Annotated in this window: 49 protein-coding genes and 1 pseudogene (1 of these 50 cut by a window edge); 22 read left to right on the top strand and 28 right to left on the bottom strand. The window is 63.7% G+C overall.

The window, feature by feature from the left end; all coding sequences use genetic code 11:
* Window positions 1-299, top strand: the final stretch of a protein-coding gene (locus tag LDZ26_RS24960) for a glycosyltransferase (protein ID WP_244851389.1). 895 nt of this gene lie to the left of the window's left edge; the window shows 299 of its 1194 coding nt (coding positions 896-1194); its start codon lies beyond the left edge, outside the window; its stop codon occupies window positions 297-299.
* Between the two features lie 282 nt (window positions 300-581).
* On the opposite strand, the gene LDZ26_RS24955 is transcribed toward LDZ26_RS24960, so the two are convergent.
* From LDZ26_RS24955 to LDZ26_RS24915, 8 genes are all read right to left on the bottom strand, one after another.
* Complete coding sequence (locus LDZ26_RS24955) at window positions 582-1475, bottom strand: ATP-grasp fold amidoligase family protein (RefSeq protein WP_244851387.1); 894 nt, start codon at window positions 1473-1475, stop codon at window positions 582-584.
* Window positions 1476-2023: 548 nt separating this feature from the next.
* On the bottom strand, window positions 2024-2299 hold the full coding sequence (locus tag LDZ26_RS24950; protein ID WP_244851385.1) for a hypothetical protein: 276 nt from the start codon (window positions 2297-2299) through the stop codon (window positions 2024-2026).
* Between the two features lie 671 nt (window positions 2300-2970).
* Window positions 2971-3276 (bottom strand): flagellar biosynthesis anti-sigma factor FlgM, encoded by a 306-nt coding sequence (gene flgM, locus LDZ26_RS24945; RefSeq protein WP_244851384.1) that lies wholly within the window; start codon window positions 3274-3276, stop codon window positions 2971-2973.
* A gap of 167 nt (window positions 3277-3443) precedes the next feature.
* Complete coding sequence (locus LDZ26_RS24940) at window positions 3444-3887, bottom strand: response regulator (RefSeq protein ID WP_244851382.1); 444 nt, start codon at window positions 3885-3887, stop codon at window positions 3444-3446.
* A 71-nt stretch (window positions 3888-3958) separates the two neighbouring features.
* Window positions 3959-4231 carry a hypothetical protein gene (locus LDZ26_RS24935; protein ID WP_244851380.1) on the bottom strand — a complete coding sequence of 91 codons (273 nt, stop codon included), beginning with the start codon at window positions 4229-4231 and terminating at the stop codon, window positions 3959-3961.
* A gap of 16 nt (window positions 4232-4247) precedes the next feature.
* Complete coding sequence (locus LDZ26_RS25615; RefSeq protein WP_305038325.1) at window positions 4248-5948, bottom strand: methyl-accepting chemotaxis protein; 1701 nt, start codon at window positions 5946-5948, stop codon at window positions 4248-4250.
* Window positions 5949-6391: 443 nt separating this feature from the next.
* On the bottom strand, window positions 6392-6964 hold the full coding sequence (gene flhC / locus LDZ26_RS24920; protein ID WP_244851379.1) for a flagellar transcriptional regulator FlhC: 573 nt from the start codon (window positions 6962-6964) through the stop codon (window positions 6392-6394).
* A 2-nt stretch (window positions 6965-6966) separates the two neighbouring features.
* A complete protein-coding gene (locus tag LDZ26_RS24915) occupies window positions 6967-7212 on the bottom strand; it encodes a flagellar transcriptional regulator FlhD (protein ID WP_244851378.1) in 246 nt (81 codons plus the stop codon).
* Window positions 7213-8050: 838 nt separating this feature from the next.
* Between LDZ26_RS24915 and LDZ26_RS24910 the strand changes: the two genes are divergently transcribed.
* A complete protein-coding gene (locus LDZ26_RS24910) occupies window positions 8051-8365 on the top strand; it encodes a DUF4148 domain-containing protein (RefSeq protein WP_244851787.1) in 315 nt (104 codons plus the stop codon).
* Window positions 8366-8449: 84 nt separating this feature from the next.
* Complete coding sequence (locus LDZ26_RS24905; RefSeq protein WP_244851377.1) at window positions 8450-9559, top strand: patatin-like phospholipase family protein; 1110 nt, start codon at window positions 8450-8452, stop codon at window positions 9557-9559.
* An 85-nt stretch (window positions 9560-9644) separates the two neighbouring features.
* Here the strand turns inward: LDZ26_RS24905 and LDZ26_RS24900 are convergent, their stop codons facing one another.
* Window positions 9645-9872, bottom strand: a complete 228-nt coding sequence (locus LDZ26_RS24900) for a hypothetical protein (protein ID WP_244851376.1) — start codon at window positions 9870-9872, stop codon at window positions 9645-9647.
* Window positions 9873-10716: 844 nt separating this feature from the next.
* Here LDZ26_RS24900 and LDZ26_RS24895 point away from each other — a divergent pair.
* From LDZ26_RS24895 to LDZ26_RS24885, 3 genes are all read left to right on the top strand, one after another.
* A complete protein-coding gene (locus LDZ26_RS24895) occupies window positions 10717-10929 on the top strand; it encodes a hypothetical protein (protein ID WP_244851374.1) in 213 nt (70 codons plus the stop codon).
* Between the two features lie 432 nt (window positions 10930-11361).
* Window positions 11362-11805 (top strand): hypothetical protein, encoded by a 444-nt coding sequence (locus tag LDZ26_RS24890; RefSeq protein WP_244851373.1) that lies wholly within the window; start codon window positions 11362-11364, stop codon window positions 11803-11805.
* A gap of 126 nt (window positions 11806-11931) precedes the next feature.
* Window positions 11932-13329, top strand: a complete 1398-nt coding sequence (locus LDZ26_RS24885; RefSeq protein WP_244851371.1) for a sensor domain-containing diguanylate cyclase — start codon at window positions 11932-11934, stop codon at window positions 13327-13329.
* Window positions 13330-13599: 270 nt separating this feature from the next.
* On the opposite strand, the gene LDZ26_RS24880 is transcribed toward LDZ26_RS24885, so the two are convergent.
* A complete protein-coding gene (locus LDZ26_RS24880) occupies window positions 13600-15504 on the bottom strand; it encodes an ATP-binding protein (RefSeq protein ID WP_244851369.1) in 1905 nt (634 codons plus the stop codon).
* A gap of 199 nt (window positions 15505-15703) precedes the next feature.
* Between LDZ26_RS24880 and LDZ26_RS24875 the strand changes: the two genes are divergently transcribed.
* Together LDZ26_RS24875 and LDZ26_RS24870 are read left to right on the top strand one after the other, a co-directional pair.
* A complete protein-coding gene (locus tag LDZ26_RS24875; protein ID WP_244851368.1) occupies window positions 15704-16474 on the top strand; it encodes an SDR family NAD(P)-dependent oxidoreductase in 771 nt (256 codons plus the stop codon).
* Entirely contained in the window at window positions 16471-16863 is a 393-nt protein-coding gene (locus tag LDZ26_RS24870; protein WP_244851367.1) for a nuclear transport factor 2 family protein, read from the top strand. The genes LDZ26_RS24875 and LDZ26_RS24870 overlap by 4 nt, the downstream gene beginning before the upstream one ends.
* An 18-nt stretch (window positions 16864-16881) precedes the next feature.
* On the opposite strand, the gene LDZ26_RS24865 is transcribed toward LDZ26_RS24870, so the two are convergent.
* Together LDZ26_RS24865 and LDZ26_RS24860 are read right to left on the bottom strand one after the other, a co-directional pair.
* Window positions 16882-18462 carry a sodium:alanine symporter family protein gene (locus tag LDZ26_RS24865; RefSeq protein ID WP_244851366.1) on the bottom strand — a complete coding sequence of 527 codons (1581 nt, stop codon included), beginning with the start codon at window positions 18460-18462 and terminating at the stop codon, window positions 16882-16884.
* A gap of 322 nt (window positions 18463-18784) precedes the next feature.
* The gene (locus tag LDZ26_RS24860) at window positions 18785-20497 is read right to left on the bottom strand and encodes an IlvD/Edd family dehydratase (protein ID WP_244851365.1); all 1713 of its coding nucleotides are present in this window, start codon (window positions 20495-20497) and stop codon (window positions 18785-18787) included.
* A gap of 641 nt (window positions 20498-21138) precedes the next feature.
* Here LDZ26_RS24860 and LDZ26_RS24855 point away from each other — a divergent pair.
* The gene (locus tag LDZ26_RS24855) at window positions 21139-22656 is read left to right on the top strand and encodes an ATPase domain-containing protein (protein ID WP_244851363.1); all 1518 of its coding nucleotides are present in this window, start codon (window positions 21139-21141) and stop codon (window positions 22654-22656) included.
* A gap of 4 nt (window positions 22657-22660) precedes the next feature.
* Window positions 22661-24352, top strand: a complete 1692-nt coding sequence (locus tag LDZ26_RS24850; protein WP_244851361.1) for a response regulator — start codon at window positions 22661-22663, stop codon at window positions 24350-24352.
* Window positions 24353-24451: 99 nt separating this feature from the next.
* Here LDZ26_RS24850 and LDZ26_RS24845 read toward each other — a convergent pair whose 3' ends face one another.
* Entirely contained in the window at window positions 24452-25591 is a 1140-nt protein-coding gene (locus tag LDZ26_RS24845; RefSeq protein WP_244851360.1) for a YhcG family protein, read from the bottom strand.
* 139 nt (window positions 25592-25730) lie between these two features.
* Here LDZ26_RS24845 and LDZ26_RS24840 point away from each other — a divergent pair, with 139 nt between their 5' ends.
* Both LDZ26_RS24840 and LDZ26_RS24835 read left to right on the top strand, forming a co-directional pair.
* A complete protein-coding gene (locus LDZ26_RS24840) occupies window positions 25731-25955 on the top strand; it encodes a hypothetical protein (RefSeq protein ID WP_175943806.1) in 225 nt (74 codons plus the stop codon).
* Between the two features lie 265 nt (window positions 25956-26220).
* The gene (locus tag LDZ26_RS24835; RefSeq protein WP_244851358.1) at window positions 26221-27195 is read left to right on the top strand and encodes a glycosyltransferase family 2 protein; all 975 of its coding nucleotides are present in this window, start codon (window positions 26221-26223) and stop codon (window positions 27193-27195) included.
* Here LDZ26_RS24835 and LDZ26_RS24830 read toward each other — a convergent pair.
* The gene (locus LDZ26_RS24830; protein WP_244851356.1) at window positions 27188-27817 is read right to left on the bottom strand and encodes a CDP-alcohol phosphatidyltransferase family protein; all 630 of its coding nucleotides are present in this window, start codon (window positions 27815-27817) and stop codon (window positions 27188-27190) included. The genes LDZ26_RS24835 and LDZ26_RS24830 overlap by 8 nt on opposite strands.
* A gap of 205 nt (window positions 27818-28022) precedes the next feature.
* On the opposite strand from LDZ26_RS24830, the gene LDZ26_RS24825 reads away from it, so the two are divergent.
* Together LDZ26_RS24825 and LDZ26_RS24820 are read left to right on the top strand one after the other, a co-directional pair.
* Window positions 28023-28652 carry a lysophospholipid acyltransferase family protein gene (locus LDZ26_RS24825; protein WP_244851354.1) on the top strand — a complete coding sequence of 210 codons (630 nt, stop codon included), beginning with the start codon at window positions 28023-28025 and terminating at the stop codon, window positions 28650-28652.
* A 3-nt stretch (window positions 28653-28655) separates the two neighbouring features.
* On the top strand, window positions 28656-29585 hold the full coding sequence (locus LDZ26_RS24820) for a phosphatidate cytidylyltransferase (RefSeq protein ID WP_244851353.1): 930 nt from the start codon (window positions 28656-28658) through the stop codon (window positions 29583-29585).
* 104 nt (window positions 29586-29689) lie between these two features.
* On the opposite strand, the gene LDZ26_RS24815 is transcribed toward LDZ26_RS24820, so the two are convergent.
* From LDZ26_RS24815 to LDZ26_RS24795, 5 genes are all read right to left on the bottom strand, one after another.
* On the bottom strand, window positions 29690-31135 hold the full coding sequence (locus tag LDZ26_RS24815) for an NAD-dependent succinate-semialdehyde dehydrogenase (RefSeq protein WP_175943797.1): 1446 nt from the start codon (window positions 31133-31135) through the stop codon (window positions 29690-29692).
* Window positions 31136-31298: 163 nt separating this feature from the next.
* Window positions 31299-32123 carry an NAD(P)-dependent oxidoreductase gene (locus LDZ26_RS24810; protein WP_244851352.1) on the bottom strand — a complete coding sequence of 275 codons (825 nt, stop codon included), beginning with the start codon at window positions 32121-32123 and terminating at the stop codon, window positions 31299-31301.
* A 90-nt stretch (window positions 32124-32213) separates the two neighbouring features.
* Window positions 32214-33548, bottom strand: a complete 1335-nt coding sequence (gene argG, locus LDZ26_RS24805) for an argininosuccinate synthase (protein ID WP_244851351.1) — start codon at window positions 33546-33548, stop codon at window positions 32214-32216.
* 123 nt (window positions 33549-33671) lie between these two features.
* Window positions 33672-33992: a DUF1330 domain-containing protein gene (locus tag LDZ26_RS24800; protein ID WP_244851350.1), complete on the bottom strand. Its 321-nt coding sequence runs from the start codon at window positions 33990-33992 to the stop codon at window positions 33672-33674.
* 86 nt (window positions 33993-34078) lie between these two features.
* Window positions 34079-35095: a 1-aminocyclopropane-1-carboxylate deaminase gene (locus LDZ26_RS24795; protein WP_244851349.1), complete on the bottom strand. Its 1017-nt coding sequence runs from the start codon at window positions 35093-35095 to the stop codon at window positions 34079-34081.
* Between the two features lie 165 nt (window positions 35096-35260).
* Between LDZ26_RS24795 and LDZ26_RS24790 the strand changes: the two genes are divergently transcribed.
* A complete protein-coding gene (locus LDZ26_RS24790; protein WP_244851786.1) occupies window positions 35261-35770 on the top strand; it encodes an Lrp/AsnC family transcriptional regulator in 510 nt (169 codons plus the stop codon).
* A gap of 14 nt (window positions 35771-35784) precedes the next feature.
* Here LDZ26_RS24790 and LDZ26_RS24785 read toward each other — a convergent pair whose 3' ends face one another.
* From LDZ26_RS24785 to LDZ26_RS24770, 4 genes are all read right to left on the bottom strand, one after another.
* Window positions 35785-37959: a TonB-dependent siderophore receptor gene (locus LDZ26_RS24785; protein WP_244851347.1), complete on the bottom strand. Its 2175-nt coding sequence runs from the start codon at window positions 37957-37959 to the stop codon at window positions 35785-35787.
* Window positions 37960-38074: 115 nt separating this feature from the next.
* Window positions 38075-38521, bottom strand: coding sequence for a DMT family transporter (locus tag LDZ26_RS24780; protein WP_244851345.1), 447 nt, complete (start codon window positions 38519-38521; stop codon window positions 38075-38077).
* Between the two features lie 9 nt (window positions 38522-38530).
* Window positions 38531-39712, bottom strand: coding sequence for a Gfo/Idh/MocA family protein (locus tag LDZ26_RS24775; RefSeq protein WP_244851344.1), 1182 nt, complete (start codon window positions 39710-39712; stop codon window positions 38531-38533).
* A 39-nt stretch (window positions 39713-39751) separates the two neighbouring features.
* Window positions 39752-40678, bottom strand: a complete 927-nt coding sequence (locus tag LDZ26_RS24770) for a LysR family transcriptional regulator (protein WP_244851342.1) — start codon at window positions 40676-40678, stop codon at window positions 39752-39754.
* Between the two features lie 150 nt (window positions 40679-40828).
* Here LDZ26_RS24770 and LDZ26_RS24765 point away from each other — a divergent pair, with 150 nt between their 5' ends.
* The 4 genes from LDZ26_RS24765 to LDZ26_RS24750 all read left to right on the top strand — a co-directional run bounded on the left by LDZ26_RS24765 (window position 40829) and on the right by LDZ26_RS24750 (window position 45316).
* Window positions 40829-42274, top strand: a complete 1446-nt coding sequence (locus LDZ26_RS24765) for a M20 family metallopeptidase (protein ID WP_244851340.1) — start codon at window positions 40829-40831, stop codon at window positions 42272-42274.
* Window positions 42267-43556: an MFS transporter gene (locus LDZ26_RS24760; RefSeq protein WP_244851339.1), complete on the top strand. Its 1290-nt coding sequence runs from the start codon at window positions 42267-42269 to the stop codon at window positions 43554-43556. The genes LDZ26_RS24765 and LDZ26_RS24760 overlap by 8 nt, the downstream gene beginning before the upstream one ends.
* A gap of 30 nt (window positions 43557-43586) precedes the next feature.
* On the top strand, window positions 43587-44654 hold the full coding sequence (locus LDZ26_RS24755; RefSeq protein WP_244851337.1) for a serine hydrolase: 1068 nt from the start codon (window positions 43587-43589) through the stop codon (window positions 44652-44654).
* A 197-nt stretch (window positions 44655-44851) separates the two neighbouring features.
* Window positions 44852-45316 carry a hypothetical protein gene (locus LDZ26_RS24750; protein ID WP_244851335.1) on the top strand — a complete coding sequence of 155 codons (465 nt, stop codon included), beginning with the start codon at window positions 44852-44854 and terminating at the stop codon, window positions 45314-45316.
* Window positions 45317-47211: 1895 nt separating this feature from the next.
* On the opposite strand, the gene LDZ26_RS24745 is transcribed toward LDZ26_RS24750, so the two are convergent.
* Entirely contained in the window at window positions 47212-48189 is a 978-nt protein-coding gene (locus tag LDZ26_RS24745) for a ParB/RepB/Spo0J family partition protein (protein WP_244851333.1), read from the bottom strand.
* A complete protein-coding gene (locus LDZ26_RS24740; RefSeq protein WP_244851785.1) occupies window positions 48186-49397 on the bottom strand; it encodes a ParA family protein in 1212 nt (403 codons plus the stop codon). The genes LDZ26_RS24745 and LDZ26_RS24740 overlap by 4 nt, the downstream gene beginning before the upstream one ends.
* A gap of 610 nt (window positions 49398-50007) precedes the next feature.
* Between LDZ26_RS24740 and LDZ26_RS24735 the strand changes: the two genes are divergently transcribed.
* Complete coding sequence (locus LDZ26_RS24735; RefSeq protein ID WP_244851331.1) at window positions 50008-51405, top strand: replication initiation protein; 1398 nt, start codon at window positions 50008-50010, stop codon at window positions 51403-51405.
* Between the two features lie 15 nt (window positions 51406-51420).
* On the opposite strand, the gene LDZ26_RS24730 is transcribed toward LDZ26_RS24735, so the two are convergent.
* The 3 genes and pseudogenes from LDZ26_RS24730 to LDZ26_RS24720 all read right to left on the bottom strand — a co-directional run.
* Entirely contained in the window at window positions 51421-52674 is a 1254-nt protein-coding gene (locus tag LDZ26_RS24730) for a YbfB/YjiJ family MFS transporter (protein WP_370650782.1), read from the bottom strand.
* A gap of 149 nt (window positions 52675-52823) precedes the next feature.
* The gene (locus LDZ26_RS24725) at window positions 52824-54170 is read right to left on the bottom strand and encodes a hypothetical protein (RefSeq protein ID WP_370650767.1); all 1347 of its coding nucleotides are present in this window, start codon (window positions 54168-54170) and stop codon (window positions 52824-52826) included.
* A 407-nt stretch (window positions 54171-54577) separates the two neighbouring features.
* Window positions 54578-55105, bottom strand: a pseudogene (locus LDZ26_RS24720) (type VI secretion IcmF C-terminal domain-containing protein); the annotation flags it as partial.
* 96 nt (window positions 55106-55201) lie between these two features.
* Between LDZ26_RS24720 and LDZ26_RS24715 the strand changes: the two are divergent.
* On the top strand, window positions 55202-55372 hold the full coding sequence (locus tag LDZ26_RS24715; RefSeq protein WP_244851327.1) for a hypothetical protein: 171 nt from the start codon (window positions 55202-55204) through the stop codon (window positions 55370-55372).
* Between the two features lie 124 nt (window positions 55373-55496).
* Complete coding sequence (locus tag LDZ26_RS24710) at window positions 55497-56729, top strand: YihY/virulence factor BrkB family protein (protein WP_244851325.1); 1233 nt, start codon at window positions 55497-55499, stop codon at window positions 56727-56729.
* Window positions 56730-57671: the final 942 nt, after the last annotated feature.

Raw genomic sequence — 57671 nt, 5'->3', positions numbered from 1 at the left:
CGCTTGTCATGATCGAAGCCGTGCTCGCTGAGCGCCCGATCGTCGTATCGCGGGTATCCGGACTCGACGCTTACCTTCCGGAGACGTTGCTGTTTCCTTCAGGCGATCACACGGCGTTCGTCAAACGCATCTTCGCGGCGCCCGAGGTACCCATGGCTCCGCTCGCGGCCGAGTTCCGTCGCCGCTTCTCGCGTGAGACGTTCGAGGCACAGGCTCAACGGGCGATGACGCTACCGCTTCCATCGCGGGATACGTTCGACGCTGCGTCGCCCCCGCGCTCGGACGTGCTGGAGAAATAGCGTCCCGCGTGTTCTTTGAATCCGCCAGGCGTTTCCGGAAACTCAGCGGCCATCTTATGGGCTGAGTCGTTATTCTCAGCCTTGCGTCGCTGATTCGCGCTGCGGCTGAGACAGAGAGTGAGTTTGGCTCGTTGGCGTCGCTGCGTCGTTTGTCGTCGTCGGTTTGCCAACGCGCGGCGCCCGACGCGCGACGGACCGATCATCACGCACCGCATTCATGCGGGGCCGCCGCGGACGTCGGTCTTGCAGGCACTGCGCGCGCCATTGCGGCGCGCGGCGAGATCACGCTCCGGCGTGCAGCGGCCGGCGCGTCATTTGCAGAAGCCGGCCCCATTCATAGTCGACGCTTTCGGGAAGCATCCGCAAAACTCCCGCGCCCGGCGTGAACGTTAGTTCACCGAAGTAAATGTCATCGTTGCGCGAATACAGATCGACACGCACGTATTCGAAGTCTTTCGCGAGCGCGTTCGCCACTTCGAGCAATGCGTCGAGATTCTTGGGGCGAGGAACAGGCGTCTCGCTGCGGGCGTACGCGCCGAACGTGATGTCCTGCACATTCCAGTCGACGTCGAAGATGTCGCCGCGCGGCGTCTCTCCGAAGCGGTCGGAGATGACCATGATGTAGATGGTCTGCTTGCCCGACTTCTCGTTGAACACGTGAAACTTCAGGTCGGCGGGCACGACGCCGTTATCGTCCAGAAGCAGCGTTTCGAAATACACACGCGGCTTGATCGCGCGATAGTGCCGCTCCCGCGCAATCTTGTAGAAGTCCGTCTCGAGCCACTCTTGCGCCAGCGCCGCGAGTTCTTCGAACGTCGTATCCTTCTTGTTCCGCACGACCTTCACGAAGCCGCTGCCGTGGTTGGCCTTCATCACGAACTCGTTGGGCAACTGGTCGAAGACGGTCTTGGTGAATACGGCGGGTTCGGCGATCAACGGGATCAGATACTGCGGGCCGATCTTTTGAGCGATGAAGTCGCGCACAGCGAGCTTGTCGCTGAGATCCACGTAGCGCGGATCCGGGTGCAGGCAGCGGCTGAGGATCTGTTCGTTGAAGGTGAGCGGACGCTTGAGATTGGGAAATCGCCCGATTCTGCGGCGATGCACGAAGCTCAAGAAGACGTCGTCGGGCAGAAAGACTTTGGCGCTGTCAATGAGCCTTTTCGAAAGCGACATCCGGTTACCCCCTGTAAATGTCATGTAATGTTTAGGCGCGATTCGCGGCCCACGGTGGCGGGCGCTTCGGGCTTTTTCACCGGTTAGGTGTATCCCGAAATCGTCCCAAAGGCAGTGGTCCGACCACCGTGCGGAACCGTACACAGCACCCCAGAAACGGTTGCCTGCGGATTTTGCTTGTATTAGCCGCAAGATTTCGCCGCAGCATGGAGCAAGACCGATTCCTGCGGTATGTATTGCGTCGATCGGCGTCCGGGAAGGGGTATCCGGGGCGTCTGCCCGAAAGACGTACAGCGACTCACGCCTTACGGCGAAAGACGCGCGCTGCGTGACTACGTCCGAGGTCTTTCTCGAAGCGCAGCGTTTGAATTATCGACTGGCAAATATCGGGCGCCTGCGCACATAGGAAAAATAGCGCCACCAGTTACCTTTTTTCGAAAGCGACTTAAGCGAGTTCTAGCGTATCGGTTTCGACCTGCCCGAAACGCAAATCATTCTCGACGGTCGCTTTCATTTTGCAAAAGCGAATTAGCGAGGGAACGACGCGCCTAGCCCGCGTTCTCTTCAGACAGATCGCCGAACAAGTCAGGCGTCGCTCCGGGCACGGGTTGCCGCGCCTGCAGATTGCCGCCCCGCACTTCTTCGAGCACAGCGGGAGGAAGCCACAGATCTTCCATTGCGCCAATACCGCGTTCGATCATCTGCTGCAAAAAGAATGATTGCTTGCGTCCCGTTACTTCCGCCAGTAGCCGCAACCGCTGCTCGATTGCTGGCTCGACTCGTACCGCGACCACCTTCAACTTGTTTTCGGCGGTCCTTCTCAACTTCTGCTCCTTCGTGGCAACGAACCCATTCCTTACACGCGCCGCACGGCTGCGAACGCAGCGGTGCTTCTACCATGGCTCGCGAGGGCGTTGCAACGCTTTTTCGATGGAACTGGTTCATTGCTCGGCAGAAAACCGCGCAATGCTACTAGGTGACGGCGCGCGGCAAGCGCCCGCCTGGACTGCGGTGTTAAGAAGTTCCCCGTGTACAGCGGAGCGCCTTGCGTATGGTCCGCGCCATCGTGCCAGTCGCCGCTGCCGGTGTACTTGCCACCGCGATGGACCACGTAGGGCGTTAGCAGGAAAAGCGCGCCCGCGCAACTGCGCGTGGTCCGCGCGAGACCCTCATGACCGCCATGGTGCTCGGCAATGCCAGGTCGATTCGGAGTACGTATCGCTACTCTCGAATCGACCGCGGCCTTAGGACCGGTGGATGTCGAAGGGAGAAGCTCGTTCGCGACGGCTCGCGTGGCGTCGTAGCGGCAATGCGGAGAAGAGCGTGCTGGCTAGCGATCGTCCGGGCGCTGTGGCGACCAGACGACGATGCTATGACCGTAGCTGCAACGCGAAGCTAATCGCTAGCCGTTGTGGGAACTTGGCCGATACTGGAGCGGCGGCGGCCGATGCCACCGCGCACTGCTGATCCAATCTCCGGGCACTTCAACGTCCGCTTAACGCGAACTCGCGCGCAAGAGATCTCGCGCCGTGCCCAGCATGCCGTCGGCGATGGCGGACGAGTCGATCTTATAGCTACCGTCTTTCAATGCGGCCTTGATGGATTCCACCTTGGCAGTATCGATGTCCGATGCGTGGGAAGAGAACGCCGCACTGGACGACAGGCTGATGGCAGAGCCTTCGGTCGCGGCGGGTGCGAGCTGTTGCGCGCTGCTGGCGCTCGGTTTCGTGCCGGTGCCCGCCGCGCGCTTGACGGTGATCTGGGTCGAGGAATCTGCGCTTTTGATGGTCTGGATGTTCATGGTTTCGGTTCTCGCTGGCTTTAATGCTTAACGGTGCCTGCGTTGAAACCTTTACCATCCGACGCCCCATGCGGTCGGCCGAACGCCCCGGGAATCGCCCGAAAGCCTTATCCGACAAGGCTTCCGGCTAATTGCAACAGTTTGCAACAAAGTGTAAAAGACGCCGTTCACGCGTTGATGAAGACGGCGCCGAAGACGGACGCGCCGCGGTCGGCCGGCGCGCTTGCCTGCTGGAGCGGCGCAATCTGGGCCAGCTTGTCTGCAAGCGCAGCTTCGGAGAACGGCTTCACCACATAGCCGCTCGCACCCGCGCGGATCGCCGCGATGACGTTCTCGCGCCGGGTTTCGGCGGTGACCATCAGAACCGGAACGTCGGCGTGCTCCTCGGACTGGCGAATCTCCTGGAGAAGCGTCAGCCCGTCCATGTTCGGCATGTTCCAGTCCGTGATGACGAGGTCGAACCGCTGCGTCTTGAGTTTCTCGAGGGCCGACACGCCATCGACTGCTTCGTCGATCAGCGTATAGCCGATCGCCTTCAGCATCTTTCGAATCAAACTGCGCATGGTGGTCAAGTCATCGACTACCAGCAAACGCATTTCCGTTTTAACCATCTGTCAATCCTTTCTCTCTTTTCTTTCCTGCGCATCGCGCACTGCACGCAGCCATGCGCAGCGCTAGCTCACTACGCGCTCGGGCAACGCGAGGTATCGCCCGGCGGACCGCCACTCGACCGAAGGAATTCGTCCAGCTCGAAACAAGCCTTGACGACGGCCTCGATCGCCTCTTGCGCGATATCGTTTTCCATCGCCGCCAGCCGACGGCGAAGTTCATGCAATTGCTTGACCATGTCACCCACCTCATTTCGGACAAGAAACTCGCCCTGCGATTCTCCGTTGCAAGGCGAATTTGCGTGATTCGGCGCCTGTGGACCCGCGCGCCGGTTTGTCAGCCGCATGGCGACACCTTCCGGCTCAGAACGTCGACCAGTCGCCGTCAGCGGCTGCCGCGACCGCTACTGGCGGCGCGACCACGGGCTTCGTCGCACGCGTCGCCGGGGGCGTTCTTTTTGTGACGGACACTTGCATCGGCTTCTGTTCGTAGCCGCCGGCCGCCGGCGCGTTGAAGGACTGCGCCGTGCGGAACACAGCGACCGCTGCGGTCAGATGCTTCGCCTGATCCTCCATGGAGCCGGCCGCTGCCGCCGCTTCTTCGACGAGCGCCGCGTTTTGCTGCGTGACCTCGTCCATCTGCGAGATGGCCTGGTTCACCTGTTCGATGCCGCGGCTCTGTTCGTTCGAGGCCGATGCGATCTCGCCCATGATGTCGGTCACGCGCTTGATCGCGGTGCCCACGCGCTGCATCGTGTCGCCGGCCCTCGCCACCAGTTCGGTTCCGGTCTGAACACGGCTGCCCGAGGTCTCGATCAATTCCTTGATTTCCTTGGCCGCAGCCGACGACCGTTGCGCGAGGCTGCGCACTTCGCTTGCCACGACGGCGAAGCCCCGGCCTTGCTCACCCGCTCGTGCGGCTTCGACCGCCGCGTTGAGCGCGAGGATGTTCGTCTGGAACGCGATGCCTTCGATCATGCCGATGATCTCGGCGATCCTCGCCGAGCTGTCTTCGATGCCGGTCATCGTCTCGACGACCTGGCTGACGATGGCGCTGCCTTCGTTGGCGACGGTACTCGCGTTGTCGGCGAGACCACTGGCCTGTCGCGCGTTCTCGGCGTTCTGCTTGACGGTCGCGGTCAGCTCTTCCATGCTGGCCGCGGTTTCCTCGAGAGAGGCGGCCTGCTGTTCCGTGCGCGATGACAAGTCCGTGCTGCCCGCGGCAATCTCGCCCGACGCCGTTCGAATGACGTCGACGGACTCCTTGATGCCGTTCGCGAGCGACGAGAGCTTCGCGAACGCGGCTCGCACCGCCACCATCAACGTCGCGAGTTCATCGCGGCCGACGACCTCGACGCGGTGCGTCAGATCGCCCTGCTCCAGCGCCTTCATTGCCGCCAGCGCGTCAGCCAGGGGCTTGGTCACGGATCGCGTGATGACCAGCATCGCGGCGATCGCCACCAGCACCGCCGCTATCGTCGATGCGAAGGACAGCGCGACCGCTCGGTCATAGGCGGCGTGGGCGTGCCGCGCGGACTCGTCGGCGAGCTCGAACTGATGCGCGACGAGCGCGTCCAGTGTCGTGAAATACTTGGCCTGCGCGGTTGCAACCGGTCCCGCGAGTTGCGCGCGGGCGTCTTCGATCTGCCCCGCCGTCAGCAGCTTGACCGCTTCCTGACGGGCTGCGGTGTTCGCGGCGCGCGCCTCGACGAGCGCATTGAAAAGCTCGCGCCCGCGCGGGGACGTAATCATGCGGTCCACTTTTTCGAGCCGCTGCGAGGTCGCTTTGGCTGCTTCGAGGACACCGGCTTGCATGGCGGCGACGTCCTCCGGCTTTCCGGTGATCGCGGCGCGTTGGAGCCGAAGCACGGTCTGGCTGGCGGAATCCTTCGCTTTGCTGACCTCTGCGGCCTTGACCATCCGGTCATCGGTGATGAGCGTGATCTCGCTATCGAGACCGCGCATATTGAGGAAGTTGATCGTCGCGATGAGGACGAGCAGCGCGACGACGACGCCGAAGCCGATGGTCAGCCGTGCGCCGACCTTGAAGTTGTGCAGGTTCATTTAGGATTCCGGGGACCGGTTGTTCAGGACGTGTTTTCGGAAGGCGCTTGCTAACTGCTGCGTAGCGCGGCCGGTCGCCGGTTGCTGGGTTCCTGCAGGGATCGCCTGTCGGAATTGAATCGCTGGTTACTGTCGCCTTCCTTTCTGAGTATCGGCAGAAAGGATGGAAGCTTTACGTTGACTTTACTGCGCTCGGATGCGCATGTCGGCATGGATACCGAATGGGTCGCTTGTCGCGAGTTTGCTGGTCTTGGTGATGGGTGATCGCGGCACTTTCGCGCTTGGCTGCGTCGTCTCGACGGCGCAGTGGACGAAGCGCTAGTCGTGCGCTTTGGAAAGGGAGATCGCGGCTGCCTTCGACAGCGCCTTCGGAAGAACCGCCTCAGCGATGCAATGCACGGCGGTCCGCCAACAAGCGATCAGCGGCCGAAGTGCGCCATGCGTCAAGCTGCCTGCAACGCCGCGCTTTGCGCGCGCGCGGCCTTCGCCTTTGTCTTGCCTGCGCGCGACGGCGGCTGACAGATGCCGCAGACCATGCCGTGCGTCGGTTCGTGCGCGTGCGCGACGAACTTGCCTCGGCAGCGCGTGCAGCCCGCGAGGCGCAAGATCCCGGCTTCCTTGAAGCGCACGAACGTCCAGGCGCGCGTCAGGTCCATCTGCAGTGCTTCGCCGTTGAGCGTGAAGTGCTCGGCGTACAGCGCGTACGCGCGGCTCAACAGATCGACGCGGTCGAGGTTGGTGCTGTTTTGCTCGAGAAACGCATAGACGTTGGCGAACATCGATGCGTGGATGTTCGGCCCCCACGTCAGGTACCAGTCTTCCGAGAACGGCAGCATGCCCTTTGGCGGCGAAGCGCCCTTCACTTCCCGATAAAGACGAATCAGACGATCGCGCGAGAGCTTCGGGAATTCCGATTCCAGCACCTGCATACGCGCGCCGAGCTTGATGAGCGTGATAGCGCGCAGAACCTGTGCGGCTTCATCGGCGAGGCTCTTGGAGGTCGTGGTCGTGCTCATGGTCAGGCGGCGATGAGAGCTGCGGTGGACAGGGCCGAGACCGGCGCATCGATACTGCGGCTCGCGAGGCCACCGAGCATTTCGTCCGCGCTCATGCGGAAGAAACACAACAGTTGCGACGACGAAGCGAGCTTGTCGGTTTGCGCCGGCGAGAGGTTCAGAAGCGTATCGGCGATTTCCGCCGACAGGCCGAGATGCGCCTGCGCAGCTTCCCGGTCGGAGGCCAACACACGCCGCGCGAGCGTCAAGTAAGACAGGTTCAACTCGCGGATGGACGAAAGGTCTGGGCTGGCGTGTGTCATGGCTGGCGTACCGAGGTAACTGTGACCGTGTTGAGCGTCTTGGGGCGCCGTGACTCACAGCGCCAAGCAATTGTCTGGCTATTCGCAGCGATCTGCAACAAAAAGTTACAGTGGCAAACGTTCGCGAAGGGCCGTTTCTCGGTTGCAAACGTTATCTGCTGAGGATTTGCCTCGGGCTCGACGCTTCGCTAATCGTATGAAATTCGATGCGTTGCCGAGTCGCGCGTCACAACTTCGATTCACTTGCGTCTATATAGCGTTTTATTCTAATAACTGCGACTACGCAGTCATCGGCAATATTTGCGTCGTTACGGTTTTACCGCGGCTATTACACGACAGTGTTACCACCGCTTACGCTACTCGTAACAATGTGCTTGCAGCGGGTTCAGAGTCCTCGCCCGGAAAACGCTCGACCGAAAACCGAAGCCGCCGACGACTGCAGGGCCGAGAAGTTGTCATACGGTCGAATGTGCCGCTAGTCGTGTGAATCGATCTCCGTCTCATGGGAATCCGCGAGCGACGATCATCATCGCTGCCCTAGCGCGCTTAGACCGGAGCGCGGCTTGCCTAACGGAACGGTGCTTGCTCACCCGTTGTCGGACCATAGGGAGACGACCATGCCGGACCAGCGAAGGCCGGGCGCGAACCATGAAGCAGGCGGTGCAACGCCCCGCCGAGCGCCTTTCGCGCCACGCTATAAAGAAGACAAACGGGCTCACGCGGCCACGCATTCCCTAGAGAACTTTCAACCGGAGCACGGCGACCAGCCGGTCGAATGAGCATCATGCGCGAGATTCGGATAAAGACTTCGTTAGCATCGGCTGCGCTTCTCCTGCTTGCCGGGTGCGTCGCGGGCAGCATGCCTCCTCCGGGCCGGCATCTCACGGACACGGAATGCCGCGATCTGGCCGCGCTCAGGAAGAACGCGGGCCCGACGACGATGGCACAGCATCAAGTGGAACTCGGGGCGTTGCGCAAGGCCGGCTACGACCCGTCTCCCTTCTACGACGATCCTTACTACCCCTACGATTTGCAGCAGGCTCAACGCCTCGTCGACTATTGGTTCCAGACGGAATGCCCGCCCGTTCTGGCGCAGTGACGACGGCCGCCCGACGCGGCGTCGCAATTCCATAAGAGCACATGCTCGCGGGGAATCCAAAGCGCCGCGGGAACTGGAGAACGTATGGCGCAACAAGACAACGGCGTAGACAAGCGCCCACGCATCGCGCTCGCGCTGCAAGGCGGCGGCGCGATCGGCGCCTTTCAGGCGGGCGTTCTGGAGGCATTGCACGACGCGAACATCGAGATCGACGCGTGCTGCGGATCGTCGATCGGCGCCATCAACGCCGCGATCTTCTTCGGCAACGCGCCGGAGAATCGCATCGATCGGCTGAGGCAGTTCTACCATCGCGTGTCGGTTCCGGGCACGACGCTGCGCGACCGGATGGCGTCGTTGATCGGAGGGCTGGCATTCGCGAACGACGACTTTCGCCGCATGCTCGCCGAAGCCGACCAGAGTTACGCGATCAGCGCGGGCCTGCCGGGTTTCTTCACCCGACGTCTTGCGGTGCCCTGGACGACCGGCAGCAAAGCGCCCGAACTCGCGAGCATCATGGATATGCGCCCGCTCTACCAGACGCTCGCGAGCCTCTGCGATTTCGACGCGCTCAAGCGCAGCGCGACGCATGTCAGTGTCATCGCTGCGAACGTCGCGACCGGCGAGCCGCATTACTTCGACAATCGCAGTGACGGTCTAGAAGCACCGATGATCGTCGCGTCAGGCTCGCTGCCCCCGTGGTTCGCAGCCGTGCAGATCGGCGACGCGTGGTACTGGGACGGCTCCCTCGTATCGGCCGCGCCGCTGCAACGTATCGTCGATACGGCGCCTGCGGAGGTCGAGACGGTCATCTTCCGTGCGGACTTATGGACGCCGGAGGGCCCGGTGCCGGACAATCTGACCGACGCCGAGATCCGGCAGAAGAACATCGAGCATGGCAGTCGCGCGGCTGCCTTCCATCGGGCGTTCGACGAATCGCAGCGCCTGAGGGCCCTTCTCGCCCATGCGCTCGAATGTATCCCGGCGGCGCAACGTCAATCCGATCCGGAACTGATGAATGCAGCGGCGCTTGCCGGCGCGCGGCCGGTCCGCATCGTCCCGGTCGATTACGCGTTTTCCCAGCGCGAATCGCACTTCAAGGACGGACAGTTCACCGCAGCGGCGATCGAAACGCACTGGGCTCACGGGCGAGAGGCAGCGCAAGCAGCGCTCGCCGGTATCGATAAGCGCGACTGAAGCCGCGTCACTACATCGACGATTCGACAAGCGCGATTTGCCGAAACGCCAAGGCGTTCGTCCGCTCGCCGGCTGAGATGACGCCTTACGCGTGCACCCGAAACGGCGGCAGCGGCATCTCGTCGCCCTCTAGGAAAGCGGTCGCGCACCGGACGGCGAAGTTGATGGCGCCCTCTTCGTTGGCGAACATCCCTAGCTTTCCCAGCGATGTGGCGTGGCCGTCTTCTTCGAGCACTGCGACAGAGGCCACGAAGCCGTTGCCGGCCTGGGTGATACGCGGCTCGAAGGCCGCGCCGCGGTGATAGATGATCATGTTCGTCTCTCTCAGGTTCGGTCCAGTCAGTCCACGGCTTGTCCTCGAAGAAGCCGTGCCGTTCACTGCCTGAACGTCTTTGTAATAAGGGCCAGCGGAAGACCGTTTGCGGCCGCCGTCTAACCTTTGTCAAACCGTGAGAAGAATAATAAACCGTCGCCTCGATCGCACCGGTTTTAACAAACAGTAACGTATCTGCAATGAGCTCTTAAGATAGATGATTGGAAGCGGGTTCCGAATGCTGCGCGAAAAGACAAAGCCCCGACCAACGTTCGATGGCCGGGGCTTGTGGTTACGACGGTATTGCGATGGAAACAACGACTGCCTTAACGGCTTGCGCCTCGAGACTGCTCCCTTAGTACTGCGCGACTCTGAACCGCTACTGCGACAACCGCTGCATCCGGTAAGTTAAGGGTAGGCCGGTTCGCTCGGTACGTTCGTTTCGCGATTCATGGCGCTTGATTGCTCGCCATGGAAAGCAGTGTATGCGTCATCGGACAGTGAGTATCCGATGAAAAAGCGGTGAAAACGCTGTCTTCCCGGCCGAATGCTTTTCCGTTCGCTGCCGATAAGGTCGGCGGCCGGCGCCCGGACGTGAGCACCCGTTGTTTATGACGCACGCAGCGGCAACTGCGTGACCGGACGCGCCCGCGCAGTCGTCGGATTTTCGCGGCGCCGTCATAAATCTTCGTTCTAATACGGCTCGTCGCGGTTTCGCCCATCAGTGGGACCGTCGATTGCGAGGCTCTACCGCCGCGACAAATCGGACACCGCGTGATGCCATGCGGTTAGAGCCGGCCAACCAAGGACAATACAAGCGATGAACATTGCAATGAAGTGCATAGTGACGACTGCCCTCGCATGGGGCCTATCCACCGCTGCGCTCGCTCAGGGCAATGCCGGCGGCATACCCGGCGGTAACGGCGCTGGCCGCGGCGGTGTCGGCGTCGGCACGCCGAACGGCAACGGCGAAACCGGCACGCCTGCGGGCCCCACGGGAAAACACTCGACGCTTCATCTGAAGCACCGCCATCACAAGCACAAGCAGACGTATTGATCGGCTGACGGCAGCTTGCCGCTTCGCCTCCGCGGCGCTCGCATGAAGCGTTGAGGTATCGGCAACGGGCGATGGTCTCGCCCGCCGTGCTCGGTTCATCGGTCAGCGCGGCTGGCCGCACGCGCGCAGTTCCGCGCCGACGCGTGCCGCGAAGTGTCGATGCTTTGCATCGGTCGGCTAGCGGCATCAAAGGCTGCGCCGCCCGCGGTCGACAGACCGCTATCGTTCGACATCACCAATTCCCCCGCGCGCACCGAGCATCGCCCAGCTTCCGATGGCGAGCCGCCTCCGCGCGCTCGCGCAGCTCGGGCGACCGTACCCGCCCGCCGCGCCGACGCGTCGCTCCATGCCGCGACAGTCGCCTTCCACGCCGCGAGCCACACGTCTTCCGACCACGCACGATCTCTGCTTCTCCGAAAGCGGAGGTGTCTCATGCGCGACATTGTGCTTTTCGACCTCGACGGGACCATCGGGCTGATTCAACACCGGGTCCACCACATCAGCGGAAAACGGCGCAACTGGCCGGCTTTCTTCGCCGCATGTGGCGACGATCTCCCGAACGTGCCGGTGATCGAAACCCTGCATACGCACGCGGTCCGGCATCGCATCTGGATCGCGTCGGGCCGCAGCGACGAGGTGCGCGCCGAGACGGAAGCGTGGCTGGATCTGCACGTGGGGATGCAGCACATCGACACGCTGCTGATGCGTCGCGCCGGAGACCGGCAGGCCGACGACCGGCTCAAGCGCGGATGGCTGCACAACGGCTCCATCCCGCGCGAAAGCGTCTTGTGCGTCTACGATGACCGGCAGCGAGTGGTCGATATGTGGCGATCCGAAGGCCTTGCATGCTTTCAAGTGGCCCCGGGAGACTTCTGATCACGAACAAGCGGCTGCCGACGTCCAAACGTTCTGCTGTGCAAGAGCATGAACTCAAGAACTGCCGACAATTGCCGTATTCCGATTGTCGCTCGGCGTCGATGCCGGCCACACCGAGGATTCGCAGTGCAAACATCGCTCATTCATCTGCCATCGACGTCGAAGGACCGCCTCGCAGCGGCCGTGACCGCCGCCATCGCACTCGTCGGCGCTTTCATGGTATGGCCGTACGCCAGGCAGCCCGGCCCGGTCGTCGTTCCCTTTCTGCCGATCTTCGCGACCTGGGTCACCTTAACGGAAGGTCTCACCGCCTTTCTGCTGTGGACGCAGTACCGCATCTCCGGGCGTCTTCTGTTCGCGACGCTCAGCGGTGCGTACGCGTTCGTCAGCCTGATTGCGGCCGTCCAGTTGCTCGTCTTTCCCGGCGTTTTTTCGCCGGGCGGCCTGCTGGGCGCCGGTGCGCAAACGGCCGTCTGGATCTGGGTCTTCTGGCATGGCGGCTTTCCTGCCCTCGTCACCGTGTCGCTGGCTGCGCGCTCCTGCGCGCCGAGCGGGCGCAATCGCGCGCCGGGACACGTGGCTCTCTTCGGCGCGCTCGCGCTCGCCTTCGCTTGCGCGGCGCTGGCCATCATGGGTAAAGACATCTTGCCGGTCGTGGTGGCGTCGGGCGGCTCGTATTCGGGCCTGTCGAGCAGTCCCGCTGCTTTGATCGTCGAGGCAACGTGTCTCGCGGCGCTCGGCCTGCATGTCTCGACCACCCGGCTGCGCTCGCTGATGGACCTGTGGCTCGCCGTCGCGTTGCTGGCGGCGCTGATCGACGTGACGCTCACGCTGTCTGCCGGCGCGCGCTACAGCGTCGGCTGGTACGCGGCCCGGGTCGCCTCGATGTTGTCGTCCAGCGCGGTTCTCGGGATGCTGATCTACGAGACAAGCGGGCTGTACCGCAAGCTCACCGATGCGCATGTGAAGCTGATCGAGAGTTCCGCGCGCGACGGGCTGACGGGCGTTTTCAACCGCGCCTATTTCGACGAGCGGTACAGCCACGAGCACACGCTCGCCGCCTCGTCCGGCTATTCGCTTTGCGTGCTGCTGATCGACGTCGACAACTTCAAGGCGTACAACGACACATTCGGGCACCTGGCCGGCGATGATTGCCTGAGGAACGTCGCTCACGCGCTGACCGCGACGCTGACGCGCACCGGCGGCTTCGTTGCCCGATACGGCGGCGAGGAATTCGTCGTGGTGCTGCCGGCTTGCGACGCGGCGGCGAGTCTCGCGGTCGCCGAGAAGCTCCGCGCAGCCGTCGAGCAGGCAGCGTTGCCCGCGCCGAGGGCGGGCGCAGTGGTCACTATCTCCGTCGGTCACGCGTGCCGGGACGCCGCCTCGCGGCAGACGGCGAAGGCGCTGCTCGAAGCTGCCGACGCGGCGCTGTACGCGGCGAAGGCAGGCGGCAGGAACCGCGTCGCCAGCGCACGTCTCGATAAGCCGAGTGGCAGCCTCGTTCGACAGACTTCGGCGTCCTGAGCGGGACGCGCCTTCTGGCGATCTCTGAGGAACCGTCGCGATCCGTCGATTCATCGAACGACACGCCGGAGCCTACTCGCGCATAACCGCTCCCTGGGGCTCATGCGCCCGGCATCACGCGTCCGCAAGCCGCTCCCGCGCTGCGAGATCTTCCAGCGCGACGAATGCGCTTTCTAAACAGCCTGCTGCCGAATCTCGGCGCGGCATCTTCGTCGATGCTTCCCGCCCTTCGACACTGACAGTCCCTCTCCGGCGCGAAGACACGTTCTACTAACCCGCGGTGACGGCGCTCTCGATCGCGAGATTGAGCTGCGCCACATCCACCGGCTTCGTGAAGTGATAGTCGAAGCCGGCGTCCGCGGTGCGCGCGCGGTCCTGGGGCTGCCCCCATCCGGTGATCGCGATGAGCGTGACGTTCGTCGTCGACGGTCTCGACCTGATGCATTGTGCAACCTCGATCCCGCTCATGCCCGGCAAGCCGAGGTCGAGCAAGATCACTTCGGGCGTGTAGTGGCTCAGTATGTCGACCGCCTCCTCGCCGGAGTAGACGGTCCGCACTTCGTGTCCTTCGAGTTCGAGGAGCGCGGTGAGCGCGTCGGCCGCATCGACGTTGTCATCCACGACGAGAATGCGATGCTTCTCGATCTCGGCGGCAACGGCGGGCATGTCGCGCGCCGGTGCGGGCGGCGGCACGACGCGGCACTGCGCCGGAAGATGAACGGAGAAGCAGCTTCCCTGATCCTTGCCGGCGCTCGTTGCGGTCAGCCTGCCTCCGTGCAGTTCGATCAGCGATTTCGACAGCGCGAGTCCGATGCCGAGGCCGCCCTGCCGATGATGATCGCGATGCACTTGCGAGAACATCGAGAAGATGGCCGACAGCTTGTCGGGATCGATACCGATGCCGTTGTCCGCGACCGACAGCACGATCTCGGCGTCGTCTGCCTTCGCCGTCAGTTCGATGCGCCCGCCGGAAGGCGTGTATTTCGCGGCGTTCGTCAACAGATTGGCCAATACCTGCGCGATTCGAAGGCGGTCCGCCTCGATGTGCAACGGCCGCGATGGCAGCTTGACGACAAGCTCATGCCCTTTGCCCTCCAGCATCGGCCGTGCGGTGTCCACGGCGTCCTCGACGACATCCCTCAGCGCCACGGGTTCCTTGCGAAGCGTCAGCGCGCCGCGCGTGATGCGCGACACGTCGAGCAGGTCGTCCAGCAAGAGCGCCATGGCGGCCGACTGTCGGCGCAGCACCGTGATGCACCACTTGCGGCGCTCGTCGGTCAGGTGAGGCTGTTCCAGAATCTCGGCGACCTGCCGGATGGGAGCCAGCGGGTTGCGCAACTCGTGAGCAAGCGTGGCAAGGAATTCGTCCTTGCGCCGGTCTGCTTCGGAAAGGGCCTGCTCGGCGCGCACGCGCGGCGTCACGTCGCCGAACCAGGCGACCACCGATCCGTCGAGCGAAGCGGCCACGACGTGGAACCACTGCTCGCCGTGCTCTCCGTGAACGCGTATGTCGAAGGCATCGCGGCCCTCGCCTTCCGCCAACGGCGCGAGCCGCTTCAGGAGCACGTCGGCGTCCCAACCGTGCGGACGCACGTACGTCGTGGAAGTGCCGATGACCACCGCCGTCGCCCGATTGAACAAGTGCGCGGCCGCATCGTTGAGGTAGTCCCACCGAAGTTCGGTCACGCGGCCGTTATGCACGACCGGCGTGAGGATGAAGAACGGCACGCCCGCGCTATTGAGCGCCACGTCGAACCGGTGCCGCGCATCGCGTTCGAGCTGCAACAGGCGCTCGGCCGTCTCCTGCGAAGCGGCTTCTGCCCTGCCCGCCCGTCGCGCGACCTTGGCTAACTGCTGGCCCGAGGCGACGAGAAGTGCGCCGACCACGACGAAAGCCAGCAGCACGATCTGGTCGCCGTGCGCCTCGACACCCAGTCTGCCGACAGGCTTCATCCACAATGCGCCGTACGCCGTGCCGACGGCCAGAAGGATCACACCCGACCAGCCGCCGAACAGCACCGTGAGCAAAGGAAGCGACGCGCTGATGAGAAGAAATGTCAGCCGCCCGTGGGCCACCAAGGTGAGAACCTGCTGCGCCACCAGAATAGCGGCGGTGGACGCGATCCCGAACAGCAGGCGCTTGCCCGGCGGATACTGCGCGATTCGAACAATCATGGTCGGCAACTCGTCTGTCTGGTTGAACCTTTCGCCTGCATTATGCATTCCTCCTATCTTTGCGTAATGCGAATCTTTTCGAGGCCGGCGAAGCCCATGCATGCGCTGAGATTCCCGCAGCGCAAGCGACGCTCGCCGCGCGCGCGTACGCGGTTTGCTGGCGTCCAGTCATCGTCTCATCCGCCCGCAAGAGGTACACATGAAACTGCAAGGGAAAACGGCGCTTGTCACGGGAAGCGACTCGGGCATCGGTCAGGCCATCGCGACGCTTTTCGCGGAACAAGGCGCGGACGTCGCGGTCATCTATCACACCGACCGCGCGGGCGCCGACCAGACGGCAGCGAAGATCGCCTCCTTCGGCCGACGTGCGGTCGTGCTGCCAGGCGACGTGGGCGACCCCGCGTGCGTCAAGCGCATGTTCAGCGAAGTGACGGCGCAGTTGGGGCGCCTCGACATTCTGGTGAACAACGCAGGCGTGGGCGCGGGCGGCGCGGAAGTGGCCGAGCTCGACGACGCCCAACTGGAAACCGTCATCCGCACCGATCTGTTCGGGCCGCTCTACTGCTGCCGCGAGTTCGTGAAGCTGCGGCGCGAGGCGGGCGGCGGCGGACGCATCGTCACCATTTCGTCGGTCGCGCAGCATTTGCCGACGCCGGAAAGCGCGCCGTACGGCATGGCCAAGGCCGCGCTCGGCTCGCTCACGCGCAGCCTGTCGCGCGAAGTCGCCGACGACAAGATCAACGTGAACAACATCGCGCCCGGACTCATCCAGACGCCGATGACGCAAGAGCGCCTAAACGACGCGGACGCTCGCGAAAAGTCGATGTCGGTGATTCCGTGGCATCGTCCGGGGCAGCCGGAAGAGATCGCGCGTCTCGCGCTCTTTCTCGCATCCGACGACGGCGACTACGTGACCGGACAGACATGGACCATCGACGGCGGCTTGTCGATGCAATGGGGCGGCGCATGAAGAAGGACGACGTGCTCGCGCTTTTCGAGAAGCTCAGGGACGACACCGACGCGTTCTTCGCGCACGTCGCCGATGACGTGGACTGGACGGTGATGGGCACGCATCCGCTCGCGGGCCGCTATCGCGGCAAGAAGTCGTTCCTCGAACATACGTTCGCGCGTCTCGCGAAGGCGCTGCCCGATGGCGCGAAGCTGACGGTCACGCACGCGCTCGTCGATGGCGATACGGCCGCCGTCGAACTGCATTCGGATGTGCGTGCGGCGAACGGCATGCACTTCGACAATCGCTACTGCTGGGTGTGCCGTTTCGAGGAAGGGTCGATCGTCGAGGTGCGCGCGTATCTCGATAGCGCGATGGTGACCGAACTGCTGCGGCAAAATCCGGCCTGAGCGATGCACCCACGCGGCTTACGCGTCGACGGTCTCGCGTTCGTGAACCGGCGCGGCGCGACGCGCATCGCCGGACCAGCAGGCCGTTTTCACTCCGATCTCCTCCGATACGAACGCGCCGCCGCCCGTCGCGCGATAGTGCGCGAGCGCCTTATAGACGAGCCTTTGTCCGAGCAGAACGATCGGCACGTTGAGCAGCACCATCACGAAATTCATCAGGTCCGAAAGCGCCCAGAGGTTCGGCAGTTCGAGCCCGGCCAGCACCGTCAATGCGCCGAACGGCACGAATACCAGCGAGCCGACCACGCGAATGCCGGTAATGAACGCGCGGCTGCGCGAGATGAAGTTCGCCGAGATCTCGGCAAACGAGATCATGCCGAGCAGCGTGGTGAAAGCGAAAAGCCCGTAGCACACGCACATGACGATCTTGATCGCATGCGCGGCCCAGAGCGGCACGAGGGCCTGCACCGAAGCGAGATAGACCGTGATCTTCGAGGCGCGCACGGTTTCCCATGCCTGACCGTCGACGGTTCCGGTCCACACATGCGCCATCACGACGATAAAGCCGGTCATCGTGCAGATCACCATCGTGTCGAAGAACACGCCGAGGCTTTGCACGAAGCCTTGTTCGCACGGATGCGCGTTGTCGGCGATGGCCGCCGCCATCGTAATGGTGCCCTGCCCCGCCTCGTTGGACATGAGGCCGCGCTTCACGCCCTGCGCGAGCGCCGTGCCGATCGCGCCGCCGAAGAGCGCGTGCGGCGCGAACGCGCCCACGACGACCTCGTGAAAGAAGTAAGGCACGAGCGGCAGATTGATCAGGATGATGACGAGCGACATCGCGCAAAAGAGCGCGGCCTTGATCGGCACCAGCACGTCCGTATAAGCCGTGACGCGCCTGATGCCGCCCATGATGATGAACGCGCACGCGATCACGAGCGTCGCCGCGATGCCGTAGTACGCCGTGGATTGCCGCGCGAGATGAACGCCGGCGACAGTATCGGCAATGGTGCCCATCGCCGTGAACACGTTGAACGTTTGCGGCGGCACGTTGAATAAGGCATAGACGATGAACACGAGCGACAAGAACGTGCCCACGATGCGCCGTCCGCCGAGCACGCGCCGCCCGTAGAACGGCAAGCCGCCGACGAACTCGTCGCCGTTCTTCTCCTTGAACAACTGGGCGAGCACGGATTCCATGAAGGCCGTCGCCATGCCGAAGAAGGCGGCGACCCACATCCAGAACAGCGCGCCGGGACCGCCGACCGAAATGGCGCCCGTAATGCCGACGATGTTGCCCGGCCCGGCGCGCATCGCCAGTCCGAGCATGAATGAAGCCATCGCGCTCACGCCCGTTCTGGACGACTGCCTGCGCTGCATGATGCGCACGATCTTGCCCATGTTCATCGTTTGAACGAAGCGCGTGCGGATGCTGAAGTGGATGCCTACGCCGACCAGCAGCAGAATCGCGAACGGAAACCGGCCGAGCACCGGAATGCGCGAATAGGCCGCGAAGTTGGTCGGAAAATCCCAAAGAAAATCGGAAATGGGCGCGATGAACGCAAAGAACGCGTTGACGGATTGGAAAAGGTCTTCCACGCGGGCTTTCCTTCTGTTTTCTGTTGCTTCGAGCTGTTCAGGGCAGCAGATCGATTGATTGAACCGGATTCGCTGGGATCAGGCGCTGTCGCAGGTGCGTGCGCACGTGCGCCCGCCGTGGCGGGCGGCCATTATACGGTGCCGGCTGCCCGCGCTTCGGGCGCATCGCGAAGAGGACTGCGCGCGCCGTCTGCGCGGCGCGGCGATGGCGGCCTCGGGTTCGTGCGCTTGGTCAGTCGGTGGGACGCGTCGGAGTGCGCGCCTTCGCGCCAGCCCGCCTTGCGGCGAAAGTCGCCGCCGTTTCGGCCGGCGCGAGAACCCTTCAGGAATCCTTCGATACTGCCTGGAGGAAATCGAAGTCACAGCCCGCATCGGCCTGCAACACATGCTCCTGATACAGCTTCTGATAGCCGCGCAGCACGCGCTTCGGCGGCTTGACATCGGCTGCGCGGCGCGCGAGTTCGGCTTCATCGACGAGCAGGTCGATACGCCTTTCGCGCACGGAAAGCCGGATGCGGTCGCCGTTGCGCACGAGCCCGATGGGCCCCGCGAGCGCGGCTTCCGGCGTGACATGCAGCACGATGGTTCCATACGCCGTGCCGCTCATGCGCGCATCCGAAATGCGCAGCATGTCCTTCACGCCTTTTTGCGCGAGCTTCTTCGGAATCGGCAGATAGCCCGCTTCGGGCATGCCCGTGCCGCTCGCGGGACCGGCGTTTTGCAGCACGAGAATGTCGTCGGCCTCGACGTCGAGCGCGGGATCGTCGATGCGCGCGGCCAGGTCTTCGAGCGAATCGAAGACCACGGCGCGGCCCTCTTTCTCGAAGAGCGACTTGTCGGCGGCGGAACGCTTGAGGATCGCGCCGCGCGGCGCGAGCGAGCCGAACAACGCGACGAGCCCGCCTTGCGGTTCGACGGGGTCCGAAAGCTCGCGCACGATGCGATGATCGACCCACGCCTCGCGCTCGGCCGCGATGCGCTCGCCGAGCGTTTCGCCGGTGACGGTCATCGCGTCGAGATGCAGCTTCGGCGCGAGTTCGCGCAGCACCGCCGTCATGCCGCCGGCAGCGAAGAAGTCTTCCATGTAGTGCTCGCCGGTCGGCTTCAGGTTGACGAGCACCGGCGTGTCGTCGGAGAGGACGTTCAGCCGTTCGAGCGACACCGGAATGCCGAGCCTCCCCGCGACGGCGGTCAAGTGAATGATCGCGTTGGTCGACCCGCCGATGGCCAGCAGCACGCGCAGCGCGTTTTCAACGGACTTCTCCGTGATGATCTGGCTCGGGCGCAGCGGCGCGCGAATCAGCTGCACGGCGCGCGCGCCGCTCGCTTCGGCGGCGCGAATGCGGTCGGCATGGACTGCGGGAATCGCGGCGGTGCCCGGCAGCGACATGCCGAGCGTCTCCGCGATGCACGCCATGGTGCTCGCCGTGCCCATCACGGCGCAGGTGCCGGCGGTGGTCGCGAGCCGCCCTTCGATCTCATCGATCTCCTGCTCGCCGATTTCGCCTGCGCGGAACTTGCCCCAGAAGCGGCGGCAGTCGGTGCACGCGCCGAGGCGCTCGCCCTGATGACGGCCCGTCATCATCGGTCCGACGACGAGTTGCACGGCGGGGATATCGGCGGCGGCGGCGCCCATCAGTTGCGCGGGCACGGTCTTGTCGCAGCCGCCGATCAGTACCACGGAGTCCATCGGCTGCGCGCGCAACATTTCCTCGACGTCCATGCTCATGAGATTGCGGAACATCATCGAGGTCGGATTGAGGAAGACTTCGCCGAGCGAGATGGTCGGAAAGTCGATTGGCAGACCGCCCGCTGCGAGCACGCCGCGCTTGACCGCTTCGACCAGCTCCGGCATGCCGCGATGGCAATTGTTGAAGCCCGATCCGCTCGATGCGATGCCGACGATCGGCTTTGTCAGCATGTTCGACGTGTAGCCCATCGAGCGGGCGAAGGAGCGGCGCAGGTAGAGGGCGAAGCCACGGTCACCGTAGTTGGTCAGGCCTTTGGACAGGCCTTCAGTCTTTTTTTCTGGCATTTGGTTGGGTGTCTCCGGTTTCTTTCTGTCTGCTGTTGGGGCGGTTGCATTGTGATTCTATGGAACTTGTTGTCGTGTCGGTCTATTTGCGTTGCCCCTCCCCGGGGCGGGGGTCACTTTCTTGGCTGTCGACCAGAGTAGGCGCTTCAGCGCCGTACTCTGGTCCCATGCAAAGAAAGTAACCAAAGAAAGCAGCTTTTTTGGCCCACAGCACTAGTAGAGTGGCCACTTCGCAATCAGTCCGTGGCGCTCCGTTAATAAACCGCCCTGGAGCACCTTCCACGCCCACTATCACCACGTCCTCCGAGCCCCTTGGCTCGATAAAACCATCGGGGATCGCGCTCTGTCGCTCGCTCGTCGCGCGGCCATGCATCTGCGATTTGACGAAGAGCGGCATGCAAGCGAAACGCGGCGGTCTCCCTGCTGCGTTCCGAAAGCCGCCGCACCCCTCGCATCGATGTGGTAGCCTTCGCCGACCATCGAACGAATGCCCGAGGTAGCCGTCCTGCGCGGCAACACTCGGCACGAACCGCACGACCGCCTCCGCCGTCCGCCTGCCGCACGACAACTGCGAGCCGGCTTGCTTCTTGCAGTTCCAGTAGCGGACATCGCCCATCTCGTCGATCATCAGAAGCAATCACATGCCAGACAACATCTTGACGCCACAACGGGGGCGCATTCAATCCGGGATCGAGGGAATCGACGATATTCTGGGCGGCGGCCTCACGCCGCATCGCATGTATCTGGTCGAAGGCGCACCGGGCGCAGGTAAAACCACCCTCGCCTTGCAGTTTTTACTCAAGGGCGCCGAGGTCGGCGAGCCGGGGCTCTACATCACGTTGTCCGAGACGCGCGACGAACTGGTCGCCGTCGCCGAAAGCCACGGCTGGGACACAGGCCGCTTCACCATCATCGAACTATTGTCGGACGAAGGACTCGATCCCGCCTACGAGCAGACCGTGCTGCATCCCGCCGAAGTCGAACTCGGCGAGACCGTGCGCAACGTGATCGCCAAAGTCGATGAACTCAAGCCCGCCCGCCTCGTCTTCGACAGCCTGTCTGAGTTGCGCTTGTTGTCGCAGAATTCGCTGCGCTATCGCCGCCAGATTCTGGCGCTCAAGCGCTATTTCGCCACGCGCGCCTGCACCGTCCTGCTGCTCGACGACAACACGTCCGAGACCGGCGACTTGCAACTTCACAGCATCGCGCACGGCGTCGTCAGCCTCGACAACCTCGTGCACGACTACGGCGGCGAGCGCCGGCGCATACGAATCGCGAAAATGCGCGGCATTCGTTTCCGCGAAGGTTTTCACGACATGACGCTGAAGACAGGCGGCATCGAGGTGTATCCGCGTCTCGTCGCGGCCGAGCATCACGCGGAGTTTTCGTCGGATTGGCTCAGCACGGGAACGCGTGAGCTGGATGCGCTCATGGGCGGCGGCCTCGTGCCCGGCACCAACACGTTGATCGTGGGTCCCTCCGGCGTCGGCAAGACGACGACGGTCGCCTCGTGCCTGCTCGCCGCGCTCGAACGCGGACAGCCATGCGTCTACTATCTCTTCGACGAGACGCTCGCCACGCTCCTGCACCGCTCGACGAGCCTCGGCATCGACCTGAGACCGCACCTCGACAGCGGCCTGCTGACGCTGCGCCAGATCGATCCCGCCGAAATTTCGCCCGGCGAATTCACGAGCGACGTGCGCAGGAGCGTGGAGCAGGACGGCGCGCGCTTCGTCGCCATCGACAGCCTGAACGCGTATCTGCAGGCCATGCCCGGCGAGCGTTATCTGCTGCTGCAGATGCACGAGCTGCTCACGTATCTGAACCAGCGCGGCGTCATCACCATGCTGGTGCTGGGGCAGCACGGGATCATCGGCGAAATACAGAGCGATATCGATATCAGCTATCTCAGCGACGTCGTGCTGCTCTTTCGCTATTTCGAACGTCAGGGCGAAGTGCTCACCGCCGTGACCGCCGTCAAGAGCCGCACCAACGGCCACGAGCGCTCGATCCGGCAGTTCCGGCTCGACAGGAACGGCTTGAACGTGGGCGAGGCGCTGCGCGATTTCGAGGGCGTTCTGAGCGGCCTGCCGACTTACCGGGGCGATACCGCCATGCTCGCGCCTTCGCAGGGCGGGCCGGCCTCGCCACGGGAATAACGCGATGGAACGTCGGGTACTCATCGTTGCGCCTTTCGGCCGCGACGCCGAGGTCATCGTCGATGTCCTCAAGACGGAGGGCCGGGAGTGCTTCGTCTGCGCCAACTCGCGCGCGCTCGTGACGGAGCTGGACCGCGGCGCTGCCGTCGTCATCGTCACCGAAGAATCGCTGCTGGACGACGGCGCAATGGCGCTTGCCGCGTGGATCGAACAGCAGCCCGCATGGTCGGATTTCCCGATCGTGCTGCTGTCCGGGCGGATGCCGGGCAGGCGTTCCGCGAAGAGCATCGAGATGCTGGAGCGGCTCGGCAATGTGCTGGTGCTCGAACGGCCGCTGAACTCCGAGACCTTGCGCCGCGCTGTGGCGTCGTCGCTGCGGGCGCGCGCCCGGCAGTACGATGCGCGCAGGCACCTCGCCGAGTCCGAGCAGCATCTCATCGACCGGGTCAAGGCGCAGGAAGCGCTCGAACGGCTCAACGAATCGCTCGAAAGCCGCATCGCGGAACGCACGCACGAACTCGCGTCGGCGAACAACCGCCTGATGCGCGAGATCCACGAGCGCGCCAAGGTGCAGGCCGTGCTCGTGCAGTCGCAGAAGATGGAAGCGCTCGGGCAGTTGACCGGCGGCATCGCGCACGACTTCAACAACCTGCTGAACGTAATCATGGCCAACGCGGAACTGCTCGCGCGCATCAGCAAGGACGAGCGCGTGCTCAAGATGGCCGCGACCACCAAGCGCGCGACCGAGCGGGGCGCGAAGCTGACGGCGCAGTTGCTGACGTTTTCGCGCACCAGCAATCTGGACTTGAAAGCGGTGAACGTGGCCGCGCTGCTGCACGGCATCCGCGACATCATTTCGATCTCGCTCGGCTCGACCATCGCGCTGTCCATCACCACCACTTCCGACGATCTCTGGACGCAAGCCGACGCGAACCAGCTCGAACTGGCGATACTCAATCTCGCGATCAACGCGCGCGACGCGATGCCGAACGGCGGCCGCCTGGCGATTCACGCCGAAGAACGGCCGAGCGTCGACGGAGCGCTCGCGCCTGGCCGTTACGTCGTCATCAGCGTGACCGATTCCGGCTCGGGCATCGAGCCGGGCGTGCTCTCGCGCGTATTCGATCCCTTCTTCACGACCAAGCCGGTCGGCAAGGGAACCGGCCTGGGTCTCAGTCAGGTGTACGGCATTGCGCGGCAGGCGGGCGGCGTCGCGCGCATCGAAAGCGAAGTGGGCAAGGGCACCACCGTGCAGATGTGGCTGCCGTTCGGCGCGCAGGATCCGTCCGAAGGAGCCTTAGGCGCGGACCCGCGCGACGATACGGCGACGCCGTGCCGCATCCTCGTCATCGAGGACGACGAAGACGTGCGCACGATGATCGTCGATTGTCTCGAAGCGCTCGGCTATCACGTCACGCAGGCGCAGGACGGACCGAGCGGCCTCGCGCGTCTCGATGCCGACAACCCGGACGTGATGATGGTCGATTACGCGATGCCGGGCATGAACGGCATACAGGTGCTCGCGAGCGCCCGCGAATCGCGCCCCGACCTGCCGGTCATCCTCGCGACCGGCTATGCGGATGTCGACGTCACGACCATCACCGACCGGCGCTTTACCGCGCTTCGCAAGCCGTTCCAGCTCGAAGACCTTGCGCGCGCCGTGCGTCTCGCGCTGAAAAGCGCCGAGAAGGCGTGACACGGCGCGGTGGTCTCGCGTCGCACCCGTTGGATCGGCAGCACGTCGTGCGCCGGTGCGCCCTTGCCGCCGGCGCGCGGCAGCGCGGGCCTGTGAGGACTACGCTTCGCCGCCTTCGGCGAGCCGCCCCGCCTCCAGCTCTCGTCGCACGCGCGCCAGTTCTTCGGCGAGCACCGCCTCGTCCGGCAGCATCATGTGATATTCGGCGGCGAGCACCTTGTTCGGCAGGCCGTCGAGCGCGTATTTCGCGACCGCCGCATTGGTCCGCGCGCACAGGATCAGGCCCACCGGCGGGTTCTCGCCCGGCAGCATCCAGTGTTCTTTCGCGTAATTGCAGTACATGTGCATCTGCCCGACATCGGCGTGATTGAGCTCGGTCAGCTTCAGATCGATGATGACAAGACACCGCAGCCGCCGGTGAAAAAACAGCAGGTCCACGCGATACCAGCTATCGCCGATGCGCAGGCGCCGCTGCCGCCCGACGAACGTGAAGTCGCCGCCCAGTTCCAGCAGAAAGTCTTCGAGCCGATGAATCAGGGCGTCCTCGAGCTGGCTCTCCGAGTACTCGTCCTTCAGGTCGAGAAATTCGAGCACGTACGGGTCCTTGATGGCTTCCTCGGGCGTCACGATGTCGCGGCTCTCGGCGATGGCGCCTTTGTCCAGCATCGCCCGCTTGTCGCGCGACATCAGCGTGCGCGAATAGAACTGACTGCCGATCTGCCTGTCCAGTTGCCGCACGCTCCAGCCGCCGCGCAGCGCTTCGGCTTCGTAGAAACGCCGTTCGTCGTCGGAACGCGTGCGCCGCATCAGGTGGACGTAATGCGTCCATGAAAGCGGGAACCGTTCGGCCAGTTGCGCGAGCGTCGAAATCCGAATCGCCGGTTCGGATTTGCCCGCGGACGCGGACGCCGCCGATTTCCGAACCGGCGATTCGGAAATCCCGGCGCTGGCGTACGACTGGTAAAAGAGCCGCATCAGTTCCAGATTGTCGACGCCGAAGCCGCGCCCGAAGCGCTTCGTCAGATCGGCCGAGAGCCGCTGCAACAGCGCCTGGCCGTACGCCGCGCGGCCCGCGCCGCCCTGCTCGAATTCGACGATCCGGTGGCCGATGCGCCAGTACGTCGCCGTCATCAGCGCGTTGATGCTGCGCGCTGCCGCCTGACGGCCCTGTTCGAGCAACGCCAGCACGTCGCCGAGCGTCGCGTCGTAGTCGTCGTCGGGCAGCATCACTTCGTTCATCGTCGTTGTTCCTTTCCCCTGCGAGTTCAGCGCGTTCAAGCAAAGTGTCGCATACGCGCGTGTGTCGCCGAGCGCACATTATTGTCCGATGAATCGCCCTACGCTGTGGCCCTTCAGGCGGATCAGCGTTCGGCGGTCAATGACTCGATATTTCACCTCAAGGCAAGGCGCCATCAAGCGTCTGATGGAGCTCAAGCGGGAGCTCGCGCGGATGAATCGCGCGGCGCCGGCTATCGACGGATGCCGGACGGACGGCATCGAAATAGCGGGCCTCGATCAGGTGTTGCTCGACGTGCGCGCGGGGCGCGTGTGCTGGTACCGGCACTCGGCGGCGCACGAAGACCAGCTCGTATTCATTAGCTGAACCGCGCGGCTCACGTTCGGTTCGTGCGGCGTCTTCGCAGTCTCGTCCGGATCGACGCGCGCATTTCGAGCGATGCCTTTCGTTTGCCAGGATTCGCACAGCGAAAGGCACCCAGCCGGCGCATCGCCTTCTATGTGCGCTGCCGCACAATCCGGCGCGATTCGGCACGTTAGTCTCGACGGCGGTCCACCGCCGTTTCATCGCGAGGCCGCTTTATCGACGGTGCTCCATACCGCCCTTCCCCCGGCCAACCGTGAGAGCCTGCATGCCTACACCGAAAGTCAGCATTCTTCTGCCGATGTACGACGTAGAAGGATGCATCGCGGAATGCGTCCGCTCGATCCTCGCGCAGACGCGCACCGACTTCGAAATCATCGCCGTCGACGATTGCAGTCCCGACCGCTCCGGCGAAGTCGCGCGTGCGCTGCTCGAAGCGCAGGACGTCATTCCGTGGAAAGTCGTGCGCAACGAAAAGAATGTCGGCATTGCCGAGACCCGGCGCATCGCGGTGAGTCACGCGAGCGGCGAGTACGTGCTGTGCGTGGACAGCGACGATTTCGTCGCGCCGAACGCCGTGGAAGTAGTGTGCCGCGAAGCCGACCAGCACGGCGCGGACGTGGTGATCTTCGCGGCGAAGTGCATCGACCCGCAGGGACGCGAGGTCTATCGCGTCAAGACCGGCGACGAGACCATCACCGGACTTCAGGCCGTGGGCCGCATCATGGACCTGAGCTTGCAAGCGTATTGCTGGAACAAGCTCTTCAAGCGCGAGCTGTTCGCCTCCGTCGAGCATCCGGCCGGGCTCATCTACGAAGACATTCTCGTCTGCGTGCAGGCGCTTTCGCGCGCGCGCGTGGTGCGGCTGATTCCCGACGAACTGTACTTCTACGTGAAGCGCGGCAACGGGCTTTCGGTGCGCTTCAATCCGCGTATCGTGGACCTGTTCGAAATCATGGATCGCGTCGAGCGCGACACGCGGGGGCTGCCCATCGACAATGGCAGCAAGCTCTTTTTCCGGCTCAAGTACGTGTATGCCTACCGGAACATCGCGTTCGAGGCCGCGCGCCTCGCGCCCGATTACGCGACGGCCGCCCCGATCCTCGACAGCGTGGCGAGCAAGCTGCGCTTCACGCATGTCGGCAAGATCTACGCGGACAAGCGGCCCAAGTTATCGGTCGCCATGTGTCTTCTGAAGATCCATCCGCGCATCTTCTATCGCTTCGTGCGGCGCTTCAACTGACAGCGCTTGTGGCGCGTGCGCGATTCGCCTCCGCGACGCCCGCACGCACGCGCCGGATCGCCGTCACGAGCGACAAGACGATCAAGACGCGCCACAGTCCCACGCCGGCCGCGCCGACTGCGCCGCCCGCGCCGACCCAGAGCGCGAACGCGCCGAGCACGAAGGCGCGGTCGCTCTTGCCGAACGGTCCGTCGTAGCGCCGGCTCGCGCCCGCAAGCGGACCGGCAAGTCCCGCGCATTCGACGATCACCGCCAAGAGCGCGAAGAGCCAGACATCGGCCGCGCAGAACGCCGGCACCGCGAGAAACGGCAGCGTGAGCGCGACGTCGGAGACCACATCGCCCAGTTCGTTCAGGTACGCGCCGAGCGCGCTCTTCTGGCCGTGCTCGCGCGCCAGCATGCCGTCGATGGCGTTGAGCGCCATGCGCATGAATAGCCAGAGCGGAATCAGCAGAAACAGGGAATGGCGCGGCGAGCCGAACGCCGCGATCGCGCCCACTGCAATTGATCCGCCCGCTGCGGTCAACGTCACCTGATTGGCAGTCACGCCGTGGCGAAAGAGCCAGCCGGTCAGCGGACGCAGAAGATTCTGAAAGCGCGGTTTGAGTGCGTAAAGGCTCATGAGACGCGGTGCATGTCGGAAAAGAGGCGCTACTATCGCGGCCCTTTCCGCACACGTCAAACGATAAGGACGACGAAGCTCAACGATTGAGCAGGTTTGTCACAGCATCGCCGATATCTGGCAAATCTCGTCAAAGCGCATTGCATCCAAAGGGCCGATATGAAAGGAATAGCGGCCCGACAGTCACCATTCGCCCTCTCACCCGATGAAACTCATGCATATCTGGCAGCGCGACCTGCTGCTCGCGCTCGTGCGGCTCATTGCGGGCGCGTATCCGGTATGGCATGGCGCCGCGCCGGCCGCCATGCAAAGGCTCTATTTCTCGAATCACACGAGCCATATCGACACGCTCGCGATCCTCGCTGCGCTGCCACGCGAACTGCGCGATGCCGTGCGGCCTGTCGCCGCTCGCGATTACTGGGCCACCGGGCGCATCAAGCGATATATCGCCGGCAAGCTGCTCAACGCCGTATTGATCGACCGCCGCCGCGAGTCGGAAGGCGATCCGCTCGATCCGGTGCGCGACGCGCTCGCGCAGGGCCACTCGATCATCATTTTCCCCGAAGGCACGCGCGGCGCCGACGCGCTGCCGCAAGCGTTCAAGAGCGGGCTCTTTCATCTGGCGAGCGCGTTCCCGGACGTGGCGCTGACGCCCGTGTATCTGGAGAACCTTCAGCGAATCATGCCGAAAGGCGCTATCTGGCCGATCCCGCTCATCTGCAAGGTGCACGTCGGCGCGAGCGAAACACTACGCGACGGCGAAGAGAAAGCGCCGTTTCTCGCCCGGATGCGCGACGCCGTGATCGCGCTCTATCAATCAGCACATCGAAATTAAGCTATGCCGACTTCATTCTGGAATCTGGTCGCGGGCGTCGTGGGCGCGCTGACCTTCGCGACGCTGATCGGCGCGCTGCTCGGCGCGCGAGCGAAGGGCACAAGCGCGACCATCATCAACCTGAACCAGCGCATCCGTGCCTGGTGGGGCATGATCGCGGTGATGGTCGTGGCCATCGGTCTCGGCGACAAGGCCACCTTCGTCGTCTTCGCACTGCTTTCGTATCTCGCGCTGCGCGAATTCATCACGCTCACGCCGACCACGCCGAGCGATCACACCACGCTTTTCGTCGCGTTCTTCGTCGCGGTGCCGGTGCAATACGTGCTGCTCGGCATCGACTGGTACGGCATGTATTCGATCTTCGTGCCGGTGCATCTCTTCTTCGCGATGTCGCTCGTCTCCGCGCTCACGCAGGACACGCGCGAGTTCCTGAGCCGCAACGCGCGCATCAACTGGGCGCTGATGGTGTGCGTGTACGGGCTGAGTCACGCGCCCGCGCTGCTGACGCTCGATATCCCCGGTTATCGCGGGCAGAACGCGCTGCTGTTGTTCTACTTCCTGCTCGTCGTGCAGATCAGCGATGTCTTGCAGTATGTCGTCGGCAAGCTGTTCGGGCGGCGCAAGATCGCGCCGGTGCTGTCGCCTTCGAAAACCGTGGAAGGTTTCGTCGGCGGCGGATTGCTCGCGACGCTGTGCGGCGCGGCGCTGTATCGCGTGACGCCGTTCGGCTTCGGCGCGGCGTTTGCCATGTCGCTTTCGATCGTGCTCGCGGGCTTCGTCGGCGGGCTGGTGCTGTCGGCGGTCAAACGCTCACTGGGCGCGAAAGACTGGGGCGTGATGATCGCGGGGCACGGCGGCATGCTGGATCGCGTGGATTCAGTCTGCTTCGCGGCGCCGGTGTTCTTTCATCTCGTCCGATACCTCTACGTTTGACGCTTGAGCGGCCGAAAAGCGAAGCGGCCCAAAAGCGAAGCGGCCCAAAAGCGAAGCGGCCCCTCGCAGGGCCGCCAAGCGTCATTGCGGGCAAAGAGCGGAGATCAGACCGCCATCACCGTCACCGACTTCGACACGAGGTACGGCTCCAGCGCCTCGGGTCCGCCTTCCGAGCCGTAGCCCGAATCCTTCACGCCGCCGAACGGCATTTCCGGCCACGGCGTCGCGGGCTGGTTGATCCACAACATGCCCACTTCGAGCTGGTTCGTGAGCAAGTGCACGTTCTTGAACGAGCGCGTGAACGCGTAGCCGGCCAGGCCGTACGGCAGGCGGTTGGCCTCGGCGATGGCGTCCTCCAGCGAATCGAAGCCGCGAATGGCCGCGACCGGGCCGAACGGCTCGTTGTTGAACACGTCGGCTTCGAGGGGCACGTCGGTCAACACGGTCGGCGCGAAGAAGTTGCCCGCCGAGCCGATGCGCTCGCCGCCCGTCGCGATCTTCGCGCCGGCCTGACGCGCGTTCTCGACGACGCTCGCCATGGCGGTGATGCGCCGCGCGTTGGCAAGCGGCCCGAGCGTCGTGCCTTCGGCGAGGCCGTCGCCGACCGAAAGGCTTTCCGCGTGCTTGACCAGCGCCTTCGCGAAGTCGTCGCGCAGGCTGTTGTGAACCAGAAAACGCGTCGGCGAGATGCAGACCTGACCCGCGTTGCGGAACTTCGCCGCGCCCGACGCCTTCACGGCAAGCTCGACGTCCGCGTCTTCCGCGACGATCACCGGCGCGTGGCCGCCGAGTTCCATCGTCGCGCGCTTCATGTGCTGGCCGGCGAGCGCGGCGAGCTGCTTGCCGACGGCCGTCGAGCCGGTGAAGGTCACCTTGCGGATGACCGGATGCGCGATCAGGTACTTCGAGATTTCGGGCGGATCGCCGAACACGAGTCCGAGCACGCCGTTGGGCACGCCCGCGTCGGCGAACGCGCGGATGAGTTCGGCGGGCGATGCCGGCGTCTCTTCCGGCGCCTTCACGATGAACGAGCAGCCGGTCGTGAGCGCAGCCGAGAGCTTGCGCACCACCTGATTGACCGGGAAGTTCCACGGCGTGAACGCGGCGACCGGCCCGACCGGCTCCTTCACGACCGTCTGCTGCGCGTTGACGTTGCGCGGCGGCACGATCCGGCCGTAGACGCGGCGCCCTTCGTCCGCGAACCATTCGATGATGTCCGCCGCCGAGTTCACTTCAATGCGCGCTTCGGCGAGCGGCTTGCCCTGCTCCATCGTCATCAGGCGCGCGATGCTGTCGGCGCGTTCGCGCACGAGCGCGGCGGCCTTGCGCATCAGCGAGGCGCGTTCGAGCGCGCTCATCTTGCGCCACGTCGCGAAGCCCGCTTGCGCGGCGGCCACGGCGCGATCCAGATCGGGAATGCCCGCGCGCGCGACGGTGCCGATTTTCTCGCCGGTGGCCGGGTTCACCACGTCGAGCGTGGCCCCGCCCTGCGCGTCGCACCATTCGCCGTTGATATAAAGACGCGTGTTCTGATACGTACCTGCAGTCATTGAGCACCTCTTGCTGGAAAGATGGTCCGCGCCGGTGCGTTTCCGGCGCGGCGTCTATTGCACGACGATTGCCGCTGCGGCGCTTCGGCGCATGCGCCGCGCTGCATCGTCGTCGAAAAGGAAAAGGATACGGATTAAATCGCGGGCCTGCATGGGTCGCCCTTCACTGCCCGCGCTTGCCGAAGAAGTCGATGAGCGCGTCGGTCGCGGTTTTGTCGTTCGCGAGCCGCCCGTAGAGGCCCGCCGCGCCTTCGTAAATGCGATGCTCCGGGTACGCATCGCCGATGAACGCGGCGATCTCTTCCATCTCAGCGACCCAGCGATAGGCTTTCGGCGGCATGCGCGGCACGTTACTGCTAAGCCACGCGGCAAGCTCGGGCTGGCTCTCGCGCAGTTCGTCGAAGAGCGCGTCTCCCGCGCCGTTGCGCATGGCCGCGAGCGACATGGCCGAGCCGATCGCGGCCAGCCCTTTCGTGACGCCCGCGTACGACATCTTGAGCGCGGAGGCCGCGCCGATGGGGCCGTCGAGCACGCGCACGTTCAAACCCGCGTCGCCGAGCACCGCGGCGCGCGCGGCGTGCGGTCCAGACAGGTAGAACTTCGGCGTCGACGGCAGCCCGATGATGGCGGCATCGACGAACGGCGCGCCGGTAGCATCGACCGTTCGGGCGATGGTCGCAGCGGTTTCCGGGCTGATGGCGTTGCAGTCGACAAAGACGGCTTTGCGGTCCGCCTGCGTGAGCGCGGGCGCGAGACGTTCGGCGGATTGCACGGCGACGGCCGGCGGCACGATGGAAAGGATGAAATCGCACGCGGCCAGTTCGGCGAGGCTCGCGTCCTGCATGCCTGCGTCTTTTGCACGGGCGGCGCTCGCGGCGCTGCGGCCTTCGAGCGTCGTGAGCACGCGCGCGCCGGAGGCAGACAGCGCCCGGCCGACCGCCGATCCCATGCTGCCCGCGCCGAGCAGCGCAATGGTCAAACGAGTCAAGTGCGGCTCCTTGCGGATCGGTGACGAGACCACAGGATACGCGGATGAGCGCGCGCTCGCAGCGCTCATCCGGCGACCGGACGCGTGACTTTAAGCCTCGTCGCCCTTGATCTGCGGCAACGCGGACGCCTCGCCCGGCGTGAGCAGCCCGACTTGCGCGTAGATGCGCAGCTTGTCGCGCGTATCGGTGATGTCGAGATTGCGCATCGTCAACTGGCCGATGCGGTCGCGCGGCGAGAACGTGGACGCCACCTTTTCCATCGACAGGCGTTCCGGCTGATACGTCAGATTCGGCGACTTGGTGCTGAGAATCGAGTAGTCGTTGCCGCGGCGCAGTTCGAGCGTCACTTCGCCGGTGATCGCGCGCGCGACCCAGCGTTGCGCGGTTTCGCGCAGCATGATGGCCTGCGAATCGAACCAGCGGCCCTGATACAGCAAGCGCCCGAGGCGGCGGCCGTTTTCGCGATATTGCTCGATGGTGTCTTCGTTATGAATGCCCGTCACGAGCCGCTCATACGCGATGTAAAGCAGCGCGAGCCCCGGCGCTTCATAGATGCCGCGGCTCTTTGCCTCGATGATGCGGTTCTCGATCTGATCGCTCATGCCGAGGCCGTGACGCCCGCCGATGCGGTTGGCTTCCAGCAGCAACTCCACCGCGTCGGTGAACGTCTTGCCGTTGAGCGCGACCGGGCGGCCTTCCTCGAAGCGGATGGTCACTTCTTCCTTGTCGATCTTCACGTCGTCGCGCCAGAACGCGACGCCCATGATCGGATTCACGATCTTGATGCCCGATTCGAGGCTTTCGAGGTCCTTGGCTTCGTGCGTGGCGCCGAGCAGGTTCGAATCCGTCGAATACGCCTTTTCCGCCGACATCTTGTACTCGAAGCCCGACTGGCGCATGAATTCCGACATTTCCGCGCGGCCGCCGAGTTCGTCGATGAACGTCTGGTCGAGCCACGGCTTGTAGATCTTCAGGTCCGGATTCACGAGCAGGCCGTAGCGGTAGAAACGCTCGATGTCGTTGCCCTTGTACGTGCTGCCGTCGCCCCAGATGTTGACGCCGTCTTCCTTCATGGCGGCGACGAGCATGGTGCCGGTCACGGCGCGGCCGAGCGGCGTCGTGTTGAAGTAGGTGACGCCCGCCGTCGAGATATGGAACGCGCCGCATTGCAGCGCGGCGATGCCTTCCGCGACCAGTTGCGCGCGGCAGTCGATCAGGCGCGCGCCTTCCGCGCCATATTGCGTGGCGCGGCGGGGAATGGAGTCGTAGTCGTCTTCGTCGGGTTGGCCGAGGTTGGCCGTGTAGGCGTACGGCACCGCGCCCTTCAGGCGCATCCAGTGCAGCGCGGCGCTGGTGTCGAGGCCACCTGAGAACGCGATACCGACTTTTTGCCCAGTCGGAAGGCTTTCAAGAATTGTGCTCATTAGCGAAACCGTTAAGTCGACGTACGGGAAAAGGTGCAACTGGGCAGTATCAACCATGACCGGTGATATGACAAGTTTGCGCCAAAACCGCGCGTGTAGACGGTCGTTCGCCGCGAGCCGCCGCTATTGCAAGATGTCCGTCGCCTTGTGCGCCGGATCGACGCCCTCTATCAGAAAGACCGCGCCGCGCGCGTGGCGGGTGCGCAGCGGCAGAACGCGCCGATACGCGTCGGACTCGTACCAGTTTCGCGCGTGCGCGAGATCGGGAAACGCGATCACGATGAGATCGCCGCGCCACGCGCCCTCGCGCACGTCGCACGGCCCGCCGTGAATGATGAAACGCCCGCCGAACGGCGCGAGCGTGGCGTCGATTCGCTCCAGATACGCGACGATATCCGGGCACATCTCCACTTCATACAGATGCCCGACGGCGTAAGCAGTCATTTCGCGGCTCCTTCTTCTGTGTGAGGATGCCGCCGATCTTGCCCGGCCGCGCGCGTCGCGTCGATTACGTGCGGGGTAATGCCGAGTCAGCCGTTGCGGAACAGGTAGCTGTAGGCATTGAGAGCGGGCACGCCGCCCAGATGCGCGTACAGCACCTTCGACCCTTCCGGGAACTCGCCGTTGCGCACCATCTGAATCATGCCGTCCATCGACTTGCCTTCGTAAACGGGATCGGTCAGTACGCCTTCCAGCCGCGCGCACAGGCGAATGGCGTCGAGCGTGCCTTCGTTCGGCAGGCCGTATTCCGGGCCGCCGAAGCGCGTGTCGAGAATCACGTCGTCGCGCGTGATGTCCTGACCGAGATCGACGAGTTCCGCCGTATGCTTCGCAATGCGCGTGATCTGATCGTGCGTTTGCTGCGGCTTCGCAGATGCGTCGATGCCGATCACGCGCCGCGCCCGGCCATCCGCCGCGAAACCGACGACCATGCCCGCCTGCGTGCTGCCCGTCACCGAGCACACCACGATGTAGTCGAACTTGAAGCCCAGTTCGGCTTCCTGCTGCCGCACCTCTTCCGCGAAGCCGACGAAACCCAGCCCGCCCTTCGGGTGCTCGGAGCAGCCAGCCGGAATCGGGAACGGCTTGCCGCCCGCCGCGCGCACGCTGTTCATCGCGTCCTGCCAGCTTTTGCGAATGCCGATATCGAAGCCGTCGGGCACCAGGCGCACGTCCGCGCCCATCATGCGCGACAACTGGATATTGCCGACGCGGTCGTAGACGGCGTCCGAGTAGTTGACCCAGTTTTCCTGCACGAGCACGCACTTCATGCCGAGATGCGCGGCGACGGCGGCGACCTGACGCGTCTGGTTCGACTGAATGCCGCCGATGGACACGAGCGTATCGCAGCCTTCTTCGAGCGCCTCCGGAATCAGATATTCGAGCTTGCGCGTCTTGTTGCCGCCGAACGCGAGACCGCTGTTGCAGTCCTCGCGCTTCGCATAGAGCTCGACTTTGCCGCCGAGATGCGCGCTCAGGCGCTTGAGCGGCTGAATGGGCGTCGGCCCGAATGTGAGCTTGTAGCGGGGAAAACGTTGCAGGTTCATGGTCGGCATCCTGTGCGATTGAGGTCGGGCTGCCGCGTGATCCGCGACGCCTGACAGAAATCGTAGTCAATCTGACGGATGTCGGCGTTGCGAATAAATTCGCTTTGGCCTAACGTAACCGCTTATTGGTTCGCTTCGGCGCAGTTTCATTTCCTGTAACAGCGCATCCACGCAATGAAAAAAACCACGCCACGGCGAGAGCCGCCAGCATCGGCCATCGAGATCGATCGCGTCGATCGCGCGATCCTGCGTCAGCTTCAGCGCGATGCATCCATCTCCAATGTCGCGCTCGCCGCCAAGGTCCACCTGAGCCCGCCGGCGTGCCTGCGGCGCGTCGAGCGGCTGCGCGAAGCGGGGCTGATTCGCGGCACCGTCGCGCTATTGAACCCGAAGGCGCTGGATGCGGGCATGCTCGTGCTGATCGGCGTGGTGCTGGACCGCTCGACGCCGGAGTCCTTCACCGACTTCGAAAAGGCCGCGCAAAAGGTGCCGGGCTGCATGGAGTGTCATGTCGTCACCGGCGAGTTCGATTTCTTCATGCTGATTCGCACGCGCGACAGCGACAGCTTCAACCGGCTGCACGCGGAGAAGCTGCTGTATCTGCCGGGCGTGCGGCAGATACGGACCTTCGTCGTCCTCCGGGAAATTCTCTCGACGACCGCGTTTCCCGTGTGACGCGCGCATGTGGACTACCAGCGATAGTTCATGCCCGCGAACACTTGCCGCCCGTAGCCGAACGCGCACCAGCTTCCGTAGTAGCACGACGCCACATACTCTTTGTCGAAGAGATTCTGCGCATTGACATACAACTCCGCGCCCTTCAGCTGCGCTGCCGTGCGGCCGAGGTCGTAGCGCAGCGTGGCATCGACCAGAAAGAAGCTCTGCACCTTGAAGTCGTTTTGCGTGCTGTACGTCGTGCCGGTGTATCGCCCGCCCGCGCCGAGCGAAAGGCCCGCCAGCGGCCCGCGATTGATCGTGTAATACGCCCACAACGACGCCTGATTCTGCGGCACGGCCGGCAGATGCTTGCCTTGCAGGCCGCCGTTGTCCTTCGTGTAGACGGTATTCAAATACGTATAGCTTCCCGTCACGTTCAACGAATCCGTGAGGCTGACCTTTGCTTCGAGTTCGACGCCGCGCGAGCGCGCTTCGCCGGATTGCGACTGGAAGTTCGGGTTCGTGGCATCGACGGTCAGCAGGTTTTCGCGCGTCAGATCGAAAAGCGCCGCCGTGAAAAGCGCGTCATAGCCCTTCGGCTGGTACTTCACGCCCACTTCGTACTGATGCCCGCGCTCCGGGTCGAACGCGCGGCCGTTGATGTCCGTGCCCACTTGCGGCGTGAACGACTCCGTATAGCTCACATACGGCGCAATGCCGTTGTTGAACACGTACGTCAAACCCGCGCGGCCCGTGAACGCGCGGTCGGACTGGCTCGACGACGTGCCGAAGGTTTCGTTGCGCGTCTTGCTGTTGGTCCAGTCCTCGCGCCCGCCGAGCGTGAGAATCGCGTTGCCGAAACGCGCCTGATCCTGCGCATACACGCCGTATTGCGTGCCGCTCAACACCTGCTTCGACAACTCGGGCACGGTAATGGTCTGGTTGTACACGGGCGCGTACATGTCGATGGAAGGCGCCGTGCCGAAGCCGGAGACGAAGTTCGTCGCGTAGTGCTGATAGTCGAAGCCGACAAGCAACGTGTGGTCGATCGGCCCGGTCGAGAAGTTGCCTTCGAGTTGATTGTCCAGCGCGACCGTATTCAAATTGTCCTGCGAATAAGCGGTGCCACGATCCAGCGTACGCAGATCGGCTTCCAGCGCACTCGCGTAGACGCTCTTGTAGTCCTGCGCCAGATGCATGTAGCGGCCGTTTGCGCGGAACGTCCACGCGTTGCTCAGGCGTCGGTCGAACTTGTAGCCGACGGATTCCTGCACGCGATTGAAGCTCTCGAAGCTCGGATCGCCGTCGTAGAAATTGCTCGGCAGCTTGCCGTTCGGGTTATAAAGCACGGTGCCTTGCGGCGGCACGCTACCGTAAGATGAACTGCGCGGATCATGCTGATAAAGGCCGAACAGCGTGAGCGATGTCTTGTTGTCCGGACGCCAGGTGAACGACGGCGCGATCGCAATGCGCTCGTTCTTCGTCATGGCGACCTGTCCGTCCTCCTTGCGGCCGATGCCGGTCACGCGAAAGAGATAGCGGTCGTCGCCTGCAATCGGTCCGGACAGATCGAACTTGCCCTGCACGTGCCCGTAGTTGCCGACCTCGACGCCCACTTCGTGCAGCGGCTCGACAGTCGGCAGCTTGCTTTCCATGTTGAGCAGCCCGCCCGCCGCGGCTTGCCCGTACAGCACGGACACCGGCCCTTTCAGAACTTCGACGCGATCCATCAGATACGGGTCGAGTTGCGGTGTCGAATACCAGCCGTTGCCGATGAGCTTGAGCCCGTTCCAGTACGTGTCGGCGTCGAAGCCGCGCACCTTCAGCAGATCGTAGCGCGTCGCGATGGCACCGCGTGTTTCCGGCGTCACGCCCGACACGTAGCGCACGGCGGCGTTCAGCGTCTGCGCGTTCTGCTGATCCATCTGATCGCGCGTGACGACGGACACCGACTGCGGCGTCTCGATGATCGGCGTGCCGGACTTGAGCGCCGTCGAACTGGACTTCGCGACGTAGCCTTTCGTCGGACCGTACGGTGCGTCCTGATCGCTTTGCGCCGTCACTTTCACTGCGGGCAGCGTGCTTTCCGCCGGTGCCGCGTCGCCGTCGACCGATTGCGCGTTGACGCACGCGCTCGCCGCGAACAATAGCAGCGCGGCCGTTCTCAGCGGTCGCAGGGCGAACCGGCTGGTCTTGCTTGGATTCATGCTTCCTCTCGTAGCCGTCGTGGTTTTAAATGCGAATCATTATTATTCAACGGCGGATTGTGCCCGCTGGCTTTACGTTTGTAAAGCTACGGGCGACCTGCGTTCAGGGACGCAGTTAGAAGATGGCGATGAGAATCACGCCCGCGACAGCCATGCCGGCGCCGAGCAGACGCAACGCGCTGGCCTCGCGCACTTCGAAGCCCATCAGCCCGAAGTGATCGAGCGCGATCGACGTCACGACAGCGGAAATGACGACGATCGTCGTGAAGGTGGCCGACCCGAGCTTTCGCGTGATGAGGAGCGAGCACATAAGAAAGAGCGCGTTGCAGATGCCGCCGATGTACGCCCACCACGGCACGCTGCCGAGGCGCGAGAGCGCGGGCCGCACGCCGAAGCCAAAAAACGGCACGCACACGGCAAGACACGCCGCGCCGATCAGATAGACGATCAACGCGGACACGATCGGCTCGTGCACCCCCTTGAGCAGCGCCGAGTTGCTGCCCGATTGCAGCGGGTTCGAGACGCCCGCCAGTATCGCAAAGACCGCCAGTAGCCAGTGCATGATGTCGCCTCAGACAGTGAGTCGGGCGTCGCGGAACGCGTCCCGCTCGGCGACGGCGGCAAGCTGCACCGGACGATTTTCCGCCGCCGAGCGATAGATCGCTTCCATGATCCTTTGATCCTGCAAGCCCTCTTCGCCGGGCGTCGCGGGCGTTCTGCCGGTCAGGATGCATTCGGCCATGTGGTCGATTTCCGCGCCGAACTGGTTCGCGTCTTCGAGCATGCGCTCTTCGCGCACCTCGACGTCCTCGCGTTCCGGCGAACGATGCTGCACCGACAATCGCAGGCCTTTGTACGCGAACGCCGGATCGAGCACCACCGTCCCGCGCTGGAAATGCAGGCGCGCGACGCGCGATTCGTGCGCATCGTAAGCGGCCGAGCAACGCGCGACGACGCCCGACGGAAAGCGCATCTGCCACGAAATGTTCTCTTCGACTTCCGCGAAGCGCGGGTCGCCCGGCGTGCTCCAGGCCCAGGCCGACACTTCGATGGGTTCTTCGCCCGTCACGAATCGCGCGAAGTTCAGGCAATAGAGTCCGATGTCCGGCAACGATCCGCCGCCCGCGAGGCGCTTGTCGTGCCGCCATTGATCCGCCTCGCCTTGCACCTGACCGTTATGCGCCTCGATAATCTTCAGTTGTCCGAATGTTTTTGATCTTGCAAGCCGCGCGGCCTCGCGATTATGCGGCTCGTATTGCAAGCGGTACGCGACCATCAGCATCACGCCTGCATCCGCGCATGCGCGAATCATCTCTTCTGCTTCAGCCGATGTATTGCTCAACGGCTTCTCGCACAGCACATGCTTGCCGATGCCCGCCGCCGCGATCACCTGTTCGCGATGCAAGCCGTTGGGCGTCACGATATAGACCGCCTGCACATCGTCGTTGGCGGCGAGGCGCGCCCATTCGTCGTAGCCGTACACCGCTTCGGCCGGCGCACCGTATTGCCGCGCCACGCGTTCGCCCTTTGCCTTGTCGCCGGTCATCACGGCTGCGAGGCGCGCGAGCTTCGATGAAGCCAGCGCGGGCAAGATCGAATCGAGACTGAGACGGCCGAGGCCGACGATGGCGAAGCCCACCTTGCGATCGGGCGGAAGTGGCGGCGCCTCGACAGGCGAGCGCCGCTCCGAAGCGCCGACGAAGGGCGGGCGTGTCTCGGGTTTGTCCTGCCCGGTCGATGGCAAGCCTGACATGATGTGCTCCGTGAGTCGCAATGCCGTTTGGCGTTGGCATCAGCTAGAGCAACGGCTATTCCTGTCGATGATCGCGGGGTCTTCGATCGCGTCCTTCAGCAGAGCGACGAATGCCGCCACTGGCTGCGGCAGCGTGCGTCCTGCCATCGTCTGAATTTGCAGCGTGCGTTGATGCAGTTCGGGGTTCGAGATCGGCACGGCGGCGAAGCCCTCCGCGCCAAGACGGCTGCGCACCGTGAGATAGCCGGTGAGCGTGATGGCGTCCGTGAGCCGCACGAAGCTTTGCAGCGCCATGTGGTAATTGCCGACGAAGACCGGCTCGAACACGAGTCCTTCGAGACTGCACGCGATGTCGAAGAGTTGTCGAAGCGTCACGCCCTGACTATGCATTGCAAGCGGCCATGCATGCAGGTCCGCGAGCGACACCGCTTCGCGCGATGCGAGCGGATGGTCGCGCCGCATCAGCGCATAAACCGGCGCGCGTTGCGCGTAATGCACGTGCACGTCCTGCTCGGGCGCCATGCTGAAGCACACGGCGATGTCGTGCGAGCCGTCGCGCACGCGCTGCGTCGCGATGGACGGCGCGGAGACGTCGAGGTGAAAGTGCGCACGCGGATGCGTCGTCAGAAAATGCGCGAAGGCTTGCGGCAGAAAGTCGGGCGCCACGCCTTCCGAAGCCGCGATGCGAATGGTCGCGCGGCCGCTCGCGCTCAGTCCGCGAATCTCGTCGATCACGCGCTCGTCTTCCAGTTGACTGCGGCGCGCGTGGTTGGCGAGCAGGCGGCCGGCTTCGGTCAGCACCATGCCGCGCGGGCGTCGCTCGAAAAGCGGCGTGCCCATTTGCTCCTCGATCTTCGCGATCTGCCGGCTGAGCGCGGACACCGCGACGAAGAGCCGCTCGGACGCCTTGCTGAGCGATCCGCTGCGAGCGACTTCGAGGAAATAGCGTAAAGCCGTCTGGTCCATGCGCCGCCCATTTCTCGCGATTGAAGATGCGCGCTTTGCCGAAACGGCAAAGGTTGGTGAGAAATATTGTAATTGTCCAGAAATATCGGCGAGGTCAGCATGAATTGGTCGGCGGCTACGGCTGCCTTTTCAGCTTCGACGGAGACCGACGTGACCCGCGACACCGCCCTTCAGATTGCCGACCGCTACTTTCAGTCCGGCGCTTTTCTCGACGACTTGCAGCGGCGCGTCGCGTATCGCACCGAAAGTCAGGAGGCCGACAGCGCCGCGCGGCTCATGGCTTATCTCACCGAGGAACTGACGCCGACGCTCACGATGTGGGGCTTTCGCTGCCGCGTGGTCGAGAATCCTGCGGCCGGCGCAGGTCCGTTTCTGGTCGCGCATCGTCACGAAGGCGACGACCTGCCGACGGTCCTGACCTACGGCCACGGCGATGTCGTGCGCGGCTACGACGCTCAGTGGCGCGAAGGCTTGTCGCCGTGGAGCGTGACGGTCGACGGCGACCGCTGGTACGGCCGCGGCACCGCCGACAACAAAGGGCAGCACAGCATCAACCTCGCCGCGTTGAAGGCGGTGCTCGACGCGCGCGGCGGCAAGCTCGGCTTCAATCTGAAGCTGCTCTTCGAGACCGGCGAGGAAGTCGGCTCGCCCGGCCTTTTCGCCGTTTGCGAGCAGTTGCGCGATGAACTGGCCGCCGACGCGCTGATCGCCTCCGACGGCCCGCGCCTCGCCGCCGACCGCCCGACCATGTTCCTGGGCTCGCGCGGCGTCATCAATTTCCGGCTCGAGGTGAAGCTGCGCGACGGCGCGCATCACTCGGGCAACTGGGGCGGCCTGCTGCGCAATCCGGGCATCGTGCTCGCCAACGCCATTGCCACGATGGTCGACGAGAACGGCAAGATTCTGATCGAAGGCTTGCGTCCGCCGCCCATTCCGGATTCAGTGATTCGCGCGCTAGCGGACATCACCGTCGGCGGCAATCCGGGCGAACCGGAAGTGGACGCGGATTACGGCGAGCCGGGCCTCACGCCCGCCGAGCGCGTGTTCGGGTGGAACAACATCGAAGTGCTGGCCTTTCGCACGGGCAATCCCGACAAGCCGGTGAACGCCATTCCCGCGACCGCGTTCGCGCATATGCAGATCCGCTTCGTGGTCGGTACGGACTGGCGCAATTTGCAGCAGATCGTGCGCGATCACCTCGATGCGCACGGCTTCCCGATGGTCGATGTCGAAGTGGAGCGCGGCATGCCCGCGACGCGCGTCGATCCGGACAATCCGTGGGTCAAGTGGGCGCTGCGCTCGCTCACGCAAACCACGGGCATGCGGCCCGTGCTGTTGCCGAATCTCGGCGGCACGCTCCCGAACGACGTCTTCGCCGATGTGCTCGGCATGCCGACGCTGTGGGTGCCGCATTCGTATCCCGGCTGTTCGCAACATGCGCCGGACGAGCACTTGCTCGGGTCGGTCGCGAACGAAGGTCTGCGCATCATGACGGGCCTTTTCTGGGATCTCGGCACGCGCGAAGGCGATGCCGCCAACGGCAATCCCGCCGACCATCTGCCGCGCAAGACGAACGGAGGGCTTCGCCATGAGTGATTCCGCCACGATTTCGACGTCGCCGAAAGCGCACGGCAAGGAGCGCGGCGTCGCACGACTGATCGTCGCGACGTCGATCGGCAACGCGCTGGAGTTCTACGATCTCGTCGTGTACGGCTATTTCGCCGGGACCTTGTCGAAGCTCTTCTTTCCGACGCAGGATCACACGGTATCGCTCTTGCTCACGCTCGGCACGTTCGCGCTCTCGTATCTCGCGCGGCCGGTCGGCGCGCTCGTGCTCGGCTCGTACAGCGACCGCCGCGGGCGCAAGGCATCGCTCACGCTCTCCATCGCGATGATGACGCTCGGCACCGCGATGGTCGCGCTGATGCCGACCTACGCGACCATCGGGCTCGCCGCGCCGGTGCTGATCTTCGTCTCGCGGCTGTTACAGGGCTTCTCCGCGGGCGGCGAGTTCGGCAGCTCGACGGCGTTTCTCGTCGAGCACGCGCCAGAGCGCAGCGGCTTCATGTCGAGTTGGCAGTTTTCAAGTCAGGGCGCGAGCACGTTGCTCGCGTCGCTGTTCGGCGCGGTGCTGACCGGCTCGCTGACGCCCGCGCAGCTCGAAGGCTGGGGCTGGCGCATTCCGTTTTTGTTCGGTGTACTAATCGGACCGATCGGTCTTTATATCCGGCGACGCATCGACGAAACGCCCGAGTTCGAGCACGCGGAGAAAGTGGCGTCGCCCGTGCGCGAACTGCTCGCGACGCAGAAGGAGCGCCTGCTCGTGTCGATCGGATCGCTCGTGCTGACGACGACCGCCAACTACATGCTGCTTTACATGCCGACGTATGCCGCGCGGCAGCTGGGACTCGCGCCCTCCTCCGGCTTCATCGCGACCTTGACGGCCGGGTTCATCATGATGGTGCTCGTGCCGGTGGTCGGGCATCTCTCGGACAAGTACGGGCGCACACGCATCATGCTGATCACCGGCGTGATCTTCTTCCTGACCGTCTATCCGGCGTTCATGTTCATGAACGCGCATCCGTCGCTGCCGACGCTGCTCGCTGCCGTGATCTGGGTCGCGCTCCTCAAGGCGACGTACTTCGCGCCGATTCCCGCGCTGATGTCCGAGCTTTTCCCGACCGCCACGCGCACGACCGGCATGGCATTCGGCTACAACATCGGCACGACAGTGTTCGGCGGCTTCACGCCGCTGGCGGTGGCGTCGCTCATCGCGTTGACGCATAACAATCTCGCGCCGGGCCTGTATCTGATGATCGCGGCGGTCGTGAGTCTCTTCACGCTTGTCTGGGCGCGAAAGCGCCTGGCTGTGCGTTGAACGTTTCGAATTCAGCCAGGAAGTTCTCACATGAATGAAGCATTGCAGCGTGCGATCCAGTTTTCCGTCGATCACGAATCGACTTGGGATCGGCAAGTACACGGCAACTGGGGCGTGCACGTGAACGATCCGCCGCCGTGGAACCGGCTGCTCGGGCCGGTGCATGATCGCGGGCCGGTGTCGGGCGCGCTTGCCGTCGATGGCCGCGTGATCACGACGTGGGGCGAGCCGGACCGCGCGGACCTGACGTTCAGCATCGCGAAGACGTATCTCGCGCTGCTCGCGGGCGTCGCGCATGATCGCGGGTTGCTGCCGGATCCGGACGAAGCGGTGCGCGTGCGTGTGCCGGGCATTGGCTTCGACGATCCGCATAACGTGCCGATCACGTGGACGCATCTGCTTCAGCAAACCAGCGAATGGCAGGGCGAGTGCTTCGGGCTTTCGGATCAAGCCGACCACTACCGCGCGGTGACGTTCGGCGAGCCGCCCGCCGGCAAGAAGGGCGAACTGCGGCCGTTGCGCACGCCCGGCACGTATTGGGAGTACAACGACGTCCGCATCAATCAGCTTTCGCTTGCGCTGCTGCATCTGTTCCGGAAGCCGTTGCCCGATGTGTTCGGTGATGCCATTGCGCGACCACTGGCCTTAAGCGACAACTGGAACTGGGCGGGCTATGACCACGCGTGGGTCGGAATTGACGGCAAGCGCATGCAGTCGGTGCCGGGCGGCACGCATTGGGGCGGCGGGATGTCGATCAGCGCCAACGATCAATTGAAGATCGCGCAGATGCTGCTGGATGATGGCGTGCGTGATGGCAAGCGCGTGCTCTCATCGGAGTGGATCGCGCGGATGCGCACGCCCTGCCCGCTCGCGTCGTTCTATGGCTACCTGGTCTGGCTCAACACCGGGCGAAAGATGTTTCCGGGGGTGCCGGAGACGAGCTACTTCGGCATCGGCGCGGGAAGCTCGTTCATGTGGATCGAGCCCGAATCGCGGATCGCGTTGATCGTGCGATGGCTCGACTCGGCGCACGCGGCGGAGTTCTTTGGGTTGATGTTCGAGGCGTTGAGGGAGTCGAGCGGCGCGGTGCAGGTTTGAGTGGGCGGCGGGCGGGCTTTCGTCATTCACTCTCTCTAATGACGGGTGCCCCCGCCGCGTTGTGTCGCTTGGTTGGCTGCCGTTTTGTTCGAGGCGGTGGTGTAGGACCGTTAGTTGCGTTATGTCAATGCGTTTGAGCCCTTAAGAACGGCGTCGGTTGTTCGTTAACAAGAGCAAGCCAACCTAACGACCGACGCATGTCCTCCACTATTCCTTTCCGCCGCTCGGCTCACGCGACGCACACGCGGCTCTCCAAAGCTCAACTGCTGCCCATCGCGCGCGGCGTCGCAGACGGACTCGCCCTTCACGCACATCTCGCGCTCGAGACGCTGCGCGCGGGCTCGCCGGATATCGCGCCGGCTCAACACATCGCCGAAGTCATGCTGCTGGCGAAGTTTCTCGCGGACGCAGGACATGGCAACTTCCCGGACGAAGCCCTTGTCGATGCCGATCAAACGATTGCGCGCACGTTCGACGGCGGCCGCGAATCCGGTTGCTGGAGTGTTGCTGCGGACGGGGTCGATCGACTGGCGGCGATTGTCTCGCTTTATGATCATCAACTGAAACGCGCGACGCTCGGGGCGCTGACTGCGGCGAGCGACAGGCTCGATCGGTTCAAGGCTGGTGAGCCGTATCAGGGGTCGAGGAAGAAGCGGGCTTGAGGGTGGCGGTGTTGGGGCGCCTTTGGTCGGCTAGCGGCGGATGCGTGGGCCGATAATGTATTGTTTGTTACGAAATGGCGGATACTGGCGGAGGAGGGCGATTTCGGTCCGATATGGCCGATGAGTGTGCTCTTCGCGGCCACCGAGAACCGTTTTGCCGTGAAACAACGCTAGGGACGTTTCGTAAACCTCTGATTTTGATATAGTTTGTTCTGTACACCTCATTTGGCCTGTGTTCCACGGACTGGTTATGCACCGTTCGCCGTCGAGAACCGAAGCCTCCGATAGGCCGCTGATTCTCAGGTGTCGTGCGCTGGTTTGCCGAGCACAGCATAGGCGCGATTTGGGGCTATGCACCTGGGAGACGGCTTATGCTAATCGCTCACATAGCGTTCGGCGACATGCGGCGTTCGTTATCGCCTAGTTCCTGATAGTGCTATTGGGCATTGCTGGCGACGGTGGTTCAGGCCAACGGCATTTGGCCGTCTCTACGCCTCGCGGACGTAGTCTCGAGGAGGTGGGCCGGCCTCCAAGAGTTCGATCACGCCCCCCTGCGCCAACGTCCCGCGTGTGGCAGTCCAGTTGAAACCTCGTTGAATTTCGAAGCGTTGCGCGATATGCGAACGGTGGGGCCGGCCGACGCGGGAAGGCGTTAGCGCGCCGCTCGGCTGTCGACTGCAAAAGTTGGGCGTTCAATGTCACGTCGCGAACAGGCCAGCGATCAAGAATGTATGGCCACGCCCAGAATGGATCGCGGCATGCGACGCCCCGCCGTCCGCTGACTGCACTCGGGATAGAGCCGCATTGTTTCGCCGATCGGTTCACGCTGATCGCTCTCTTGAATACTCCGGTGCTGGAAGTTATATCGCGTTGTCCAGTCTTCGAACCGCGTCGAACATCCCGTGAGTTCATGCGGCGTTAGCGGCCCAGGGCGCTATACCCGGCCAACCTGTCCGACATGACGCGGACTCATGAAGAGCTTGCTCTCGCTTGACTGCGGCTGCTTCGGCCCGCCCTATGCGCATGTGAAAACTGCGATGGTCTAGTAACGGCCCCTCACGCACGGGTTCAAATGCCGCGCTGTCGATCAGAATCGACCGGCCAAATTCGCGCGTTCCGCGACGACGGCGACATTCAGCTTTGAGCTGTGGCTCCAGGGCGACGGCAGCAGGTCCCGTCTACAAAGGCGATGTGGGGCAGTCTAAAGGGCTCCGGTGGCGTCCCGCGGTGACGTGGCAATTGGTCCACTTTGCTATCTCGAGCGGTCGAAAGGCAGACCCAGGCGGTATTTCCACGGCGGGAGGTGTCCGAATTCGGACACCGTGGCTCTGTTGTTCGGCGTGAGTTAGCGAGGCCGATCGGTCGCTCGGGGCGTACGACACCCTGCGCCACTGCGGCGCTAGGAACGCCGAATTCGCGGCCGCGAACTCTCAACCTGTTGGGGTGAGGGGGTTCCTCTGTCGCGTCCAGGTCGGATCAAGTCGGCACTACGGGCATCGCTGAAGCTCTAGTCAACTACTTGTGCGCCGAGACACTGCCAATTGAGTTCACTCGCCATCTGCCGAATCAGCTACTCAAGGCGCGTGCGCAGACGCGTTCGTTTGCTCGGCTGATGACGCGACTGGACCTGCCGAAAGGCGCCCCGACTTTGGTACCGCCCGAAGGAGTCGCCGCGCCGACACTACGTGCGAGTGTCCGAATTCGGACACTCTAAGCGATTTCGCGATACGTTGGCTGCCAGCCAATTAACACGTCGCGGGCTGTCCGAATTCGGACACTCGCGTTACGGCTCGATGAAAGCGTCAGAAAAGAGCCTAGCGTGACATCGCTTCGCTTTGAAAGAACACCATCGTCTCGAACAGGCGAAAAAAATGCCCGCATAGCGGGCAGTCGATTCATTCGGATCTGATCGAGAACATTTTCCCTATATGCTCTCTGAGTTGGTTCTCCTGCTCCTCCGTCACCACCCCTGCTTTGAATTTGAACGTCAGCCCCTTGACGTCTTTGGTGATGCTCCCGGCCTGCACCTTCCCGGCAAAAATCTTCAAGATGCTGCGCCCTCCAGCGTCCGTAGGCGCACCGCCCCGGCTGATGTGCGCGCCCAAGCTTGCGGCGAGTTTCGTCTGCACCAAGTCGCCCGACAATACTTGCGGCCATAGTTCCTGAAGCGCTTTCAACCCCGCCTCGCCCGACTTCTTCAATGCATTCGCCACGTCTTGCGCCGACGACGCTCCCAAAACAGAAGGCGTCAAATCGAGGTCGCGCTTCACAAAATCAGGCAACGCGTCGAAGGCCAGGAACCGATAGAGGTCGCTGCGCGAGATGCCCATCGCCTCAGCCAAACGCGTGCGGTTCGGAAACTCCGCTTCCGCTCGACGGATTGCAATAGCGATCTCATAATCCGACAGATCGTCGCGGGTGACGTTTTCCATCAGCGCAAGCGCCGCCATGTCCTGATCAGAACATTCGATGACGACTGCCCGGATCGTCCCTTTATTGATGAGCTTGTGTGCGCGCAGTCGACGCTCACCCGCCACAAGCTGAAACGAATCGCCGATGCGGCGAACCGTGACCGCCTGTAGCAATCCCACCTCATCAATGGAGCGCGCCAGCTCCGACAGCTTCGCCTCATTGAACTGACGACGCGGTTGCCACGGATTCGGCACGATCGCGTCGAGTGGAATTTCCGTCTCGACGCCCTTAGACTCCAACTCCTGAATCCGAAGCTGCGCCGCTGCGAGCGCGCTCGTGATGCCCGGCATCGTCTGCGGGCCGCGCGCATTACGATCCTTCTTCGACTCGCCTTTAAAATCGGCCGGCTTCGGAAGGTTGGCCGTCTTGGCCATGAGTTGTTCTCTAATGTTGTTACTCACGCCGCCTCCTTCCAGGATTTAACGAACATATCGTCGAGCCACTTCGCATACTGCATCATCGGCTGTCTGACCCGTTGCAGCGACTTGGCCGTCGAGTGCGTGCTGACGACATCAAGCGCCGTCGAGAACGACAACGCTCCGCCGCTCATCACGGAACTCGCCGGAATCTCGAACGGATCGAGCCAGCGTCCGTAGGCACTCTGCGCCCACTGTCGGACGACCGGCGCCGACGAGGTTTTACCGTAGTCGACCTTCGACAGCAGAATCGAAATGAAGTCGTACACCTTGTCTTCTTCGTACGGCAGGAAGTCTTCAGCGACATCCGAGAAAAGCCGCCAGAATGCCAACGAGCTGATGAAGTCCAGGTTCTCTGGAATCATCGGCATGACGAGCGCGTCGGCGGCCAGCAACGCATTAAGGTTCATGTACGACAGCGACGGCGACGTATCGATCAGAATGTAGTCGTACTGCGCGCGCAGCGGCTCGAGGCCTTCGCGCAAGACCGCCCAGAAACGATAGCCCTGGATCGTTTTCTGCCGCGCGGGGAGAAGGAACTCCGCTCCGTATAAAAAGGTATGGCCGGGAATAATGTCAAGGCCATCCCAGTAAGTCGACTGCACGCTCGCGCCCAGTCCGCCCTCGACGTTCTGGTCGTAGATATAAGGGAGCACGGTGTCGTCTCCCGAGATTTCCTTCTCGGCGTACAGTCCACACAGTTCCGACGCCGACGCCTGCGGATCCAGATCGATCAGTAAGACCTTTCGACCGAGCAGCGTCAGCGCTTGCGCGAGGCAGACCGTTGTCGTAGTCTTCGCCGAGCCGCCTTTCAACTGGGCCGTTGTGAGAACCTTGCCGCGGAACGTGCCGTCGGCATCATCGAGCCTAGTCTGATAGATATCGGACGCCATCTTCACCCACAGACGAACCTCGGGCAGCGTGAAAGTCCGGCTGCGGCCGTTGCCGTTGAGCGTGCCGCTCGGCAAGCCGCCTTCGCCCTTGGTCACCAGATACTGAATCTGCTGTCGAGTCAGATTGCACATCTCGGCGAGTTCGCTGATGGTGTAGAAGGGTGCAGTCTTGCGCGGGCGGGGCGCAAGAATCTGCTCGCGAAGATTGTCCGAAAACGGTTCGAGGTTATCCGCAAACTCCGCGACTTCCCGAAGCGACACCTTGCGATCTTCCATTGGTAAGCTGCCTACGTTGGCCATTCTGCGCTTTCTCCCTGTATTGACGCTGAAGCGCAGAATACACGAATATGCGTAAACAGGCTTGCAAAGCGGCGAAATTTCGCAGTTTCTTATCGTCTTGGGGCCTTCGACGCCAGATTTCCGCGCCTGCGGACGTGCGCAGACCGTGCAGTAGAGCCCTCCCCACAGCTTTCGTAATTTCACACTCCAAAGCTTTCGGCACAAAAACCGCCCCGGGGGTGGTTTTTGTGCTCCGAAAAAGCTCAATCCCGTCAGCTACTTAGCACCAAAGACTCAAGGAACTTTGATGGTCCCTACCATTGTTAGTCCAGTTTTTTTGTAAACCTTAACCGTCAAACCCACAAACAGGAATATCGAAACCCTTAAGAATCAACAAGCTTCCCTGTGAATAGGGACGGTTTTTGTGAAGGGTGGGGCGGTTTTTGTGCTCGTGAGGTCGCAAACTGGGCGTGGACAGACGGTTTTTGTGCGCACCGGGGTGGAATTTAGGCGGCGCCCGCTACGTGCAGGGCGGTTTTTGTGCGAACCGAGCCGATGAGACCGGGGCGGTTTTTGTGTTGACACGCTTTTCGTGCCTGTTAGAGTGCCGGGACAGTAGCCGAACAGAAGAATGGACAATCAAGATTTCACCGTCACGCCTCAGCAACTTGCGCTGGACATCTACGAAGACATGTCCGGACAAGGCGCGGCTATCTGCGAGGCGACGCGCGATATCGGTTTTCTGCGGAACAACATTTTCACGCGGGTAGGCGGTCTCGGAATCGCCGCGCGGCGCGTGCTCGACGCGGCCTATTTCATCGTTGCGACCAAAGCGCCCGACGAACTGATCGACGACAAGGTCTATACCTTCACCGCCGACGTGAACTACTTTAAGTGGCTGATGCGTTACGACAGTCGCAACCACAGTCACCTGATCGCGCAGATGAGAGCGGCCGCCCGCGCGCGCGTCGAAATCATGACGGCGCCGTCCATCGAGGAACTGACGGAGAAGGACTCGTGGGGCACCATCAGCTTGCTCGGTGACTGCTATATCGAGCGCAACGTTGTGTGCGTGCTGCTTTCGGGGCGCGTCATCAAGTATCTGATCAGCCCTTACAAGGCGCACTGGCTGAGCTTGCGCGCCTCCACGGCCTTTTCGCTATCGCTCGCACGCGCGATCTATGACCGGCTGATCCCATGCGAAGGTCACGGCGTGACCGAATGGTTCCCGTTCGAAGAGGTGCTCGAATGGCCGGGCAAGGTCGGCGAGTCGCGCAAGGAAGTCAAGGAGTTCAAGAAACGGTTTCTGGAGCCGGCTATCGACCAACTCAATGAAGTCTCGGACTTCGACGTGAGCTGGGAGGCCAACGCGGACCGCGCCACGCGCGACAAGCTCAAGATCCGCTTTCGCTTCACGAAGAAGCAGGGCGCGGATGCGGCGCGGGCGGGCATCGCCGACGAAATGTATCTCCTGTTGCACAACGAATTCGCGTTCGACACGCCGGACTTCGAACGCCTCGCCAAGCGTCGCGATGTATGGACGGACGAACGTCTTGAACAGGCGATCGAATACACGCGTTTCAAGCTGAACGAAGGCAAGGTCACCGTGAGCCCGCGCGGCTACCTCTTCAAGGCGCTGGAAGGCAATTACCGTATCGGCGATGCGGACCGCAAGATGGCCGCGATCAAGGCGAGACAACTCGAAGAAGAGAAGAAAGGTCGGCGCGAGCGCGACGCCGCGCAGGCGCAACTCGAAGCGACCATTCAGGCGCAGAACGATTCCGCGAAAGCGAAGCTCAGCGAAGAAAACAGGGCGGGGCGGGAGTTCTTCGAGGCCGCGGACGCGCAGTCGCGTAAGGAACTGTGCCATTCGTTCGTCAGCCAGTTGATTCCGCAACGGCTCATCGAGAAGCAGGGCCTCTCGCGGGAATCGTTGAGCGCGGACAACATTCTGACGGTCAATCGCGTCGTCGCCGATGCGTTCTGCTCGCACGTGTACATCAAGATGAAGAAAGCGCGGTCGGGCTGATTCCCGCAACCGGCTTCACTCTTTCGGCGGGATTGGGTCGCTAAGCGGCTTCTGGCACGCCGCGAGGACAGCACCGAATGCAAGCATCGCCGCGGAGTAGACGAGACCGCGACTCAGTCCGCCGCTATCGGATATGCGCCCGATCACCGTCGGACCGACGATCTGACCGACCGCGAAGACGATGGTGAAGGCGTTGATGCCGCTTGCCCATTGGCTCACAGCCAGGTTGTGCCGGACGAAGGCTGTCGTCGACGCCACGGCGGATAAAAACGTCGCGCCGAACAGCAGGCCGGAAGCGAACGCGGTCACCGGATGCGCGAACAGGGCGGGGACGAGCGTCGCCACGGCGAGCAGCGCGTTGAGCAACGCGAGCGCCTGACCGCCGCGCACCCGGTCGAGCAGTCCAGACCACACACGCGCCGACGCGACCGTCGCCACGCCGAGCGCGACATAGAAGGCGCTGACGACAGTGGCACTCATGCCCGCCGCACGCAGCAGGGCAACGATAAAGGTCATGTAGCCGATATAGCCGACGCCGAAGCAGCCGTATCCCGCAAGCGCGAGGATATAGCGCCTGTGCCGGACCGGTCGATGTGGCGCTGCCCGCGCTCCGCTTTGTGCCATCGGCTGCGCGGACGCGGAGTCGATACGCCGCGCGGCCCACACGGCGGCGATCCCGCATAGGGCGCACGCTGCCGCCAGCGCGAACCACGCGTAGCGCCAGCCGTGCGTATCGGACGATATCGTCAGCGGGACGAGGATCGACGAAAGCGCGATGCCCCAACCCGTGCCGCCGTAATACAGGCCGATGATGAGTCCCGAATCGCGAGGTGAAAGCGACGCGAGGCGTGCTGCCAGCACCCCGCCGCTCACGAAGACGAGCGCGCTGGCAGCCCCGGTGACCATCCGCAGCAACAGCAGACCGTTGGTCTGTGTTACGGCGCCGCTCGATGCCATCAAGAGCGCCGTCGTGACGCAGCCTGCGACGAAGAGCGTCCGCGGCGCGCTTTGCTGCGACAGCCGCCAGAACGCGAACGCGCCGAGCAGATAGCCGAGCGCGTTGGCCGTGTTCATCGCGCCGGCCTGCGCGAAGTTCCATCCGAGGTCGAGCTTCATCGGAGGCAGGAGCAAGGCATACGCGAAGCGCGCGAACCCGAGCGCGATCGCGCTGCCGAGCGACAAGGCGACGGCGAGCCGCCGCGCGTGCGAACGGCTTGCCGATGTGCTCGCCGGCTGCGGCTGTGCCCGAGGTCCTGCGCCCCTCTCGATAGTCTCTGGATTTCGCACGCTCGTCGCTTCTCCGGCTCGCTCGAATCGCCTCGCTTGAATCGCTGATGGTGCGGGTTATGTTAGCGCGCCAAGCGTCAGCCGTATTGCTCGCATCGCCGGTCGAGCGTCGAGTTCACGCGAAGGAGCCGTTACATCGGATGCGCGGCGACGAAGTTCTTGAACGCCGCATACACCGGCTTTTGCGTGACGCCGTCGTTCATCAAGAGACCGTAGTTGCCTTCGCCGCCGACCGGATCGTCGTAAAGCTCGTACGCCTGGATCGCCTGAAGGTTGTACCGCGACGCGACCGCGACGAACTGCGCCATCATCCGGTTCCCAACCATGTACGACGCGATCTGTGCGTCCGAGCCGTACCACGGGCGCACGCCGAACTCCGTCAGCCAGATCGGCTTGCCGTACGCCTGCAACGCGGCGAGCACGTCATGGCAGCCGGTGCCGCCGCAGGCGTGCGTGATGTCGCCTTGCTCGGAATACCAATGCCAGCCGGTGATGTCCCACGTGACCTTCGGATGGCCCGTCGTGCCGTCCGGCTGCGTGCCGTTCCAGAGCATGTCGTCGAAGCCGTAGTGCAGCCACGTGTCTCCGCCGATGATGATCTTGCCGTTCGTATCGACCGACTTGATGCCGGCGATCATGCCGCGAATCAGGCCGCGCGCCTTCTGAAAGAGCGCATTGTCGAACTGTTGCGGATAGACGCCGTCCACGTTGCCGACCAGCGACATCGCGCCCAGTTCGTTCGACACCTCGTAGTACGGATACCGATACGACGTCGCCGTCTGCTGACCGAGCGCAAAGCCTGCGGTGTACGCGTCCGACTCGCTATTGAAGGAGCGCGGGTCGGACAGCAGCACCGGGAACACCGTGACGCCGCCTGCGGCCATCGACCTGGCGATGCCCGCAAGCTTCGTGGCAGTGGCCTGACTGTACACCTCGTTGCGATACAGCTTCGCCCCGAGATCCTGCAATTGCGACAGCTGACGCGCGGGACTCGAGATATCGTAAGCGCCGCCTTCGTTGTTGTGGCCATTGGCGCCATAGAAGATCGACGCAGAGGCATTGACCGGCGTCGGTGTGCTTACCGGCGCGCTCGCGCTCGATCCCGTCGAGTTGTTCGAGCTAACGGGCGTCGCCGTGCTGGTCGGCGCGGTGTTGGCCGCTGCGGTAGCCGGCGCAGTAGCCGCTGATGTAGCTGTCGGTGTAGTGGCCGTTGAACTGGCGGTGGGCGAAGTTTGGGACGAGACTACGGTGCCGCTTCCGGAGTACGAAGTCGACGAAGCGGCGGAAGCCGCATCGCTGCCCGGACTGCTGACGGCGTTGCCGGATGCGGCGCTTTTCGCTGCGCCCGCCGCGCCGTCGCTTCCTCCGCCGCCGCCGCCGCACGCCGTGAGAAGCGCGCTGATTACGAGTGCTACGGCGAACAGGGCGCACGGACGCGCTGGGGAAAGAGCGCGTGCATTCGAGTTGATCGTCATCATGATGTCACTTAGGAATGCTGATCGAGGTCCCGATCGGCTAAAGAGAAACGCGCGAGCCGAATGTCCAACGGACGACGGACGGAAAAGCGGACCGTCCCCGCGGCAAGCCCGATCGGCGGTGCAAATGGAAAGTGCGGCGGAACCGAAGACGCCGTCCCGCTTGGGGTTCGCATGTAACTACGGCCGGAAAAAGCGGGACTTTAGGGTGCCGTCGCGTCAAATTTGCGTGGGCTGCGCGTGCCGATTGCTCGGGGCCGCCAACGTTTGCCTCTATCGGCGAAAAAACGGAAATATGTGCCGGAAAGGGGGCCGATGCCGCCGTCGACACGCGTCGCGAAAGCGTATGCACGGTGCGTCGAGCGCCATCGGCAGCCGGCTCGGGCGTCCGCCTGCCGAAGCGTCGATGCTTATTGATGACTCGCCGAAGTGGCTTGAGCGGGCTGGGCTGCAGCGGCGGTCGCCGCGGTCGCGACGGCGGAGGGCGTCTGCGACGGCAATGCCGGCAATCCGGGCGGCGGGCCGCTATCGGGCAGGTTGAAGATCGGCATGGAACTCGGGCAGCGGAACGTGGTGAGCAGGTCGCTCGTGAGCGGATTGGCCACGCTGCCCGCCGTCGCGATATCGAGCACCGCCTTGCGGCCCTCGAAGCCGAAGACCACGCGCGTGCGGCCCGGCGTCGCGGTCGGCACGATTTCGCCGAGACGCATCAGGCGCATGAGCGCCCAGGGACCGTCGGCTGCGATCGTCGATGTATCGGCCCGGATGCGCGGGCTCGCCGTCAGTTCCGCATGCACGCCGCCGCGCGGGCCGGGCCAACTGATGCGGACGGGCGCGACGGGTCCGTGCTGGTAGAGCGCGTTCTGACCGTCGATGTCGATGGATAGGCTGAGGATCGTAGGATCGAGTTCGGCGATGCGGAGGTCGGCTTTCCAGGCGCAACACGATTCGGCGTCGCGCTCCGTGGGCAGCGCGACAGCACGCGAGTACGCCCCTTGCTAACGACTCTGATACCGACGCCCCAAGGAGCCACCATGTCCGATCCCACAGAACCGCAAAACCCCACCCCCGACCAAACCGAAATCGCGAGCGGCACGCCGCCCGCGCGCACGCCCGAGACGTTGCCCGACAAGACCGATCTCCAGCCGGAGCAGAACCCCGTGCGCGGCACGCCCGACATCTCGAAGCCCGGTGCGGACGGCTGATCCTCAAGCGCCCGCGCGTTTCCCGGGCCGCCGATGATCGGCACTCCCGCGTTTTCGCACCCTCGTTCTCCGGCCTGGCATCCGCGATGCTAAAGGCAAGCAGCACGTTCCCAGGAGAATAGCGATGAACAAGACGACAGCGCGGGATTCCACATCCCTCATGAGCCGGGCGATGGCGTGGCCCGTCCGCACTTTCAAGCGCTTCAGCGCCGACCGCTCCGCGCCGATGGCGGCGAGCATCGCGTTCTACTCGGCCTTCTCGCTCGCGCCGACGCTCGTCATGGTGATCGCCGTGGCCGGGCTCGTCTTCGGCGAGGAAGCCGCGCGCGGGCAGATCTTCCATCAGGTGAGCGGGATGCTCGGCAAGGACGCTGCCGCAAGCGTGCAGACCATCGTCGAGCACGCGCACCGCAGCGGCGGAGGCGGCATCGCGGCAGTCATCTCGTTCGTGCTGCTGGCCGTGGGCGCATCCGCTACGTTTTCGTCGCTCAATACGGCGCTTTCCGTCGTGTGGCCCGCCGAGAACAAAGAGAAGTCGGGCGTCGCCACGCTCGTCAAGGTGCGGCTGATTTCCTTCGGCCTCGTGATGGGCGTCGCGTTCCTGTTGATCATCTCGCTCGTGCTGGATACGGCGGTGCAGGCGGCCGGCAAATGGGTGTTTGGGGAATCGCCGCTCGTGATCGTCGGGGACGTTTTGCAGTTTCTGGTCGGGCTCGTGATCTTGTCCTGTGCCTTCGCTGCGTTGATGAAATACCTCCCCGACGGCCACGTCGCCTGGCGCGATGCTTTCGTGGGCGGCACGATTGCCGCCGTGCTGTTTTCGGTGGGCAAGAAGCTCTTCGCGCTGTATCTGACGCACGCGGGCACGGCCAACGCATTCGGCGCGGCGGGATCGCTTGCCGTGTTGATGATGTGGCTGTACTTCGCCGCCGCCGTGCTGCTGCTCGGCGCGGAAGCCGCGGCCGCGCGAGCGGAAGCGCGCGAGGGCAAGCCGGCGAAGGAGTCGAGTGCAGCCGATCAGCCGGGCGCGCCCGCGATGCCTGCGCCTGGGACCGGCGCGTCGAATCACGGATCTCGCGATGGCGTTCAAGGCGCGCCGCACGCGCCGGTGCTCGCGAGCGCGGCGCACGCGCAGCCGGTCGCGCCCGCGCCGCTGCCGCCTGTTCCGCCTGTTCCGCCGTCGACGTCGGGCACCACGCGCACGTCGCCGTGGGCGAATGCCGTTGCAAAGGGCGTCGATACGGTGAAGGCCAATCCGATCCGGCTTGCGATCGCGGCTGCGGGCGCGAGTCTCTTTGTGTTCACTAAAGGATCCAGCCGGACGCAGGGGCGGCATCATCGGTCGGTGAAGGCGTAGGCGCGCCGGCGGTGTCCGGGGAATGAGACGGGCGGCGAAGGGCCGCCCGGTATGGCTGATAGGAATCTGGCCTGCGCGGACATCGGCAGCGCTTGATTCCGGTTGCATACCGGCCGATGTAGCGCCCGCAAATTGATTGCGTTGATCGCAGTTGCAGGAGCAGTGTCGACGTCGCCTCGTTAGCGTGGCGCAACACAAGTTGAATGACAGTGGATAACGGCATTACGAGCTAAAGACGGCGCGTGCACATCGTCGAGATGCAGTCGCTCGTTCCATGATATTCAGGTCATGAATCGCTGCGAAGACGGCGATCAAGTCGACGTCGAAGAAGAGCGATTGCCCAAGAGATCGGCGCACGAGGGTGCTGGCGCCTCGGCGCGTCCGATTGCTAAAGCCGCGCGTCGGGCAAGCAGATCTCGACACCGATCAGACAGGCAAGGGATTGAGCTTTCTTGCTTCTTCGAACTGCGCCCGTCTCGCGCATGTGTGCCAGAGAATCGCGACGCTGGCATGCGCTCCGGTCTCTAGCCGCGCCGACGGGATCTTATTGCAACGCAGGCGTTTGTTGTCTTTCCCTTCCAGTCGCTCGTGCGTAGACATAACCGGGTCGCTGCCAAGTGGGCAGCTTAGAAGGCGACGCTCGCCCGCACATCTGTCCGCCGCGCAGCCAGTCTCAGCAACTGGCAAATGGCTTCTTTTCTTCACGATCAATCGATGATGGCTACCGCATCGGCAGCTTAGAAAGTGCTGCAATCTGACGGCTGGCACTCGATCGTCGGCTGCCGCGTCGGTAACTCAGCAATTCGTTCGATTGGCGACGGGCGACGGCGCGTCCGCTTTCGACTGGGCAGTCTCAGAAGCGGTGCGGCACAACAAGCCGCGCAGGCAGCTTGCACGTCCATTTAGACGGTGCGCCCGTGCAAACCCATTCCACCAGCGCTT

This window comes from Caballeronia sp. SL2Y3 (assembly GCF_022879575.1).
GTDB lineage: Bacteria > Pseudomonadota > Gammaproteobacteria > Burkholderiales > Burkholderiaceae > Caballeronia.
This window is presented reverse-complemented; position numbering and strand designations above follow the sequence as displayed.

Coding starts and splice junctions, on each gene's coding strand:
- LDZ26_RS24735 (WP_244851331.1), top strand. CDS start 50,008: ATGGACAATCAAGATTTCACCGTCACGCCTCAGCAACTTGCGCTGGAC.
- LDZ26_RS24770 (WP_244851342.1), bottom strand. CDS start 40,678: ATGGACCAGACGGCTTTACGCTATTTCCTCGAAGTCGCTCGCAGCGGA.
- LDZ26_RS25615 (WP_305038325.1), bottom strand. CDS start 5,948: ATGAACCTGCACAACTTCAAGGTCGGCGCACGGCTGACCATCGGCTTC.
- LDZ26_RS24835 (WP_244851358.1), top strand. CDS start 26,221: ATGCCTACACCGAAAGTCAGCATTCTTCTGCCGATGTACGACGTAGAA.
- LDZ26_RS24775 (WP_244851344.1), bottom strand. CDS start 39,712: ATGTCAGGCTTGCCATCGACCGGGCAGGACAAACCCGAGACACGCCCG.
- LDZ26_RS24855 (WP_244851363.1), top strand. CDS start 21,139: ATGCCAGACAACATCTTGACGCCACAACGGGGGCGCATTCAATCCGGG.
- flhC (WP_244851379.1), bottom strand. CDS start 6,964: ATGAGCACGACCACGACCTCCAAGAGCCTCGCCGATGAAGCCGCACAG.
- LDZ26_RS24830 (WP_244851356.1), bottom strand. CDS start 27,817: ATGAGCCTTTACGCACTCAAACCGCGCTTTCAGAATCTTCTGCGTCCG.
- LDZ26_RS24715 (WP_244851327.1), top strand. CDS start 55,202: ATGTCCGATCCCACAGAACCGCAAAACCCCACCCCCGACCAAACCGAA.
- LDZ26_RS24725 (WP_370650767.1), bottom strand. CDS start 54,170: ATGATGACGATCAACTCGAATGCACGCGCTCTTTCCCCAGCGCGTCCG.
- argG (WP_244851351.1), bottom strand. CDS start 33,548: ATGAGCACAATTCTTGAAAGCCTTCCGACTGGGCAAAAAGTCGGTATC.
- LDZ26_RS24780 (WP_244851345.1), bottom strand. CDS start 38,521: ATGCACTGGCTACTGGCGGTCTTTGCGATACTGGCGGGCGTCTCGAAC.
- LDZ26_RS24940 (WP_244851382.1), bottom strand. CDS start 3,887: ATGGTTAAAACGGAAATGCGTTTGCTGGTAGTCGATGACTTGACCACC.
- LDZ26_RS24955 (WP_244851387.1), bottom strand. CDS start 1,475: ATGTCGCTTTCGAAAAGGCTCATTGACAGCGCCAAAGTCTTTCTGCCC.
- LDZ26_RS24880 (WP_244851369.1), bottom strand. CDS start 15,504: ATGATTGTTCGAATCGCGCAGTATCCGCCGGGCAAGCGCCTGCTGTTC.
- LDZ26_RS24760 (WP_244851339.1), top strand. CDS start 42,267: ATGAGTGATTCCGCCACGATTTCGACGTCGCCGAAAGCGCACGGCAAG.
- LDZ26_RS24785 (WP_244851347.1), bottom strand. CDS start 37,959: ATGAATCCAAGCAAGACCAGCCGGTTCGCCCTGCGACCGCTGAGAACG.
- LDZ26_RS24910 (WP_244851787.1), top strand. CDS start 8,051: ATGCGCGAGATTCGGATAAAGACTTCGTTAGCATCGGCTGCGCTTCTC.
- LDZ26_RS24840 (WP_175943806.1), top strand. CDS start 25,731: ATGACTCGATATTTCACCTCAAGGCAAGGCGCCATCAAGCGTCTGATG.
- LDZ26_RS24870 (WP_244851367.1), top strand. CDS start 16,471: ATGAAGAAGGACGACGTGCTCGCGCTTTTCGAGAAGCTCAGGGACGAC.
- LDZ26_RS24850 (WP_244851361.1), top strand. CDS start 22,661: ATGGAACGTCGGGTACTCATCGTTGCGCCTTTCGGCCGCGACGCCGAG.
- LDZ26_RS24845 (WP_244851360.1), bottom strand. CDS start 25,591: ATGAACGAAGTGATGCTGCCCGACGACGACTACGACGCGACGCTCGGC.
- flgM (WP_244851384.1), bottom strand. CDS start 3,276: ATGAACATCCAGACCATCAAAAGCGCAGATTCCTCGACCCAGATCACC.
- LDZ26_RS24740 (WP_244851785.1), bottom strand. CDS start 49,397: ATGGCCAACGTAGGCAGCTTACCAATGGAAGATCGCAAGGTGTCGCTT.
- LDZ26_RS24750 (WP_244851335.1), top strand. CDS start 44,852: ATGTCCTCCACTATTCCTTTCCGCCGCTCGGCTCACGCGACGCACACG.
- LDZ26_RS24815 (WP_175943797.1), bottom strand. CDS start 31,135: ATGACTGCAGGTACGTATCAGAACACGCGTCTTTATATCAACGGCGAA.
- LDZ26_RS24935 (WP_244851380.1), bottom strand. CDS start 4,231: ATGCGGCTGACAAACCGGCGCGCGGGTCCACAGGCGCCGAATCACGCA.
- LDZ26_RS24755 (WP_244851337.1), top strand. CDS start 43,587: ATGAATGAAGCATTGCAGCGTGCGATCCAGTTTTCCGTCGATCACGAA.
- LDZ26_RS24800 (WP_244851350.1), bottom strand. CDS start 33,992: ATGACTGCTTACGCCGTCGGGCATCTGTATGAAGTGGAGATGTGCCCG.
- LDZ26_RS24820 (WP_244851353.1), top strand. CDS start 28,656: ATGCCGACTTCATTCTGGAATCTGGTCGCGGGCGTCGTGGGCGCGCTG.
- LDZ26_RS24795 (WP_244851349.1), bottom strand. CDS start 35,095: ATGAACCTGCAACGTTTTCCCCGCTACAAGCTCACATTCGGGCCGACG.
- LDZ26_RS24900 (WP_244851376.1), bottom strand. CDS start 9,872: ATGATCATCTATCACCGCGGCGCGGCCTTCGAGCCGCGTATCACCCAG.
- LDZ26_RS24890 (WP_244851373.1), top strand. CDS start 11,362: ATGCGCGACATTGTGCTTTTCGACCTCGACGGGACCATCGGGCTGATT.
- LDZ26_RS24710 (WP_244851325.1), top strand. CDS start 55,497: ATGAACAAGACGACAGCGCGGGATTCCACATCCCTCATGAGCCGGGCG.
- LDZ26_RS24875 (WP_244851368.1), top strand. CDS start 15,704: ATGAAACTGCAAGGGAAAACGGCGCTTGTCACGGGAAGCGACTCGGGC.
- LDZ26_RS24825 (WP_244851354.1), top strand. CDS start 28,023: ATGAAACTCATGCATATCTGGCAGCGCGACCTGCTGCTCGCGCTCGTG.
- LDZ26_RS24860 (WP_244851365.1), bottom strand. CDS start 20,497: ATGCCAGAAAAAAAGACTGAAGGCCTGTCCAAAGGCCTGACCAACTAC.
- LDZ26_RS24905 (WP_244851377.1), top strand. CDS start 8,450: ATGGCGCAACAAGACAACGGCGTAGACAAGCGCCCACGCATCGCGCTC.